At 53.9% G+C, this 57,496-nt stretch carries 55 protein-coding genes (1 of these 55 running past the window's edge); 40 read left to right on the plus strand and 15 right to left on the minus strand.

The features are described 5' to 3' along the window. A protein-coding gene (locus tag FHR98_RS09160; RefSeq protein ID WP_183416374.1) for an ATP-binding protein crosses the window boundary here: on the minus strand, positions 1-359 show its 5' end (the start). Its footprint begins 520 nt before the window's first position; the window shows 359 of its 879 coding nt (coding positions 1-359); the start codon lies at positions 357-359; the stop codon falls past the left edge of the window. 175 nt (positions 360-534) lie between these two features. Between FHR98_RS09160 and yajC the strand changes: the two genes are divergently transcribed. From yajC to FHR98_RS09180, 4 genes are all read left to right on the plus strand, one after another. After that, complete coding sequence (gene yajC, locus FHR98_RS09165; RefSeq protein WP_183416375.1) at positions 535-873, plus strand: preprotein translocase subunit YajC; 339 nt, start codon at positions 535-537, stop codon at positions 871-873. A 71-nt stretch (positions 874-944) separates the two neighbouring features. Continuing rightward, complete coding sequence (gene secD, locus FHR98_RS16640; protein ID WP_183416376.1) at positions 945-2,507, plus strand: protein translocase subunit SecD; 1,563 nt, start codon at positions 945-947, stop codon at positions 2,505-2,507. 19 nt (positions 2,508-2,526) lie between these two features. Beyond that, positions 2,527-3,456 carry a protein translocase subunit SecF gene (gene secF, locus FHR98_RS16645; RefSeq protein ID WP_183416377.1) on the plus strand — a complete coding sequence of 310 codons (930 nt, stop codon included), beginning with the start codon at positions 2,527-2,529 and terminating at the stop codon, positions 3,454-3,456. Positions 3,457-3,481: 25 nt separating this feature from the next. Continuing rightward, positions 3,482-3,871, plus strand: a complete 390-nt coding sequence (locus FHR98_RS09180) for an Mth938-like domain-containing protein (protein WP_183416378.1) — start codon at positions 3,482-3,484, stop codon at positions 3,869-3,871. A 21-nt stretch (positions 3,872-3,892) separates the two neighbouring features. Here FHR98_RS09180 and FHR98_RS09185 read toward each other — a convergent pair whose 3' ends face one another. Together FHR98_RS09185 and FHR98_RS09190 are read right to left on the minus strand one after the other, a co-directional pair. Next, entirely contained in the window at positions 3,893-4,519 is a 627-nt protein-coding gene (locus tag FHR98_RS09185; protein WP_221205816.1) for a dioxygenase family protein, read from the minus strand. Between the two features lie 165 nt (positions 4,520-4,684). Continuing rightward, the gene (locus FHR98_RS09190) at positions 4,685-5,284 is read right to left on the minus strand and encodes a superoxide dismutase (protein ID WP_183416379.1); all 600 of its coding nucleotides are present in this window, start codon (positions 5,282-5,284) and stop codon (positions 4,685-4,687) included. A gap of 181 nt (positions 5,285-5,465) precedes the next feature. On the opposite strand from FHR98_RS09190, the gene FHR98_RS09195 reads away from it, so the two are divergent. Next, complete coding sequence (locus FHR98_RS09195; RefSeq protein WP_183416380.1) at positions 5,466-6,329, plus strand: phytoene/squalene synthase family protein; 864 nt, start codon at positions 5,466-5,468, stop codon at positions 6,327-6,329. A gap of 1 nt (position 6,330) precedes the next feature. On the opposite strand, the gene trmFO is transcribed toward FHR98_RS09195, so the two are convergent. After that, a complete protein-coding gene (gene trmFO / locus FHR98_RS09200) occupies positions 6,331-7,704 on the minus strand; it encodes a methylenetetrahydrofolate--tRNA-(uracil(54)-C(5))-methyltransferase (FADH(2)-oxidizing) TrmFO (protein WP_183416381.1) in 1,374 nt (457 codons plus the stop codon). Between the two features lie 107 nt (positions 7,705-7,811). On the opposite strand from trmFO, the gene FHR98_RS09205 reads away from it, so the two are divergent. Together FHR98_RS09205 and FHR98_RS09210 are read left to right on the plus strand one after the other, a co-directional pair. Next, positions 7,812-9,065, plus strand: a complete 1,254-nt coding sequence (locus tag FHR98_RS09205; RefSeq protein ID WP_246377657.1) for a Zn-dependent hydrolase — start codon at positions 7,812-7,814, stop codon at positions 9,063-9,065. A gap of 96 nt (positions 9,066-9,161) precedes the next feature. Next, positions 9,162-10,334 (plus strand): aromatic ring-hydroxylating oxygenase subunit alpha, encoded by a 1,173-nt coding sequence (locus FHR98_RS09210; protein ID WP_183416383.1) that lies wholly within the window; start codon positions 9,162-9,164, stop codon positions 10,332-10,334. On the opposite strand, the gene FHR98_RS09215 is transcribed toward FHR98_RS09210, so the two are convergent. Together FHR98_RS09215 and uvrA are read right to left on the minus strand one after the other, a co-directional pair. Continuing rightward, positions 10,331-11,530 carry an adenylate/guanylate cyclase domain-containing protein gene (locus FHR98_RS09215; protein WP_183416384.1) on the minus strand — a complete coding sequence of 400 codons (1,200 nt, stop codon included), beginning with the start codon at positions 11,528-11,530 and terminating at the stop codon, positions 10,331-10,333. The two genes, FHR98_RS09210 and FHR98_RS09215, sit on opposite strands and share 4 nt — an antisense overlap. A gap of 55 nt (positions 11,531-11,585) precedes the next feature. Continuing rightward, complete coding sequence (uvrA, locus tag FHR98_RS09220; protein ID WP_221205817.1) at positions 11,586-14,471, minus strand: excinuclease ABC subunit UvrA; 2,886 nt, start codon at positions 14,469-14,471, stop codon at positions 11,586-11,588. A 216-nt stretch (positions 14,472-14,687) separates the two neighbouring features. Here uvrA and ssb point away from each other — a divergent pair, with 216 nt between their 5' ends. The 8 genes from ssb (at position 14,688) to FHR98_RS09260 (ending at position 22,731) form a co-directional block, all read left to right on the plus strand. Beyond that, positions 14,688-15,164 carry a single-stranded DNA-binding protein gene (gene ssb, locus FHR98_RS09225; RefSeq protein WP_183416385.1) on the plus strand — a complete coding sequence of 159 codons (477 nt, stop codon included), beginning with the start codon at positions 14,688-14,690 and terminating at the stop codon, positions 15,162-15,164. 15 nt (positions 15,165-15,179) lie between these two features. Then, entirely contained in the window at positions 15,180-15,629 is a 450-nt protein-coding gene (locus FHR98_RS09230; RefSeq protein ID WP_183416386.1) for a GNAT family N-acetyltransferase, read from the plus strand. Between the two features lie 187 nt (positions 15,630-15,816). Further along, the gene (gene gyrA, locus FHR98_RS09235) at positions 15,817-18,627 is read left to right on the plus strand and encodes a DNA gyrase subunit A (protein WP_281369934.1); all 2,811 of its coding nucleotides are present in this window, start codon (positions 15,817-15,819) and stop codon (positions 18,625-18,627) included. A gap of 3 nt (positions 18,628-18,630) precedes the next feature. Beyond that, a complete protein-coding gene (gene coaD / locus FHR98_RS09240; protein WP_183416387.1) occupies positions 18,631-19,146 on the plus strand; it encodes a pantetheine-phosphate adenylyltransferase in 516 nt (171 codons plus the stop codon). 768 nt (positions 19,147-19,914) lie between these two features. Continuing rightward, positions 19,915-20,436 (plus strand): TadE/TadG family type IV pilus assembly protein, encoded by a 522-nt coding sequence (locus tag FHR98_RS09245; protein WP_183416388.1) that lies wholly within the window; start codon positions 19,915-19,917, stop codon positions 20,434-20,436. Next, positions 20,433-20,882 carry a TadE/TadG family type IV pilus assembly protein gene (locus FHR98_RS09250; RefSeq protein WP_183416389.1) on the plus strand — a complete coding sequence of 150 codons (450 nt, stop codon included), beginning with the start codon at positions 20,433-20,435 and terminating at the stop codon, positions 20,880-20,882. Before FHR98_RS09245 ends, FHR98_RS09250 begins: the two co-directional genes overlap by 4 nt. Next, on the plus strand, positions 20,863-22,344 hold the full coding sequence (locus tag FHR98_RS09255) for a pilus assembly protein TadG-related protein (protein WP_183416390.1): 1,482 nt from the start codon (positions 20,863-20,865) through the stop codon (positions 22,342-22,344). The genes FHR98_RS09250 and FHR98_RS09255 overlap by 20 nt, the downstream gene beginning before the upstream one ends. 174 nt (positions 22,345-22,518) lie before the next feature. After that, on the plus strand, positions 22,519-22,731 hold the full coding sequence (locus FHR98_RS09260; protein WP_183416391.1) for a hypothetical protein: 213 nt from the start codon (positions 22,519-22,521) through the stop codon (positions 22,729-22,731). 29 nt (positions 22,732-22,760) lie between these two features. Here FHR98_RS09260 and FHR98_RS09265 read toward each other — a convergent pair whose 3' ends face one another. From FHR98_RS09265 to FHR98_RS09275, 3 genes are all read right to left on the minus strand, one after another. Next, entirely contained in the window at positions 22,761-23,954 is a 1,194-nt protein-coding gene (locus FHR98_RS09265) for an MFS transporter (RefSeq protein ID WP_183416392.1), read from the minus strand. 124 nt (positions 23,955-24,078) lie between these two features. Continuing rightward, positions 24,079-24,939 carry a D-amino-acid transaminase gene (locus FHR98_RS09270; protein WP_183416393.1) on the minus strand — a complete coding sequence of 287 codons (861 nt, stop codon included), beginning with the start codon at positions 24,937-24,939 and terminating at the stop codon, positions 24,079-24,081. 92 nt (positions 24,940-25,031) lie between these two features. Further along, positions 25,032-25,745 carry an XRE family transcriptional regulator gene (locus tag FHR98_RS09275; protein WP_183416394.1) on the minus strand — a complete coding sequence of 238 codons (714 nt, stop codon included), beginning with the start codon at positions 25,743-25,745 and terminating at the stop codon, positions 25,032-25,034. 124 nt (positions 25,746-25,869) lie between these two features. On the opposite strand from FHR98_RS09275, the gene FHR98_RS09280 reads away from it, so the two are divergent. From FHR98_RS09280 to FHR98_RS09355, 16 genes are all read left to right on the plus strand, one after another. Further along, a complete protein-coding gene (locus FHR98_RS09280; RefSeq protein ID WP_183416395.1) occupies positions 25,870-26,250 on the plus strand; it encodes a hypothetical protein in 381 nt (126 codons plus the stop codon). Next, positions 26,250-27,053, plus strand: a complete 804-nt coding sequence (locus FHR98_RS09285; protein ID WP_183416396.1) for a hypothetical protein — start codon at positions 26,250-26,252, stop codon at positions 27,051-27,053. Before FHR98_RS09280 ends, FHR98_RS09285 begins: the two co-directional genes overlap by 1 nt. Positions 27,054-27,322: 269 nt before the next feature. Then, the gene (locus FHR98_RS09290; RefSeq protein ID WP_183416397.1) at positions 27,323-27,577 is read left to right on the plus strand and encodes a hypothetical protein; all 255 of its coding nucleotides are present in this window, start codon (positions 27,323-27,325) and stop codon (positions 27,575-27,577) included. Then, entirely contained in the window at positions 27,574-29,145 is a 1,572-nt protein-coding gene (locus tag FHR98_RS09295) for a terminase large subunit (RefSeq protein ID WP_183416398.1), read from the plus strand. Before FHR98_RS09290 ends, FHR98_RS09295 begins: the two co-directional genes overlap by 4 nt. A gap of 22 nt (positions 29,146-29,167) precedes the next feature. Then, positions 29,168-29,374: a hypothetical protein gene (locus tag FHR98_RS09300; RefSeq protein WP_183416399.1), complete on the plus strand. Its 207-nt coding sequence runs from the start codon at positions 29,168-29,170 to the stop codon at positions 29,372-29,374. Positions 29,375-29,509: 135 nt separating this feature from the next. Beyond that, on the plus strand, positions 29,510-31,126 hold the full coding sequence (locus FHR98_RS09305) for a portal protein (RefSeq protein ID WP_183416400.1): 1,617 nt from the start codon (positions 29,510-29,512) through the stop codon (positions 31,124-31,126). Further along, positions 31,119-31,412, plus strand: a complete 294-nt coding sequence (locus FHR98_RS09310) for a Bbp19 family protein (RefSeq protein ID WP_183416401.1) — start codon at positions 31,119-31,121, stop codon at positions 31,410-31,412. Before FHR98_RS09305 ends, FHR98_RS09310 begins: the two co-directional genes overlap by 8 nt. Further along, positions 31,402-32,238: a hypothetical protein gene (locus tag FHR98_RS09315; protein ID WP_183416402.1), complete on the plus strand. Its 837-nt coding sequence runs from the start codon at positions 31,402-31,404 to the stop codon at positions 32,236-32,238. Before FHR98_RS09310 ends, FHR98_RS09315 begins: the two co-directional genes overlap by 11 nt. A gap of 394 nt (positions 32,239-32,632) precedes the next feature. Then, positions 32,633-33,511, plus strand: a complete 879-nt coding sequence (locus tag FHR98_RS09320; RefSeq protein ID WP_183416403.1) for a phage capsid protein — start codon at positions 32,633-32,635, stop codon at positions 33,509-33,511. 93 nt (positions 33,512-33,604) lie between these two features. Next, complete coding sequence (locus tag FHR98_RS09325) at positions 33,605-33,814, plus strand: hypothetical protein (protein WP_183416404.1); 210 nt, start codon at positions 33,605-33,607, stop codon at positions 33,812-33,814. A gap of 41 nt (positions 33,815-33,855) precedes the next feature. Beyond that, positions 33,856-34,413, plus strand: coding sequence for a phage connector family protein (locus FHR98_RS09330; protein ID WP_183416405.1), 558 nt, complete (start codon positions 33,856-33,858; stop codon positions 34,411-34,413). A gap of 1 nt (position 34,414) precedes the next feature. Continuing rightward, positions 34,415-37,321, plus strand: coding sequence for a phage tail protein (locus FHR98_RS09335; protein WP_183416406.1), 2,907 nt, complete (start codon positions 34,415-34,417; stop codon positions 37,319-37,321). A gap of 3 nt (positions 37,322-37,324) precedes the next feature. Beyond that, complete coding sequence (locus tag FHR98_RS09340) at positions 37,325-37,759, plus strand: hypothetical protein (protein ID WP_183416407.1); 435 nt, start codon at positions 37,325-37,327, stop codon at positions 37,757-37,759. Next, positions 37,760-38,218 (plus strand): hypothetical protein, encoded by a 459-nt coding sequence (locus FHR98_RS09345; RefSeq protein WP_183416408.1) that lies wholly within the window; start codon positions 37,760-37,762, stop codon positions 38,216-38,218. It abuts the gene before it with no gap. Positions 38,219-38,247: 29 nt separating this feature from the next. Then, positions 38,248-38,883: a hypothetical protein gene (locus tag FHR98_RS09350; RefSeq protein ID WP_183416409.1), complete on the plus strand. Its 636-nt coding sequence runs from the start codon at positions 38,248-38,250 to the stop codon at positions 38,881-38,883. A 7-nt stretch (positions 38,884-38,890) separates the two neighbouring features. Further along, the gene (locus FHR98_RS09355; protein ID WP_183416410.1) at positions 38,891-39,484 is read left to right on the plus strand and encodes a hypothetical protein; all 594 of its coding nucleotides are present in this window, start codon (positions 38,891-38,893) and stop codon (positions 39,482-39,484) included. 252 nt (positions 39,485-39,736) lie between these two features. Here the strand turns inward: FHR98_RS09355 and FHR98_RS09360 are convergent, their stop codons facing one another. Next, positions 39,737-39,922, minus strand: coding sequence for a hypothetical protein (locus FHR98_RS09360; protein WP_183416411.1), 186 nt, complete (start codon positions 39,920-39,922; stop codon positions 39,737-39,739). A gap of 645 nt (positions 39,923-40,567) precedes the next feature. Here FHR98_RS09360 and FHR98_RS09365 point away from each other — a divergent pair. From FHR98_RS09365 to FHR98_RS09395, 7 genes are all read left to right on the plus strand, one after another. Then, positions 40,568-41,533 carry a hypothetical protein gene (locus FHR98_RS09365; RefSeq protein WP_183416412.1) on the plus strand — a complete coding sequence of 322 codons (966 nt, stop codon included), beginning with the start codon at positions 40,568-40,570 and terminating at the stop codon, positions 41,531-41,533. A gap of 4 nt (positions 41,534-41,537) precedes the next feature. Continuing rightward, positions 41,538-43,520 (plus strand): gp53-like domain-containing protein, encoded by a 1,983-nt coding sequence (locus tag FHR98_RS09370; RefSeq protein WP_183416413.1) that lies wholly within the window; start codon positions 41,538-41,540, stop codon positions 43,518-43,520. Between the two features lie 9 nt (positions 43,521-43,529). Continuing rightward, positions 43,530-44,396 (plus strand): DUF4376 domain-containing protein, encoded by an 867-nt coding sequence (locus tag FHR98_RS09375; protein ID WP_183416414.1) that lies wholly within the window; start codon positions 43,530-43,532, stop codon positions 44,394-44,396. A gap of 76 nt (positions 44,397-44,472) precedes the next feature. Continuing rightward, complete coding sequence (locus tag FHR98_RS09380; RefSeq protein ID WP_183416415.1) at positions 44,473-44,784, plus strand: hypothetical protein; 312 nt, start codon at positions 44,473-44,475, stop codon at positions 44,782-44,784. Further along, positions 44,735-45,217, plus strand: a complete 483-nt coding sequence (locus FHR98_RS16835) for a D-Ala-D-Ala carboxypeptidase family metallohydrolase (protein WP_183416416.1) — start codon at positions 44,735-44,737, stop codon at positions 45,215-45,217. The genes FHR98_RS09380 and FHR98_RS16835 overlap by 50 nt, the downstream gene beginning before the upstream one ends. Then, on the plus strand, positions 45,165-45,665 hold the full coding sequence (locus FHR98_RS09390; RefSeq protein WP_221205820.1) for a 3TM-type holin: 501 nt from the start codon (positions 45,165-45,167) through the stop codon (positions 45,663-45,665). Before FHR98_RS16835 ends, FHR98_RS09390 begins: the two co-directional genes overlap by 53 nt. A gap of 404 nt (positions 45,666-46,069) precedes the next feature. Continuing rightward, positions 46,070-46,924 carry a crotonase/enoyl-CoA hydratase family protein gene (locus tag FHR98_RS09395; RefSeq protein WP_221205821.1) on the plus strand — a complete coding sequence of 285 codons (855 nt, stop codon included), beginning with the start codon at positions 46,070-46,072 and terminating at the stop codon, positions 46,922-46,924. Positions 46,925-46,972: 48 nt separating this feature from the next. On the opposite strand, the gene FHR98_RS09400 is transcribed toward FHR98_RS09395, so the two are convergent. From FHR98_RS09400 to gpmA, 4 genes are all read right to left on the minus strand, one after another. Continuing rightward, positions 46,973-49,708 (minus strand): ATP-binding protein, encoded by a 2,736-nt coding sequence (locus FHR98_RS09400; protein WP_183416418.1) that lies wholly within the window; start codon positions 49,706-49,708, stop codon positions 46,973-46,975. Positions 49,709-49,919: 211 nt separating this feature from the next. After that, positions 49,920-51,503 carry an ATP-binding protein gene (locus tag FHR98_RS09405; protein WP_183416419.1) on the minus strand — a complete coding sequence of 528 codons (1,584 nt, stop codon included), beginning with the start codon at positions 51,501-51,503 and terminating at the stop codon, positions 49,920-49,922. Between the two features lie 240 nt (positions 51,504-51,743). Continuing rightward, entirely contained in the window at positions 51,744-52,022 is a 279-nt protein-coding gene (locus FHR98_RS09410; protein ID WP_183416420.1) for a hypothetical protein, read from the minus strand. After that, positions 52,015-52,770 (minus strand): 2,3-diphosphoglycerate-dependent phosphoglycerate mutase, encoded by a 756-nt coding sequence (gene gpmA, locus FHR98_RS09415; protein WP_183416421.1) that lies wholly within the window; start codon positions 52,768-52,770, stop codon positions 52,015-52,017. The genes FHR98_RS09410 and gpmA overlap by 8 nt, the downstream gene beginning before the upstream one ends. 192 nt (positions 52,771-52,962) lie before the next feature. On the opposite strand from gpmA, the gene FHR98_RS09420 reads away from it, so the two are divergent. Continuing rightward, entirely contained in the window at positions 52,963-53,838 is an 876-nt protein-coding gene (locus tag FHR98_RS09420) for an alpha/beta fold hydrolase (protein WP_183416422.1), read from the plus strand. A 69-nt stretch (positions 53,839-53,907) separates the two neighbouring features. Next, a complete protein-coding gene (locus FHR98_RS16580; RefSeq protein ID WP_221205822.1) occupies positions 53,908-55,386 on the plus strand; it encodes a DUF502 domain-containing protein in 1,479 nt (492 codons plus the stop codon). A gap of 9 nt (positions 55,387-55,395) precedes the next feature. Here FHR98_RS16580 and recG read toward each other — a convergent pair whose 3' ends face one another. Then, positions 55,396-57,477: an ATP-dependent DNA helicase RecG gene (recG, locus tag FHR98_RS09435; protein WP_183416423.1), complete on the minus strand. Its 2,082-nt coding sequence runs from the start codon at positions 57,475-57,477 to the stop codon at positions 55,396-55,398. Positions 57,478-57,496 lie beyond the last annotated feature (19 nt).

Here is a 57,496-nt window from a genome sequence, read left to right on the forward strand (position 1 = left end):
GCAGTCGCGCTGTTTTCTTCTCTTATTTTATTAACTTCAGCATGTACAGCTTTGACAAGACTAGATTTACCCATGCCACGAGAGCCCCATAACAAGGCATTGTTGGCAGGAAGATTTCGCGCAAATCGCAACGTATTGTCGAGCAGTATCTGGCGTTGGCGGGCGATGCCTTGCAGCAACTCGATCTCCACGCGGTTTACCTTTTCGACGGGCTCAAGCCAGTCTCCGTCCGCATGCCAAACGAACGCTTCGGCCGCCGGATCGACAGCGGCGCTCGGTGCTCTTGGCGCTAAACGGTCCAGCGCCTCCGCAATGCGTGTGAGCACGGCAACCAAGGTGCCATCTTGCGGGTCATTCATCGCTCGTCCCATCTCCTCAAGGCTATCAAAACGGCGGGAGCCTAGACCTCTGCTAAAAGTGGGTCAATCGGCGGGAGGTCGCAGCATGGCCGCTTTGTTCAGCAAGCATTGCATTTCCTCTATGGGGGGTTATAGTCCGCCCGACTTGAAATGCCTGCGAACCTAGGAGTCGAATATGTTGATTTCTCCCGCCTACGCCCAAGCGGCTGCCCCAGCCGGGGGCGCTGGATTCGATATCGTCAGCTTTTTGCCGCTGATCCTCATTTTCGTTGTTTTTTACTTCTTCTTGATCCGCCCGCAGCAAAAGCGGATGAAGGAGCACAAAGCCATGGTTCAAGCATTACGCCGTGGCGACCGTGTTGTGACAGCCGGCGGCATCATCGGCACCGTTACCAAGGTTATTGACGATGCTGAAGTGCAGGTCGAAATTGCGGAGAACGTGAAGGTTCGGGTTATGCGCGCGACCATAACGGATGTGATTTCCAAGACACCGTCGGGAAAAGACGGCGAGTAAGCATCTGCTTGGGGGGTAATAACACCGGTCACCAATGATGATCGGGTTCAGGTAAGCCGGATAGAGCAACCATGATAAATATACCACGTTGGCAATCGATCCTGATTATTGCGGTCGTTTTGTTGGGATTGGGGTTCGCAGCGCCTAATCTCCTTCCCAAGGACGATGCGGAAGCTCTTCCGGATTGGTTGCCCAACCAGCAAATCAATTTGGGTCTCGACCTGCGTGGCGGATCATACCTGCTGCTTGAAGTGCAGATGGATGCCGTAATTCAGGAGCAACTCGAGAACCTGGTAGATGCGATCCGGCTGTCTCTGCGAGCAGATAAGATTGGTTACACGGACCTTGGCGCGCAAGGAGACCGGGTATCTTTCACGCTTCGCGAAAGTAGCGACGGCGACAGAGTGAGTGCGTTGCTCCGCAACTATAGTGAAGGGTTCCAGATTGGACGGGACGGCGCGGCGTTCTCCTTGACGCTGACCGAGGAGGCTATTCGTCAGCGGCAGGCGACGGTGATGGATCAGTCCATTGAAATCGTGCGTCGCCGTATCGATGAAACGGGAACGCGGGAGCCCTCCATCCAACGTCAGGGCAGCGATCGAATCGTGGTACAGCTTCCTGGGATCGACGATCCAGAGCGGATTAAGGATATCCTGGGGCAGACGGCCAAGATGACCTTCCGTTTTGTTGACAGTGAAATCGTTCCCGGCCGCGACGCCATTCCACCTGGATCGGAGGTGCTCCCGGGTGCCTCACAGAGAGATGGTTTGGATTCTCAGCTTTATGTCGTGCGCAAGCGCGTGATGGTGAGTGGCGATACCTTGACCGATGCTCAACCCACGTTCCAGGAAGGTCAGCCGGTTGTCAGTTTCACGTTCGATTCAGTAGGGGCAAAACGCTTTGCCGATGCCACACGGGAAAACGTAGGTCGTATTTTTGCGATCATACTCGACGACAAGGTTATCTCCGCGCCGGTTATCCGTGAGCCGATCCTCGGCGGAAGCGGTGTTATTAGCGGACGCTTCACGGTCCAAGAAGCTCAGGATATGGCTCTGCTTCTGCGCGCCGGCGCTTTGCCTGCGCCCTTGACCATCCTGGAGGAGCGGACAGTAGGGCCCGGCCTTGGCGCCGATTCCATTCGCGCCGGTGAGATTGCCGCAGTTCTGGGTATGATTCTGGTCATCATATTCATGGGCGCTGCGTATGGACTGTTTGGGGTCTTTGCCAACATCGCGCTTCTCGCGAACCTGGTTTTGATCATGGCGGCATTGTCGGGATTACAGGCGACACTGACGTTGCCCGGAATCGCCGGTATCGTGTTGACCATTGGCATGGCGGTGGATGCGAACGTCCTTATCTTTGAACGCATTCGCGAGGAAGTACGGAATGGGCGTGGCCCGGTTTCCGCAGTTGAATCGGGATTTCGCAGCGCGCTTACGACCATCGTCGATTCGAATCTGACCACATTGATTGCCGCCGTTCTATTGTTCAACTTTGGCTCCGGTCCCATCAAGGGATTCGCCGTTACTCTGGCCATTGGAATTGTGACCTCTATGTTCTCGGCCATCATGGTAACGCGTTTGATAATTGTGGCATGGCTGCGCCGGCGACGGCCGCAGACCTTGGCTATCTGAAGGGCGGAGGATTAAAAAAATGGCTCTTATCCGACGTCTTTCCACCAACATGCACCTCCACATGATTGAGCGCCGGTGGTTTGTTTTCGGTTTTGCGGCGCTTATCGTCTTGGCATCGCTGGGCAGTTTCATGGCAAAGGGCTTAAACCTGGGCGTTGATTTCCGAGGCGGCATTCTGATCGAAGTGCGGACGGAAGGTGCGGCCAACCTATCCGATCTGCGGTCGCGCGTCGGCGGGCTGGGCCTGGGCGAGGTGACACTTCAGGAGTTTGGTGAACCAACCGATGTTCTCATCAACATCGAGAGGCAGCCGGGCGAGGAAGAAGCACAGCAAGCGGCCATCGAGAAGGTGAAATCGGCGATTGGCGATGTGGTTGTCGATTATCGCCGTGTCGAATTGGTAGGGCCCAAAGTTGGTCAGGAGCTTCGCGAGGCGGGCATTCTGGCAACCGTGTTGGCGCTTCTTGGGATAGCCATCTATGTGTGGTTCCGTTTTGAGTGGCAGTTCGCCGTGGTCGCTCTGATTGCCCTGATGCATGATGTTATTGGCACGATTGGGTTCTTTGCCTTGACCGGATTGGAATTCAATTTGGCCAGCGTTGCCGCCGTCTTGACGGTGGCTGGCTACTCCATCAACGATACGGTGGTTATAGCCGACCGAGTCAGAGAGAATCTCAGGCGATTCAAGAAAATGCCCTTGGCCGAGGTTCTGAATCGATCGATCGACGAGACGCTTTCACGTACCACGATCACCGGGTTAACGACATTGCTGGCGCTTGTTGCACTCTCGGTTTTCGGTGGCGAGGTGATCCGCGGATTCTCCCTGGCCTTGGTGTGGGGCGTGATTATCGGTACTTACTCGTCGATTGGCTTGGCCGTGCCATTGCTTGTCTATGTAGGCGTGCGCCGTTCCGCGGTTTCCGAGGAAGCGGCCGAAGCATCGTCCTAGATAATTTTCCGGGGAGGCACATGTCATGGACATCAGTCCGATGGTGCCGAAAGACAGGAAGCTGATCGAAGGCTACGGAGCCGAGGGGTTTCGTATCGCCGGCACGCTCTATGCCGGCTCTGTGCTCCTGATGCGGGACCGCGTCTTGGAATGGGACGTCACAGCGATGGACGAGCTTACCATCGATAGGCTGGAGCCTCTTTTCGGCGATGCATCCGACCTGGAAATACTTCTACTCGGTTGCGGCCTTCAAGGTGTTTTGCCCCCAAAAGAACTGAGGTTGGCGGTTCGCGAGCGGGGACCAGTACTCGACAGCATGGATAGCGGCGCTGCCTGCCGGACCTACAACGTCCTTCTGGCGGAGGAGCGGCGGGTAGCGGCCGCGTTGATCCTGCCGCGACCTGAAACCCGCTAAATCGAGCCCTTTGGCTGAACGCTATCCGATCACGATGGTGAATTGAGCTGCAAGAGCATTCCCACCTAGTTCGGGAGCTTGCGCAATCTCCAACGTTACCGCTTTTCGCTCAGCTTCCGTTGCGATCGCGCGATAGATACCGTCACGCTCATTCGCGGGGTCTCCTGCGACATAGAACTGCGTGGTGAGCGTTTCCGTACCGTCTGGGGTGAATACCTTGAGGTGAATGTGGGGTGCCCGCCAGCTATAGGGCACGGGTTTGATTGTGCGGAATCTACATGCGCCTTCAACATTGCTGCGAGTTTCGCCGAAGCCTTGGAAGTTCGGATCGCGTCCGGCCGCGCGGTCGAGTGGGTGATGATAGATCCCTTTGGCATCGCACTGCCAAATTTGAACGATGGCCCCGTCGATTGCGGCGCCATCGGTGTTCAGGATACGGCCAAACAAGTGCAACGGTGTCCCCATGACCCTGCCGGATTTGCCGGCTATTTTTAGGAGGTCGTTGTCGTGATCAAGAGGGAGCTCTCGCGGATAGAAGGGCCCCTCGGTCTGTTGCGGGGTCGGGGTCAAGGCGGCGAGAGCCACGCGCGGCATTGTTGCGAGGCCGCCGACAAGTAACCCGGACTTCACGAACCAGCGTCGATTCATCTCATTCTCCTGAGTAACTTCTGCTGGGTCTCACTAATAACCAATACAAGAAGCAAATGGGCCTGTAATGGCCAGACACATCTGCGTGTGGTGGTTATTCCTTAGACCAAAAGAAAAAGGGCGCCCCGTTGGACGCCCTTCCCATAACTCTGCAACCCCTTTGGACTATGCTTGCGCCAGATTGGCGTTTGCAAAATCCCAGTTCACTAAGTGGTCCAGGAAAGCTGCAAGAAAATCCGGGCGGCGGTTCTGGTAATCCAGGTAATAGGCGTGCTCCCATACATCGCAAGTCAGGAGCGGCGTCTGACCGGGCGTCACTAACGGCGTATCAGCATTCAAGGATGCAACGATCTTAACGCTATCGCCTTCAGCAACCAGCCAAACCCAACCACTACCGAAACGCCCGGCACCGGCGGCCTTGAATTGCTTGGCAAACTCCTCGTAGGAGCCAAAGGAGGCGTTGATTTTCTCGGCGATCGCACCACTTGGCGCGCCACCACCGCCTGGCTTCATGGAATTCCAGAAGAACGTGTGGTTCCAAATCTGGGCCGATTGATTGAACAAGCCGTTATCGCCTGAATCCTTGGCGGATTGGATCACGGCCTCCAGGCTTTTGCCTTCCAAAGCGGTGCCTGCAAGCAGCTCATTGGTTTTAACCACGTAAGCATTGTGGTGTTTGCCATGGTGGAAATCAAAAGTTTGCGCGGAGATATGCGGCTCCAGTGCGTTCTTAGCGTAGGGCAACTGCGGAAGCTCGAAGGCCATCTCTTCCCCCTTAAAGGTTAAACAAATTTGGAAGCCGACCCGTTTCCGGATCGGTTCAGGAATTACACACATCAGATAAGCTTTTTTCCCTCAGATGTTAACCCGTCACGACATGAAAAATACATTATGCGCCGCCTTTTATCCTCTTGGCTGCCCGACCGTGTCCTTCTAGCTTGTGGCCATGACCCTGACGGACGACCTTTCCTATTGCAGTGACCAGCTACGCCGGCTGGATCATGATCGCTATCTGATCACTCTTCTGGCACCGGAGCGGACGCGATTTTCTTTGCTGGCGCTCTACGCTTTCAATCTTGAGATCGCGCGAACGGCTGAAAGTGTGTCCGAGCCGATGCTAGGGCAGATACGTCTGCAATGGTGGCGTGAGGCGATTGAGGGTATCTACAGCGGCACGCCGCGGCGTCATGCTGTGATCCAACCTTTGAACGAGGCGATACGATCCATGGAACTGCCCCGCGCGCATTTCGATGCCTTGATCGACGCACGCGAATCAGATCTGGAGTCCGAACCCTTCGCCGATCGGGAAGAGTTCCTTCGATATACCGAGATCACGGGCGGCCTGATAGAAGAACTCGCGGTCCGAACGGTAGCGCCTGATGAGGCCGAAGCTTGGTCGGCTGCCCGTCAGGTCGGACAGGCCTGGGCAATCATCGGCATAATGCGTGCCGTTCCTTTCATGGCGGCGCAAGGGCGCGCAATGCTACCGATGACGGACCTGCGAGCGGCCGGCATGACGCGTGACGACCTGACCTTGTCAGGCAAGGACTCAAAAAACGGCAGTCGGGGGCTGGCCGGAATCGTCGAGGCCTATGTTCAGGTCGCCCAAGAAAACCTGACAAGGGCGCGGCGCGAGGCTAAGCATCTTCCCCGACAAGTGATACAGCAGTTGTCTCTCGCGCGGATCGCGGACTTGCATATCAAGCGTTTTGCACGATACGGCTACGATCCCTTTAATGGCAAACTTCAGATCAATCCACCTAGTCGAGCTTGGCGACTTCTGGTGGCCAAACTGTTGAACCGCTTCTGAATTACTCAGCGGCCCTGCGATCGCCTGACAGCCATGTACCGAGGTCTGCCAGGGCACGTTGGCTGTAGGCGCGTTTACGTTCCCGCTTTCCCAGGCGCTTGGCCGTTTGTGGATCAAGCGGTGGGAACAGGCCAAAATTTACATTCATTGGCTGAAAGCCTTCGGCTTCCGCGCCGCCGGTTATATGCTCAAGCAAGGCGCCCAAGGCAGTTGTTGCCGGAGGCTGGGATAGGTCTTGCCCCAGTCTTTCCGATGCTGCGAATCGACCTGTAAGAAGTCCGATCGCGGCACTCTCTATGTAGCCTTCGACGCCGGTAACCTGGCCGGCAAAACGCAAGCGGGGATCCACCTTCAATCGGCAGGTGCCATCAAGCAGCCTTGGTGAGTTGATGAACGTATTGCGATGGATGCCGCCGAGACGCGCAAACTCAGCGTTTTCCAGGCCTGGAATCATCTGAAAAATGCGCACTTGTTCGGCGTACTTCAGCTTGGTTTGGAAGCCCACAAGATTATAGAGGGTTCCCAAGCGGTTATCCTGGCGCAATTGCACGACCGCATAGGGGCGGCGGTCGCTATGGGGATCGGTCAATCCAACCGGCTTCATGGGACCGAAACGCAAGGTCTCTTTGCCACGCTCGGCCATTACTTCGATCGGCAGGCAGCCCTCGAAATAGGGTGTCGATTCCTCCCAATCCTTAAACGCAGTCTTCTCTCCGTCCAGCAATGCCTGGATAAAAGCCTCGTACTGCTCTTTGTCCATGGGGCAGTTGATGTAGTCCTTACCTGTCCCGCCCGGTCCTTCCTTGTCGTAGCGTGACTGGTACCAGGCGCGGGAAAGATCGATACTGTCCTTGTGCACAATTGGCGCAATGGCATCGAAGAAAGAGAGGTAACCCTCGCCGGTGGCATCGCGAATGGCTTCGGCCAGCGCGGGCGAGGTGAGGGGTCCGGTTGCAAGGATTACAGAGTCCCACTCCTGCGGCGGCAGCCCGGCAACCTCTTCGCGTTGGATCGATACGAGAGGCTCCGCCTCCAAGGCCGCGGTCACGGCCTGTGAGAAAACATCCCGATCAACCGCGAGGGCGCCGCCCGCCGGAACCTTCGCGGTTTCAGCAGCGCGCATGATGAGCGAATTGCAACGGCGCATCTCTTCGTGCAACAGGCCCACGGCATTGTACTCGACATCATCCGAACGAAAGGAGTTGGAGCAAACCAGCTCCGCAAGCCCGTCTGTATGATGGGCATCGGTTTTACGGACCGGACGCATTTCATGCAGGATGACGGGGACACCGGCACGGGTCAGCTGCCAGGCAGCTTCGCTGCCAGCAAGTCCGCCGCCTACGACATGAACCGCCTTGGGTGCTTCTTTCATCATGGTCTCCTGTAGCTGCATCCTGTCTCGTGAAGTCCGCATGGAAAGAGGATTTCCCGATCAGGGGGCACTTGTTAGCATTGCCCAGCAAAGACTGAAAGGGAGCGATGATGAGCGAGGAAGCTTTGCCCAACAAGAACCTGCGCATAGATGGTACACGACTCTGGCGCAGCCTGATGGAAATGGCGGAAATCGGCGCAACGCCAAAAGGCGGTGTTTGTCGTTTGGCCCTTAGCGACCTGGACAAGCAAGGCCGAGACCTTTTTAGAGAATGGTGCGAAGCAGCAGGATGCAGCGTCACAGTAGACGCCATGGGAAACATGTTCGCGCGGCGTCCAGGATTGGATCCCAAGCGAGCGCCCATTCAAACCGGTAGCCATCTCGATAGTCAGCCGACCGGTGGCAAATTTGACGGCGCCTACGGCGTTCTCGCCGGACTAGAAGTCATCCGTACATTGAATGACAATGGGATTGAAACCGAGGCCCCGTTTGAAGTTGTCGTCTGGACCAATGAGGAAGGAAGTCGGTTTGCACCGGCGATGATTGGATCAGGCGTTTTTTCAGGGACCTTCTCTTTGGAGGAGGGGCACGGAAAGCAAGACAAGGATGGTAAGACCATTGGGGGTGAACTGACCCGCATTGGTTATTTGGGCACGGCGCCGCTTGGTCATCCGGTCGGCGCCTATTTCGAGGCGCACATTGAGCAGGGACCAATTCTGGAAGCCGACAGCAAGCAGATAGGTATTGTTTCCGGAGTGCAGGGGCAGATTTGGTACGAGATCACACTGACCGGTCAGGAATCTCACTCTGGCACAACGCCGATGCCCGTCCGACGAGACGCCCTTGTAGGCGCTGCTGGATTGATCGAAGCGGTCAACCGAATTGGGCAGGCACATGAACCCGGTGGCTGCGGGACAGTGGGTATGCTTCAGCTGCACCCGAACAGCAGGAACGTTATCCCCGGCAAGGTTTTCCTCACGGTTGATTTCCGTCATCCTTCAGATCAGGCCTTGGCGCTCATGGATCAGGAAATACGAGCAGAATCGCGGGCTATTGCCGACAAGCACTCTTTAGACCTGGATCTGCAAAAAATTTGGTCATTTCCGGCGCTGGAATTCGATCACGACTGTGTCGCAGCCGTGACGCGGGCCACGACACAATGCGGCTACAGCAATAGAGCGATTGTCAGTGGTGCAGGACACGATGCCGTCTATCTGTCAAAGGTCGCACCCACCGGTATGATCTTCATCCCCTGTGCCGATGGCATCAGCCACAATGAGATTGAAAGTGCAACGCCGGAAGATGCGGAAGCCGGGTGCAATGTGCTGCTGCATGCCATGTTGGCCATGGCGGACCGTGACTAAGGTTCTTTTCGCGACGCGAGTAAGTCGCCCACAAGCAGGACAAGGGGCTGTTCCTAGCCAAGTCTGCAGGAAGATCCTGCGTGACCGGAGGTCGGAATGCCAGATGATGCCTTGCTCTCCAATGATACGGTGGAAGCCTTATTCAGGGCTCCCGAGCTCGCACGCGGATTGCCGAACGCCTGCTACCATGATCGCGAGTACTTCGCTCGAGAGGCTGATAAAATATTTACGCGGCAGTGGGTCTGCGTGGCTGTCGCTTCCGAGGTGCCCGAACCCGGCGACGTGAAGCCGGTCTCCGTCGCCGGAAAACCGCTTGTCGTACTTCGGGACCGCACCGGCGTGGTCCGGGTGTTCCATAACGTATGCAGCCATCGTGGCGTTAAACTCGTCGATGCGCCTTGCAAAGGCGTACCTGCACTTCGTTGTCCCTATCATTCCTGGGCGTATGCCTTGGATGGGCAGCTCAAAGCGACCCCGCATGTGGGGGGCGTTGGGCAAAACCGTGCGGCCGGCTTCAGCCGCGACGATAAGGGCCTCAAGCCAGTTCGCGCCGTTGTCTGGTGGGATATGGTTTTCGTGAACATTTCCGGCGATGCGCCGGATTTCTCGTCTTTAGCCGCACCGCTGTCGGAACGCTGGAAGCGTTGGGACATGAGGCATTTGCGGTATGGCGGAAGCGAGGATTCATCACTCTCATTGCCAGTCAACACCAACTGGAAACTAGCAGTCGAAAACTATTGTGAGAGCTATCACCTGCCTTGGGTGCATCCTGGATTGAACAGCTATTCCCGCCTTGAAGATCACTATCATATATTCGGTGAGAACTTTTCCGGTCAAGGCAGCACCAAATACGACCCACGCCTGCCGAACGCCTGGAGCCTGCCGAAGTTTCCGGATTTGACGGAGGAGGAGGAGGCACTGGCTGAGTATGTCGTGTTCTTTCCCAACGTCTTACTCGGCATTCAAGCTGACCATTTTTATGTCATGATCCTTGATGTGGAGGATTCTCAAAAGACCGTGGAGCGTCTACACATTTATTACTTGCAAGAAGCGTGGGAACAGCCTGACCTCCCCGCGATCAGGGCCTTGACGCGCGATCGCTGGCGAGAGGTCTTTGTCGAAGACATCGATATGGTCGAGCGTTTACAGCAAGGGCGGGTATCACCAGCCTTTGACGGGGGGTGTTTTTCTCCTGTGATGGATACGCCAACGCTCCACTTTCAGCGGTTGATAGCAAAGGCGGCGGGGCAGGCTCCGGAAAATTTTTAATCAGCAGCGCTAGCGGATTTAGTGGTTAGAATTTCCTTCCAATCACCGATTCCCTTGAGCGGGAACTTGCCTAAACTGCGGTAGTTCACATCGGATTCGCGTTCCGCAAATTCTGCCGACACGACGATGCCGTCCTCGGTTTTCTTGCTGAATGGCTCAATACGGGTGACCATGTTTACCGCTGGGCCTATGACCGTGAAATCCAAACGATCCGTGGTGCCGACATTACCAAAGCGCACATCCCCGACATGAAGCGCTATCCCGCAAGTCAGATCGAAGTCATCTTCCTCTTTCCGGCGCTTTGCCATGGCCGCTTGAGCCGCCTGAGCAGCCCCCAAGGCCTGTTTGCAAGCGGTGCAGTGATAGGTATGCCCTTCGGGGCAGGGGAAGATAGCCAGAATGCCATCGCCGATAAATTTGAGAATTTCACCGCCTGCGTCCGTCAAACACTTACCGACCGTCTCAAAATAGCGGTCCAATAATTCTATGACGTGCGGCAGGGGTTCGGATTCGGAAAGCGGTGTGAAGTTGCGAAGGTCGCAGTAAAAGAGGACGGCATGCACAGCTTCGCTATCACCTCGAAGAATCGAACCTCGGAGAATCCTTTCGCCGGCATCGTGACCGACATAGGTGTCTAGAAGGGTTCGCGCCAGACTCCTTGTTTCCTGCAACTCGAGCGCCGTGCCAAAGGCTTTCAAACTCGATTCCAGAATGTCGAGGTGGCGTTGGCTGAAACCATCCGTGTGACGGGTTGCTATTGAAAGCGCCGCGGGCCCTAGAATCCATAAGGGCACAGGTAACATCAGGTAATGGACATAGCCCTGCTGCTTCAACTCCGACAGTATCGGATAATCCTTGGGGTCTTTGTGGCGATCGAGCCGCCGCTCAATCACCTTGTTCGTATCACCGCCCTCGAAGATATCGCGCACGGGTGAGTGAATGTAATCTTCATGCTTTTCGACGCCGTGACCGCGCTTGACTTCAATGGCACCGCCTGAGTCGCGGCTCCAATGGAAACTTCGAGCCCGCAGCCCCGGGTTCAGCTGTCGCATGTGCAAAGTCATGCGGTCGGTGGGAACCCCGCGCAGTATCAATTGCCGGGCGAAGGCATCGAAAAAGAGGGTCCCGCGGCCAAAGCTGTCATGTTGACTTAGAAGCCAATCACGCAGGTCCTCAGGGTCATCGCTGTGATGCATGATTTTGTCATTCATGGTTGGCATAAAGTAAGGAACGACAAACGGAATACAAGCATCACGCTCGCTTCCTCATGGCACCAGTTCGCGCCTTTTTCGTACCCAGATAGGGAGAGAGATAAGCGCCGGTGTGGCTTTCAGCGGATTTCGCGATTTCCTCAGGCGTGCCACTCGCGATGATGTGACCACCCTTACTGCCGCCATCAGGTCCAAGATCAACGATCCAATCAGCCGTCTTGATAACCTCCAGATTATGCTCGATCACGACGACGGTATTGCCCTGATTGACAAGTGCTTGAAGGACTTCGAGGAGTTTCCGTATATCCTCAAAATGGAGACCGGTGGTCGGCTCATCCAGAATGTAGAGAGTGCGACCGGTCGCGCGTTTGGAAAGCTCACGGGAAAGCTTGATACGTTGAGCTTCGCCCCCCGACAGTGTTGTGGCTGGCTGACCAACCTTGATGTAACCCAAGCCCACGCGCTCCAAGGTTTCCAACTTAGTCCGAATGCTCGGAACTGCCTTGAAAAACCCTACGCCTTCCTCAACTGTCATATCAAGAACATCTGCTATTGATTTGTTTTTGAATTTAATTTCCAATGTTTCTCGATCATATCTATGTCCCTTACAAACGTCGCACTGAACGTAGATATCCGGGAGGAAGTGCATCTCGATCTTGATAACGCCGTCGCCCTGACATGCTTCACATCGACCACCCTTTACATTGAACGAAAAGCGACCTGGCTTATACCCCCGGGCCTTGGCTTCAGGCATGCCGGCGAACCATTCCCGTATGGGCGTGAAACAGCCGGTGTAAGTTGCGGGATTGGAGCGAGGGGTGCGCCCGATCGGTGATTGATCGATGTCGATTACCTTGTCGAGAAACTCTAACCCTTCGATAGCATCATGGACGCCGGGTATCTCCCGTGCACCGTTCAAGCGTCTGGCCAACGCCTTATAGAGTGTTTGGATCACCAGTGTTGACTTGCCGGAACCGGAGACACCTGTGACGCAGGTGAAGGTGCCGAGCGGAATCTCTGCGGTTACGGAATGCAGATTATGTTCACGCGCACCCCGTATGAGTATTTTCTGACCTCGATGCCCTTTGCGGCGTTTTTCTGGCAAGGGAATTTCCTTGATCCCGGTGAGATACTGCGCCGTGAGGCTCCGTTCGGTGCTGTTCATGACCTCTTCCGGCAATCCCTGAGCCACGACTTCGCCGCCGTGAACGCCTGCTCCGGGCCCCATGTCCACCAAATAATCGGCGGACCTGATAGCATCCTCGTCGTGCTCAACGACGATCACGGTGTTTCCCAGATCCCGAAGCCGTTTGAGGGTTTCCAATAACCGAGCATTGTCGCGCTGATGGAGTCCGATGGAGGGCTCATCCAACACATAAAGCACCCCTGTCAGCCCCGAACCAATCTGTGAAGCAAGACGGATACGTTGGCTTTCACCGCCCGAAAGTGTTGCCGAAGCCCGGCTTAGGGTTAGGTAATCCAGACCGACGGCTTCAAGGAAAGACAAACGCTCATTGATCTCCTTGAGAATTCGCTCTGCGATTTCCTTTTGTTTAGGCGTCAGGCGGTCGTTTAATCCGCGAAACCAATTGACCGCCTCCGCAACGGCCAGTTCGGCACATTCACCGATGTGGCGATCGCCGATCTTCACGGAAAGAGCTTCTGGTTTCAGTCGGTAACCGCTGCATGTTTCGCAGGCACGATTGGATTGATACTTCGCCAGGTCCTCGCGCACCCAGTCGCTATCGGTCTCTCGCCACCGGCGCTCCATATTGGGAATAATTCCCTCAAATGGCTTGTTTGTCTCATAGGTGCGCAGCCCATCGTCGTAACGTAGCGTGACCGGATTTCCGCCGGATCCGTAGAGGAGGGCGTGCTGTACCGCTTCCGGAAGGTCCTCCCAATTTGTGGTGACTGAAACCTTGTAGTGCTTGGCGAGGCTATCGAGCGTTTGTTTGTAATAGGGAGAGGTTGAGTTCGCCCAGGGTGCGATGGCTCCCTGTCGCAACGAACGATTTCCTTCGGGCACCACCATGGAGGGATCGAAGTAGAGTGTGGACCCCAAACCGTCACATGCGGGACAAGCGCCGAAGGGATTGTTAAAGGAAAAGAGGCGAGGCTCAATCTCGTCGATCGTGAAGCCGGAAACCGGGCAGGCAAATTTTGCGGAGTAGGTCACCCTTTCGCCTGAATCCGCATCCTCGGTGAAAGCCAAACCGTCGGCCAGAGTAAGAGCGGTCTCAAAGGAATCCGCCAGTCTGCTTTCTAAACCGTCGCGAACCACCAAGCGATCCACGACGACCTCGATATCGTGCTTGCGCTTCTTATCCAGTTCCGGCGCGTTTTCGATATCGTGGATTTCGCCGTCGATCTTCACACGTTGAAATCCGCGCTTGCGGAGATCCAGAAGTTCTTTGCGATACTCCCCTTTCCGGCCTCGCACGATGGGTGCAAGTAGGTACAAACGGGTTCCTTCCTTCAAGGCCATCACACGGTCAACCATCTGGCTGACAGTTTGGCTTTCAATTGGCAAGCCAGTTGCCGGTGAATAAGGAATGCCAACCCGTGCGTAGAGTAAGCGCAGATAGTCATAAATTTCCGTCACGGTACCCACTGTAGAGCGCGGGTTTTTCGACGTTGTTTTCTGCTCGATCGATATCGCGGGAGAAAGGCCCTCGATAGAATCGACGTCCGGCTTTTGCATAAGCTCCAAAAACTGCCGAGCGTAGGCTGATAAGGATTCTACATAGCGTCTTTGGCCCTCGGCGTAGATCGTATCAAAAGCCAGGGACGATTTGCCTGATCCCGACAGACCGGTGATGACCACGAGTTTTTCGCGCGGTAAATCAACATTGACGGATTTAAGATTATGTTCGCGGGCCCCTCGCACGGCGATGACGGGGGCAGACGTTGGCTTTTCGCTCAAGGCACCTGGTTCCGATTGCTATAAGGTATGGGTTCGTTGTTAGAGGCAATATGGCGCAAGCAGCGAGGCATTGCCACTCCTGGATGTTCACTTTATTTTCTCATTGCGCCTTCACGGGTGACAGGGCCCACTTCTCCGGTCTAGAGTGCGCTCTCGGCGAGCCTTTATAGGGCTCGTATTTCTAAGCAATGTGTTTCAAGGGGAGTGCCGTACGTCATGGCCGGAAGCGTCAACAAAGTAATTTTAATCGGGAATCTCGGCCGAGACCCGGAGATCCGTACCACGAACGACGGCACCAAGGTTGCAAACTTCACTCTCGCAACCAACGAGACCTGGCGTGACCGGCAGAGCGGAGAGCGCCGAGAACGCACAGAATGGCATCGCATTGTGGTCTTCAATGACCGATTGGTGGATGTCATTGAGAAGTACCTCAAGAAGGGCGCGAAGGTTTACCTGGAAGGTCAGTTGCAAACACGCAAATGGACCGGCCAGGATGGTAAGGAAAATTATACGACGGAGATCGTGCTCCAACGCTATCGCGGTGAACTGACGATGCTCGACGGACGCGGCGAGGGCGGCGGTGGCGGAAGCTATAGCGGTGATGATTATGGCAGCGGCTCGTCGGGTGGGGGGTCGTCCTCTGCGTCCGGCGGTTCGTCCGGCGGCGACCTTGATGACGAGATTCCATTCTAAAGAATTGCTCGGACCATGTGCTCGCTGCTCTGGCGTAAATTTGCCGAGCTTGAAAAGGAAGAACTCTACGCACTTTTAAAGCTGCGTGCCGATGTATTCATTCTAGAACAGCGTTCCTTTTTTCAGGATATGGATGACCAGGATCAGGCTGGGCTTCATCTGCTGTGGTTGGATCGGGAAGAGCGCATTATCGGTACGCTGCGCTTGTTGCCCGGCGCGCAAGGGCGGTCGGTCACAATCGGCCGGGTCGTTTTAGCCCCGAGCGCACGTGGTCGAGGGTACGGTCGGCGGATGCTGGTCGCGGCCCTTGAAGAGACAGCGCGCCGGTGGGGACGTCCTTCCGTGCACTTGTCCGCGCAGTCGGCGCAGGAAAAATTCTATGCGGGTTTTGGGTTTTCCAGGGTCTCCGATCCCTATGACGATGCCGGAATCGAGCACATCGATATGCGGCTGGATCGCAGTTAGACACGCTTGAAGCGCGCGGGAAAAAACACCTTGCTCCAGATCGCCTTCTGGCGTTGTTGCAGTGCAATGACTCTGCTATATTTTCAGGCGATTTTAAGGAGCGTCTCCAGGGGCCGATTCGGATGCCGTTCCTACCTCCCCGTGGGCCCGCGATTGAGCCTCTAGAACCAGACCGGAAACCAGACCTTTGAGCGACCAGATACCGCAGCGTCCTGCATTCGACATCACGCCCGTCACTATCGAAGACGAGATGAAGCGCTCCTATCTCGATTACGCGATGAGCGTGATTGTAGCGCGCGCCTTGCCCGATGTTCGAGACGGCCTGAAACCTGTTCACCGCCGCATTCTCTATGTGATGAAGGAAGGTGGTTTCGACTGGAACCGTCCCTATCGTAAGTCGGCCCGCATCGTCGGTGATGTGATGGGTAAGTATCACCCGCATGGCGATTCTGCGATTTACGACGCAATGGTGCGTATGGCCCAGCCATGGTCAATGCGACAGCTCCTGGTTGACGGACAGGGTAACTTTGGCTCCGTGGACGGCGATCGCCCGGCGGCGATGCGTTACACCGAGGCTAAGCTACAGCGCGTTGCCTCGGAGGCGCTGCTGGAGGACATGGACAAGGAAACGGTGGACTTTGCGCCGAACTACGATGAGTCCACGAGCGAGCCGACGGTTCTACCGGCACGGTTTCCCAATCTTTTGGTCAACGGCGCCGGTGGCATTGCAGTCGGCATGGCGACAAATATTCCTCCCCATAATCTTGGGGAGGTAATTGACGGCTGTTTTGCTTACATAGACGATCCGGATATCTCCGTGGATCGGCTCATGGAATTCATTCCGGGCCCGGATTTTCCGACAGGCGGTATCATTCTTGGGCGCGCGGGCATACGCGATGCGTTCCATACCGGACGCGGTTCCGTCGTAACCCGTGGTAAGGCAGAGATCGAGCTGCGCGACCGTGATCGTGAGTCCATCGTTATCACTGAAATTCCCTATCAGGTGAACAAGGCTCGCATGATTGAGCAGATAGCACAGGCGGTGCGTGCAGGAACGATTGAAGGCGTTGCCGAGTTGCGGGACGAGAGCGATCGCCATGGGATGCGGGTCGTGGTGGACCTCAAGCGCGACGCTATGGGCGATGTGGTCTTGAACCAGCTCTATCGCTTTACGCAGCTCCAGACGTCTTTCGGCGTGAACATGTTGGCCCTCAATGGTGGGCGGCCTGAGTTGATGGGGCTGAAGGACATCGTTGCCGCGTTTGTGGCCTTCCGTGAAGAGGTTATTACGCGCCGCACGATGTATGAGTTGCGCAAGGCTCGCGAACGCGCGCACATCCAACTTGGACTAGCGGTTGCCGTTGCCAACATCGACCCGGTCATCGCCTTGATCCGTGCGGCTGCCGACCCGGAAACCGCCCGTCAGGAATTAATGGCAAGGGACTGGCCGGCCGCTCAGGTCGGCCCGTTGATAGCGCTTGTTGATGAGCCGGGGAGGGCGGTGAGCGATGAAGGCACCTACCGTTTATCGGAGATTCAGGCAAAAGCCATCCTGGAATTGCGCCTGCAGAAACTGACCGGCCTGGAACGGGAAAAGATCGCCGAGGAATTGCAGGGGCTGATCGAGCAGATCAAGGAGTACCTGGCCATCCTCGAATCGCGCGAGAAGCTCTTGGAGGTCCTGCGCGCCGAACTTCAGGATATCAAGGATCGCTACGCCGATCCCCGGCGCACCGAGATCGACGAGCACGCCTTTGATCAAGATGATGAATCCTTGATCCAACGTGCCGAGATGGTCGTAACAATTACCCATGGGGGTTACATCAAGCGCGTGCCGCTTTCGACCTACCGTGCGCAAAGACGCGGCGGCAAAGGCCGGTCGGGAATGGCGACACGCGACGATGATTTCGTGGCTCAGGTACAGGTCTGTTCCACACATTCACCGCTCTTGTTTTTTACCTCGCGGGGAATGGCATACAAGATGAAGGTCTGGCGGCTGCCGGTTGGCACGCCGCAGGCGCGAGGAAAGGCGCTCGTCAATCTGTTGCCCTTGGAGAAGGGTGAAGCTGTCACGACTTGCTTGGCCTTGCCGGAGGACGAGACGCTCTGGGACGAAATGTCCGTTCTTTTCGCGACCTCCACGGGAACCATTCGACGGAACAAGCTCTCCGATTTTTCCAATATCAGGTCGAACGGCAAAATTGCCATGAAGCTTGATGAAGAGGGTGGCGGATACCTGGTTTCCGTAAAGCTCTGTGAGGATAACGAGGATGTGCTTTTGGCCACGGCCAAAGGAAAGGCTATACGCTTCCATGTTACCGATCTGCGTGTTTTCACGGGCCGCAGTTCGACAGGCGTTCGCGGAATCAAGCTAGGCAAGGATGATGAAGTTATCTCCATGTCAATCCTTGCGAGCAATGCGATCGAAATGGAGGAGCGGACGGCCTATTTGCGTTATGCAGCGGCAAAACGCCGGGCAGATGGCATTGAAGACGACAGCGATACGCCTAGTGTTGATGAGGTGAGCGTTGAATTGGATGCCGACCGAATGGCGGAGCTGGAACAGGCCGAACAATTTGTACTTTCTGTTGCGGCAGATGGATTTGGAAAGCGCACGTCCGCTTATGAATACAGGGTGACAAAGCGCGGCGGGCAAGGGATTGGCAACCTTGACCTTTCCCGAGGGAAAAAACAAACCACAGTTGTTGCTGCTTTCCCGGTCGAACCAGACGACCAGCTAATGCTGGTAACGGACGGTGGCAAGCTAATCCGCATGCCAGTGGAGGGAATAAGGATTGCCGGTCGTACGACACGGGGAGTCACGTTGTTCCGGATTGGTGAAGATGAACGGGTCGTGTCGGTTGCCCGCTTGGGTGAGAGTGGTGAGGAAGAGGATGAAGACGAAACCGAGGATGGTCCCTCACTCGAAGAGAGATCCAGTGAATCTGAAGAATTAGCCCCGGAAATCGACGTCGATGAACCTGAGCAGGGGGATTAAGCGATGCAGCGGGAGGAGTTGATAGGTATCTACCCGGGAACGTTCGACCCTATCACGCTCGGGCATCTTGATATTATCAAACGTGGAGCCCGGATGGTTGACCGTTTAATCGTCGGTGTCGCCGGTAACGAGGGAAAAGGGCCCTTGTTTGGGACCGATGATCGCTTGGAAATGGTGCGCCAAGAGCTCGAACAGATTGGCAATGGCAATGCAGTCCTTGAAGTTCGACGCTTCGATAATCTGCTGATGCATTTTTGTCAAAGTGTCGGAGCCAAGCTGATAATCCGCGGGCTGCGTGCCGTATCCGATTTCGAGTACGAGTTCCAGATGGCGGCGATGAACACACGCCTAGACCCGGGAATTGAAACCGTATTCTTAATGGCGTCGGAGCGGCAGCAGTTTATTTCATCCCGCTTCGTTAAGGAAATCGGCAGGCTGGGTGGCGATATCAGAAGTTTTGTCAGCCCGCTTGTTGCAGCACGCCTGGAAGAACGTTTTCGTGGCGATTCTGGGGATTAAGAAACAAGACAGATCCCCGTGTCGATGATTCGTGAGCCAACAAAACGCCTGAATTTCACAATTTTTCCCGTTCAAGCCGTTGATTCAAACCCTCGACTGGTTTACAGACGGCAGGCCTTTTTAGGGCGCGTAGCTCAGTGGTAGAGCAGCTGACTTTTAGTATTGGGAGCCCGTCTTCGGAAACGTAGCGGTGAACAGGCGTCAAATTCGGGGAACCCGTCCGCATTCCAGCAACGGCAATCCCGAGCCAAGCCTCGCAAGAGGAAGGTGTAGAGACTAGACGGCGCCCACCTAAAGCTTCGGCCAAGGTGAAGGGATAGTCCAGACCACGAACCCGAGAGGGGCGGCGAAAGTCGAAGTGGTATGTAATCAGCGGGTCGAAGGTTCGAACCCTTCCGCGCTCACCATATTAAACCCCCGGCATCTTAAGGTGCCGGGGGTTTTTCTTACATGCGAGTGCCAGCTTTCATCCTTGGTTTTTGCTTGAGTGATTTGTGCGGATGATTGTTAAAATATGTAAGATTGTGCTAGAAAAGAGCTACCTGTTGATGACTGCGTTTCGCGAGGCGATTTTGGTTATCGCCTCAGGGAACATTTCCGCGAAACAAAATAAGACCCATCAGGTAATAAAAGTAATTTCTTGAATTCTTTTCGGAGTCGCTGCAATAATCATAGGAATATTGCGTAAAACCTGATGGTTATAGATAAAATTTTATATTTTAGATTATAAGAAAATGGTTAGAAGGTGGTGAGAAACCACCCTAAATCATGAAGATTGAGAAGAGTGACTGTGTGATGCGACTTGGATTAGTCGACCGGTTTCGGAGGCGTGAATCAGGCGCGGTTCTTATCGAACTGTCGCTCGTCGCTCCTATGCTAATCATTACATTTATTGCGATAGCGCAATTTTCTTTCGCTTTTTATGTCGATGCAACTCTGCAGAGCGCCACACGAGCAGCCGTACGATTTGCATCGATGGGGGGCGGCATCACGACTGCTGATACCTATACCACTTGCACGTCGGTAGCCCCAAATTCAGTCGAGAGCAACGCTTGCGACTATATCGCGAACACGAACCTTTTTGGCTTGCTTGGAGATTTTGAAGTAAAAGCCGGGACTTATGCAGGCAATGACGGCGGTACCGGATCGGATACGACGGATGATACGGCCGAAACGGTTCGTGTTTATGCCCGCGTTCTGTTGAGTGACGTGGTTTTCATTGACTTCCGTGGTTTACTGGGGGGCGGTCGCTACATTGAGAGCTTCTCTGCCATGGTGGTGCAGCCATGATGATACGTAAGCTCAAGAGATTCCGTGCCACCTGTCAGGGTGGTGTCATGATAGAGGCGGCCATTGCCGTTCCGCTTTTCATCATCCTGGTATCCAGCATTATCCAGTTAGGCTTCATCGCCAATTCCTATGTGCAAATGCAGGACGCTGTTCGATTTGCCGCACGCGAGATGTCTGTTGGCCGTGTCACGAGTGGCGGTGGCGTTTATACCAACACCTGTGCGTCGGCCAGCGGTCAGGCGGCAACGACTGCGCAGCGAGTTGTTTGTGATCAAGTCAGTGCACTACCTGGAAATTTCAGTGTGGTGGCCGATCAGAATGCATCGGGTGCATCCCTTGTTCGTTTAACGATCCCGCTAAATGATCTGTTGTTCTTCAACATCAGTTTTCTCGGCGGCGGCGGCACCCTTACAGCGGAGGCAAGCTATGGTAACGAAGAATCCTAACGAGCCGCGGACCTATCCGCGAAGCTTGGCTCGTCGTTTCCTGCGAGGCGATGGCGGGATGGTCCTTATCTGGGTCACGGTGCTATTGCCGGTTCTGCTGGGGATTGCCGCGTTGGCGATCGATGCATCCTATATTTTCTCCAACCGCAGCCGCGCACAAGCTGCCGCGGACGCAGCAGCACTCGCCGGCAGCTATCTGGTTGACGGCGGCACGCAAAAAGAAGTTGAGGATGCCGGCTTCGCGGCCGCGCGCGCCAACCTGGCTATTGGCGGCGGATCGGGTATCAACATCGACAGCATCGTGATTGAACGCGGTGTGTGGGATTGCTCGGGTATTGTTTATCCGGCGACCTGCTTCACCGTTACAGGCACGGACCCGACGGCAGTGCGCGCCAGCGTTTCGCTTGGTGACGGTGGCGCCAGCACGGTCCAGCTTTTCTTCGCCAAAGCCATCGGGTTCGGCGATCAGGAGATCAATGTCGACGCCGTGGCCAACGTGATTGGTGGCGGTCCGCCTCAGGATTGCGTGGTTGCCTTGAATGAGCATGATGCCGCAGCTTTCTATATGAACGGCAACAACGACATCAATGCCACAGATTGTAATATTCAGATCGCATCCGACCACCCGACTGCTGCGGCAGAAATCAACGGAGGCGCTTCCAACATTACGATTACCGGCGGTACCTTTAACGTCGATGGTGCTTACAGCGGAAAGACTGGCGTCGTTAACCCGGAGCCAGTTGAAGGCGCTGGTTGCGCACCGAACTGCAATCCCTATTCGGGTCTTAATCCGATCCATGAACTGCTGCAGGATATCGCTTATGCACCGGCAGGGGGGAGCTACGACCAGGTAAGCCCACCCTCCGGATTCCAATGCACCCATGGAGCTCCCGGTTCGCCTACGAGCATTACTGGCGGTACTGCCTTGACACCCGGTGTCTACTGCGGCGGTATAACTGACTTTGGTGGCGGTACCGCCACCATGGCGCCGGGAACCTATGTCATGCTCGATGGGCCGCTGGACACAAACGCTGTCATACTGGACGGCACGGCTGGTGTAACCATCGTCATGGTCGATACCGGAGGTGCCGCTGATTCCTACATCTCCAGCAGTGGTAATGCCGGCTTCAACCTGACGGCACCGGATGCCGCGAGTGGCAGCCCCTTTGGCGGATTCATTATCTGGGAAGCCATCACGAACCCGAAGAGTGCTGATCCCAATGATTGGAAGATATCCGGTACGCCAAATAGCGATCTGATTGGCGCTATCTATACACCGAATGCCTGGTGGTCTTTCCGGGGTGATGTGAACCAGGGTGCCGGTGGTGCCGACTGCTTCCTCGTAATCTCGGATAAACTTGATTTCCGAGGCGGCACGCAAACCGATTTCTCCGCAGCAGGATGCGGCGGATTCGGTGGAACCCCGCTGTTCACGGATGATCGCTACGCACTCGTCCAGTAGAACCAGCGCTTAATCGTGTGAATAGGGCGGCTCGAGTAAATGGGCCGCCCTATTTCTATTCGGGACTAACGACACAAAATTGAACAACAAACAGACATTTGTTTCAAATTTTCCGCAAATAAACGATAATCAAACGAACAATAAAGAAGCACTAAACGTGAGTGGGAGGGAAAGATGAAATTCGATTTAGGCTTGGTTGCATTGATCGTGGCGTTTGGCCACATCATCTTCTATGCGATCCACAGCGCTCTTAGCCGCAACAGGACGACCGATGCCTTGGTTCGCTTGCGTGAGCTTGAGAGACGTTTCAAGAATCAGGCGGATCAGTGTAACAGCGACCACGACAAGATTGTTGACCTGGAGATCGAACTCAACAACGTACGCTAGGTCTGTGCCGTTCTCTTTCCCCGGCTGATCTAAAAGCGCCGCGGCAGGTTCCGTACGATCTGAGTCATGCCCAGAGTGTAGAGTCCAAGCAGGACGAAGTAAGCAGGCAAGGGTAGGGCAATCAAAACCAAGCCTGCTGCCGCTGGTGCTACGATATCGGAGACATCACGATAGGTTATGAATATGGGCGTCATGCGTGTTCGCTCGAGTGGCTTGACCATGCGAAGGAACGTCAGGTTTCCATAGATATCAAGCAACACTACGAACAAGGCGCAGAACAACAATAGCGCCATAGCCGAAAAGGGCGAGAACCAGGCCGCGACGCCAGCTGCAATATTGATGATGCCGGTGAACGCATAGGCCAGAATCAGTGCGCGGCGTATGCCAAGATAATTACCAACGCGTTTGAGCACCGGAACAAGAAAAAGAAGGCCATTTGCCGCCGATACCAGAAGCGCGCATGTTTCCGGAGAGAGTCCGGATTCGACGCCGAAAACCGGTAGATAAGTGAAAAAGGAGACCCACCAAACCGAACGGCCGAGCGCTATAAGCCACGCGCGTCGCAAGGGCTTTCTCCGGATGAAGGGAATGATGCTGCCAAAGGGAGTTTCCGGCTTTTGCCGCGCTGGCACGATCACGCTCCCTTCGCGCAGTCTCAAATACCAGAAGTAGGCGAGTTGAATCAGCGCGGCGACACTGCTCAAGATGAATGGAAGCCATTCCATTATGGACCAGAGGTACACCCCCAACCATGGCCCAAGCGTCCAGGCTGCGGCACTGAACAACAACCGGATCGGTTCCATCTCATTCAAGGCCCGCCCCTTTATGTGATCCAATACATAGAGGTTTAGGCAAATCGCGCCGCAGGCAGTGCCAAATATACGAATGAACATGCCAAAACTGACGCCGGTGAACATACTGGTACCGATCAGAAGCGGCGCGGTCGCAAGGCAAATTAACCCGATGGTGTAGGCACCCCGTCTAGAAATGAAGCGGATTAGTGAAACGATGCAAAGGTTGGCCACCAGACCGCTAAGTCCAACAACCAAATACAGATAGGAAAGGTCCGTGGCGCTACCGGTCACCTTGAGCACCTGCAAGGGCAGGATGGTGGAAAGCAGCGCCCGATTTAGCGACTCAAGCGCGAAAATCAACGCAAAGGATTTTGCTCCCGCTTGGCCAAGGGCGTGGATCCAATCGGGGTGTCGTACGTGAAGCGCCACGAAATTCTACCAAAATGGAATAAACATGACCCTAACCTGCTACAGGATGCGAGGGCTTGCTCGTCTCCTGGCGACAAGTTCCTGCCGTTATAGCGGAAAAGGTAGGGCGACAGCCTCGCAACAACTAAGCCGCGTCAATCAGTGCCATTGCGGCTTCGATGTAAAGACCGCGCAGGCGAACAGAGACGGGACCTGGGGCGCCATTGTGCAGAATCCTGCCATCAATCTTAACCACCGGCATAACGAATCCTGTCGCGCTGGTTGAAAAAGCTTCAGCAGCTTCGTAGGCCTCTTCTGGGGTAAAGGCGCGCTCTTCAAGCAACAAACCCTCACGTTCGACCAGCGCTAACACAGCTTTGCGGGTTATGCCGTGAAGAATGTCATTACTGAGATTCCGCGTAATGATTTTCCCGTCTTGCGTAACGATGAAGGCATTGTTGGACGAGCCCTCGGTTACAAATCCGTCCTGCACCATCCAGGCATCATCGGCGCCTTCATCAAGTGCGGCTTGCTTAGCAAGGGATTGGGCCAGCAGACCGACCGTCTTGATATCTCTGCGGCTCCAACGAATGTCTGGCACAGTTATAACCGAGAGACCTTTCTTCGCTTTCGGGCTATCGAGGATGCTAAGCGTTTGAGTGAATAGGACGATGCTCGGCTTTGCGTCTTTCGGAAACGCAAAATCCCGGTCAGCGGCTCCGCGTGTCACTTGAAGGTAGATCATGCCTTCCTGGAGCCGGTTCCTTTCGATCAGTTCGTTCTGGATAGCCACAATCTCGTCAACAGGCATCGGCAAAGAGATACGCAATTCGGAAAGAGATCGCTGCAACCGCACCAAATGCCCGTCGTTGTCAAACATTTGGCCTTTCAAGACCGGACTGACTTCATAAACGCCGTCGGCAAAAAGAAAACCTCGATCGAAAATCGAAACTGTCGCGGATTCCTCGGGTAAGAACTCACCGTTTACATACACAATCCGGGACACGGGCAAACCTCCGGTGGGGAAGAGTAATAGTCAATTTATACGCGACATAGTGCTTAAAACAGCCGGCAATGCAAGACTGCTTCTACTACGGGCTAATAACCGTAGTAAGCACCAACGACAAGATGCAGGCCAGCAACTCTATCGCGTGGCACCGAAAATGTTTTATCCGGATTCAGTTGGCGAAGAGTCACGTTATCTACTGTGACGGAAACCAGTTCCTTTATGTAAGCTTCATGATCATCGATATCAGATAACATGACCAAAAGCACATCCGCACCTCGGCGAACCGGTCTTTGCGGATGAATTAGAAGAAGGTCGCCTTGCCGGTAGCGCGGCTCCATCGAATCATTAACCACATACATCGCAAATGCGCTCGGCACACCGGCAAGTGGTGCAGGGCGTTCAATCCATTCGATAGGATCGTAACTCACCATCATACCGTCAGGACCGCCCTGGGCGCTTGCGTAGACAGGAAGATCTCTGCCGCCGCCCCCCATTGCTTGCGGGAAAGCAGCGTTACCACGTGGCGCCTCCGACGAACGGCCTGATTCGCCACGGTGAGGCGACATGAGCGGCGTGTCTGAATCGGTGCCAGGCCCCATCACGACTCTGCGGCCCTCATGCAACGCAACAGGTTCTAAACCTAAAGCATTTGCTAGTTCCACGAGATAGCGGGGGCGACGAACCTCCCCAGCTTCCATTTGCTGGACAGCTTGGGCGGAGACGCCGACGCGCCGGGCCAGTTGCGGCTGGGATAGACCGATCTCGCGCCGGCGCTGGCGAACGATTTCAGCAAGTTTTGTCATGGCTTCTTTCCTACAACGTTACCTGATGAAAATCTTTACAAAAAACATAGTTCATAAACAACAAGTTTCTTTTATTATATCGGCCAACAATTGCTATAAAACTAGGATAAGGGATTAGCGCCCCATGCGTGAATTCAAGGATCTGGGCCTCACATTCGTGTCTGGTACCGAAATATACGCCGGCTTGTTAGTGGATGCCGGATTTGCTTTTGATGTCCGGCATCTGCTTAGTGTCGTGCAAAACACACTTGTGCTGCCGACACCTGAAGAACGCGCTGCTGCTTTAGACAGCGAACCATTCTTAGCATCCTGCCAGTGGATTGATGGGGAACCGCATTGGAGCGATACCTGCAAATGCGGTGCGCCTGCGATCGAAGGCACGGCGTGGTGCAAAACCCATCTAAGCCGTGTTTTTGAGCCACTCAAATCAGTGAATAAGAACGCCTCACCGTTGCCTGAAGGCTCTATGGCGATAACGGCGTCACAGGCACTCGGGGGTATTTGATGTCCAAGCCACTCTTATATGACACGGAGATAGATGACTGCTCCTTGGAGCCTTACGTCAGATACTACGCCGAGGATATTGGCAGTTTGCTGGCCATCGCTAACGTAGCCCTGCTACTGAACCTTCCCGGTGTGCAAAAAGAGCTAAGAGAGCTTCGTAAGCGATGTCGTGCGCGCGTTTTGGCGAACAGTGAAGTGATAGCTGGGGCCGCTAGTACCAAGGTCGGGATGGATCAATTTCATAAAATTTTGGGAGCAACCGAACGGCAAGCAGAGCGATTGCTAAAAAGCCCAATATCGCAGCAACCGTGGGGGCCTGGTGACATGCCCACGCCACAAACAAGATCCAAGCTTCAGCGGGATTGGCTTGCGATGTGGCGGATGTCAGGGCAGGCAAGTGAAGAGGAGGTTAAAGCAATCGATTGTCTCGTGCCCATTTGGTTCAAGGTAAGAAAGGGAATGGCCGGTGCTTCAGCGGATCCTTCGCGGTTGCTGACAGGCAAGGTTCGAAAATCCTATCTGCAACCGTTAGAGCGACTCGAAGGAAGAGACGCCGTCATTGCGCTGAAGGTATGGTTACCCTGGATTCGACTGCTCCAGGAAACACCAGCAACCAGAAGCAATCTTGCAAAAATTACCAGGCTAGAGATCGTTGAAAGTTTTATCTTTGATGGGGCGTCCGCCAGCCAGATTGATCGCCAGTACGGTCTAGTGAAAGGTGATTCCTTGGTCATTCTACGTCATGCATTACAAGATTTTTACCATGAAGCAAATAAACTAGTTGACAACCTAGATAACCTATAGTACTTTACAAGGCACGGCGAAGAGTGTCCGGAAAATAATTATCGCCTCTAGGTGTTTTATCCTAAGCACCTCCGGATTGTGCCGCTCCAGACACCCCTACATCGCTAATCGCAACGGACTCGATTCCAAGGGCGGGGCAGGAATTTGGCGATCTGTCTGCTTTGTGTGGCTCGGTATATCCATAGCAAGCTGGCGAGTAATTACGAAGATTGCGGCTGGAATGCCCAGCGAGAAATCGCCTTTGTGCGCATAAACCGATGGGACCGGAAATGACCAAATCAAAAAATACCGATAGCCCTACCAGACACATGGACAGGGGCAAGAGAACGACTGTTATCAGCACCAAAGGTGTAACACCGCTCGGCTACATGCTGTCGGTACTATCGGACGAAGGAGCCGACGTGAAACGGCGAGATGATATGGCTAAGGCAGCCGCGCCTTACATCCACCCTCGTTTGGCCAGTCTCGATCACAGTGGCCAGCTTTCGCTATCTCATGAGGAAGCTCTGGATGAACTTTCATGAGCGCAGGATTGGACTCTAAGGAAGCGATCATTCGACGGCGGCTGCGCGATGATCTTTTACATTACGCCAGGCGTTGCTTGAAAATTAGAACCAAAGCCGGTGGCGCGACGGAATTGCAGTTCAACCGGGCCCAACAACTTCTACATAAACACGCTGAGGCGCAATTGGGACGTATCGGACGTGTCCGGCTCCTTGTCTTGAAAGGGCGCCAGATGGGTGTGTCCACCTATATAGAAGCGCGGCTTTACTGGAAAACAAGCCATCGTCGCGGTGTCAGAGCTTTTATCCTCACTCATCGCGATCAGGCAACTCAAAACCTGTTCGCGATGGCAAAACGGTTTCATGCAAGTTGCCCACGGCCGGTTCGTCCCCGCACCGGGGCTTCAAACCTTCATGAACTGGTTTTTAAGGACCTAGATAGCGGATATCGGGTTGCGACGGCCAAAGCGCCTGGAGTAGGGCGCTCGGACACCATCCAGTACTTCCATGGTTCCGAAGTTGCGTTCTGGCCCAACGCAGAGGAGCACATGGCAGGCGCCCTACAGGCTGTTCCTGAAGTCAATGACTCTGAGATTTGGCTGGAAAGCACTGCAAACGGCAGTGGGGGCTTGTTCTATGATCTTTGCCGATCGGCCGAGAAGGGCCTTGGCGACTATGAGTTGGTGTTCTTGCCCTGGTATCTCGATCCTTTCTATCGTCGGGTGCCACCGAAGAACTGGCGACCGCCAACGGCTTTCGAAAGCTATGGGCAACGCCATCAACTGTCACCAGATCAGATTTATTGGGCCTACTGCAAGAATGCAGAACTCGCAATGGCAACCCGAACCTCGCCGGAGACCTTCTGCTGGAAATTCAAACAGGAATATCCGGGTTCAATCCAAGAAGCGTTCCAGAGCGATAGCGGGGCGTCTTTCATATCCTCCGAAATCGTTGAGAAGGCACGTTTGGGACAGCTTCCGGAACCGGGCCCAGTGGTTCCCTTAGTGCTTGGGGTGGACGTTGCCAGGGGCGGTGGTGATTTCACCCGAGTCATAGATCGACACGGTCGGCGTTATGGACATCGGATAAATCAAAGAATCGATAGCCGGGATCTGATGCAAATAGCCGGTATAGTTGCTCGGCAGATTGAGCGGATCCAACCGGATCGAGTCTTCATCGATGCAACAGGTGGTTATGGCTCAGCGGTTGTAGATCGCCTCTGTGAACTGGGATTTGGTGACGTTGTGCTTGGTGTCGAGTTCGCAGGCCGGGCCAACGATGATTCGGTGTACGCAAATAAGCGCGCTGAAATTTGGGGACGGCTGCGCGACCACCTCAATGAGGCCGGGGGCTGTGATCTTACCGATGACGAGGAATTGCATCGGCATATCTGTGCGCCCGGTCATCGCTTTGATTCATCGGGACGTCTTCTCCTTGAAGGAAAAGATAAAATCAAATCGCGCCTTGGGTTCTCACCCGACGCCGGGGATGCCGCCGCGCTTACCCATGCCGAACCAGTCCGCAAGTTCAAGCCACGTTTTAGCGCCGCAAGAACTGCGGAAATCGATGAACGTGTTTTCTCAGACTGAAGCAGAATGAAAGGATCATATAATGTCCGGCCTTTTCTCGAAGCCAAAGACTCCGCCGACGCCGCCACTACCACCAGCCCCACCGGTACGCACCAATGAAGAAGCACGGCAGGCGGGGTCGGATGAACGCCGTCGCAGACTTCTTGCTGGCGGACGCCAAAGCACTATTCTGACGAGCGGCCTGGGCGTAACAGGGGGCGGGAACGGCAAGGACCTCCTGGGACAGTAATAAGCGGTCGCCTGTATCTGCCGCCAGGCGCACATAAAAAACAAAAATCGAGACACAAGGCCACTTCCAACCGGAACGCGGCCATTTCTCTGCCGATCAACCCGGCACCAGTACGACACAAAGAAGGAAGCGAAGATGGCAGTGACGGCACAAGCCCTCATAGCGCGCCATGATATTTTGGCCGCGGAGAGAGAAAATTGGGAGAGCCTTTGGCAGGAAATCGCCGAACGTGTGCTTCCCAGACAAGCGGACTTCAGCATCCGTCGATCACCCGGAACTAAGAGAACCGAAAAGATCCTTGACGCTACGGCACCGCTTGCATTGGAGAGATTTGCCGCCGCGATGGAGGCGATGCTGACGCCACGAGGTGCCCGATGGCATAGACTTCAAGCAAATGACGACTCTTTAAATCGAAACCCCAGCGTTCGCCGTTGGTACGACCAAGCCGCAGATACCCTATTTCGGGAGCGCTACAGCCCAAGCGCAAACTATGCAAGCCAGCAGCACGAAGTTTATATGAGCCTGGGCGCTTTCGGCACAGGTGTACTCAACGTCGAAGAGGGATTGGGTGGCGGCCTTTCTTACCGCGCTTTGCATCTTGGAGAATGTTTGATTGCCGAAAACCACCAAGGTCGCGTGGATACGCTGTTCCGTAATTTTGAAATGACGGCACGGCAAGCACGGCAACGGTGGCAGGATTCGCATCTTCCAGAAAGTTTGCTGCGATCGGCGGAAATGGACCCAGACCGGCGCTTCACGTTCTTACATGCCGTTTATCCTCGAGAAGAACGTGATCCCAAGCGGCAGGACAAACTGCATATGCCTTTTGCGAGCGTGGTGCTGCTTCGTGAGCCGCAGCACATTGTCTCGGAGGGGGGATTTGAGGAATTCCCATTCATGGTGAGCCGATACGTGACGGCTCCACGTGAGACATACGGTCGGTCGCCAGCGATGCTCGCCCTGCCTGATATCAAGATGTTGAATGAAATGGAGAAGACGAATGCACGGGCCGCTCACCGGCTAGTGGATCCTCCATTGCTGCTCCATGACGACAATCTTCTCAGCCGTTTTAGCCTGCGGCCCGGGGCATTAAATTTTGGCGGCGTTGATGGCCAGGGACGGCAGTTGGTTCACCCTCTCACGACCGGTTCTCAACCTCAGTTTAGCTTGCAAATGACCGAACAAAAGCGGGGGGTGATAAACGACGCCTTCCTGGTGACGCTGTTTCAGATACTGGTCGATGCGCCAAGAATGACGGCAACGGAAGTTCTCCAACGTGCACAGGAGAAAGGGGCGCTTCTGGGGCCTGCTGTTGGACGCCAGCAGTCGGAAGCGCTGGGTCCTATGATCGAGCGGGAGCTCGCTATACTTCAGCGCACGGGCAAACTCCCCCCACTGCCACCTGCGCTGATCGAAGCGCAAGGCGAGTACCGCATTGAATATGATGGCCCCTTGAGCAGGGCACAGCGGGCGGAAGAAGGAGTGGCAATTGCCAGAACCGCGGAGGCATTGCTACCCATGGTGCAGTTTGCGCCAGATATCATGGACAACTTTGACGGCGATGAGATTAGCCGGGTTATTGCCGAGGCCAACGGTGTGTCTGCAAAGGTCATTCGGTCTATCGAATCGCGTGAATCGCTGCGCACGCAGCGCAAACAAGCCACAGAGCTACAAGAAGTGGTAACCGCGGCACCTGGCACGGCGGCGGCTTTGGAGAAAATCTCTCGCCTTCAGGGAGGTTCAAATGCCTGATCTCTCGAATGTTCTGGCGCAATTGCTTTTCCGTAGGCGCAGATCCTATCGGGCACTGTTCTTGACGGAGGGCGGCAGCTACACCCGAAACGCTCGACAGGTGCTGGCGGATCTTCGTCGTTTTTGCAGAGCAACCGACACTCCCTTTGCGGCAAGCCAAGCGGAGACTCTTAGAAATGTGGGGCGATTGGAAGTTCTCAATCGGATCCTCAGCCATTGTGAAGCCAGCGAGGAGGATATCTACAGGATGGTTGAAACCATTGAAGGGCAGGAACATGACGGATAGCGCCAGAAACCCGGTAGACAATGGTGTAGATTCTTCTGACATTGAAGAGAGTCTTTTAGAGCGGTCTCCCGCCAGTGGCGATAACTGGCGAAACGGAGTTCCAGAGAACATCAGGGATGAACCATGTCTATCGCGGTTCAAGGATGTGGCTGCGCTAGCAAAATCCTATGTGGCCGCCCAAAAGCTCATTGGAGCTGAAAGGATTGCAGTCCCAAAAGGAGAAGACGAGGCTTCCTGGGAGCAACTTTACGACCGGTTAGGACGACCAGCTACGCCGGAGGAATACAAACTAAACGGCGAAACGACAGTTAAAGTAGACCCCCACACAGAGATGTGGTTTCGGAACACCGCTCATCAGATCGGCCTTAGCGAAAAGCAAGCCCTACGTTTGAAGTCCGCTTGGGAAGAAATGGTTCGAGCACGGGGCCAGGAGCAGGCAATCAGCCAGGAAGAGGCCCAAAAACTACTCGACCACGAGATGCGTCAGGAATGGGGGAGCGTGTTTGAGCAAAAACATCGCGCTGCCATGAGAGCTGTTCACCGGTTCGCTGATGGAGAGGTTGTTAGTCACCTTGAGACCCTGATGGGATCTAAATCAGCGCTAAAGTTTTTCTCCGCTGTTGGCGAAGCCATCAGTGAGGATCGCGTTGAAGGTAGTGGCAAGCCCGGATTCAAACCTGATCCCGCAGAGGCAAGGGCTCAATTGGACTCACTGCATCGTGACAGCCAAGCAACGGAGGCGTTGCTGGACCGTGATCACCCGCGTCACACCGAATACCGGGACCTTCGCAGGAAGCTCTATCGCCATGCCTATCCGGAGGAGTGATCTTAATGGGAGAAATCTGCTGCTACGGTACAGGCGGAGGATGCCAAGGTCATAATCCTTGCCGTCAAAGCCGAGCTGTGAAAACGAGCAAACACAAAGCCATCGGCTATTTGATCAAAGTAAAACCGATACGGTTTCTAGCCGTTGGATAACCCTTTCACGAACTCTGTCGGAGAATTCCTGATCCACGGGAAACCGGCCTGACGGCGGGAAAGACCGCGGGCCTGATGGCTGCCCCTCAAAGCCTTAGGAGTGATCCAACCTGAACAAACGCGAAATAGCGCGCAGTGAACGCTCGTTCACTCGTTCCCATGCCATGTCTCCAGGTACCAGGGCAATCCTCCGATTTTAAGTATCAAAAAAGCAATTCGACGAGGTAGGAGAACAAGGACAGATGTCGAACCAAGTAAATAAATCCTTTGTGCAAGACTACAAGGATGCAGTCCAGTTTCTACTCCAGCAGAGGGGAAGTAAGCTTCGCAAAGCAGTGACGACCGATTCCTATCGGGGCAAGACCGGCCGCGTTGCCACGCAGCTTGGTCAGGTGAGCGCCCAACTCAGGACCCAGCGTCATGGCAACACACCTTTGGTGGAAACGCCGCATGAATCGCGGTGGGTTTTCCCTAAGGATTATGAATGGGCCGATCTGATCGACGATCAGGATAAGTTAAAAACGATTGGTGACTTTCAGTCTGCCTACGCCATCAACGGTGCAATGGCGCTTGGGCGTGCTATGGATGATGAAATCATCAGCGCATTCTTCGCGACGTCAAAGACCGGCGAAGACGGTGATGTGGACGTGACATTTCCTTCGTCACAGGCCCTTGACGTGAAGATCGGTGCAGCCAGCGCAACAGGTATGAATGTGGCCAAGCTACGAGCCGCAAGGCGGCTGCTAATGGCGAATGAGGTTGATGTCGAGAATGAAAAACTGTACCTGGCAATGACGGCCCAACAGCATGATGAGCTACTGAATGAAGTTCAGGTAGCTTCGACTGATTTCAATAGCAAGCCAGTGCTGGTCGATGGCCATATCAGCCATTTTATGGGCTTTCATTTCATTCATACCGAACGTCTTCCAGTTAATGCCAGCGGCCATCGCCGCTGCGCCGCTTGGTCGCGCACGGGTATGCATCTTGGTGTCTGGAACGATATCGAGACTCGGATCACCGAGCGCGACGATAAATCCTATGCCACACAGGTTTATGCCAAAGGAAGTTTTGGCGCGACCCGGCTCGAAGAAGGCCGTGTGGTTGAGGTTCCCTGTCTCTGATTCAAACGGACGGGAAAAGACCCGATGCACTGAAAGGAGCGCCCAGGTGGCGCTCCTTTTTTCATTAGACGTAATTTTAGAAAGGCTCTGAACATGGCTCTCCTAACCTACCGTATCTTCGAGGGAGCACCTCACTTCAGTATAATTGTTCAGGATTTTGATGCCGGGGATTTTGATCTCAAGCTACAGCTTGATTCAGAGGTCCTTGCGCGTGAAGCCGTTTTCCTGATGCTCGAGAATTTCAAGAAGTTCTTGCTCGAGCAACCCTGGCCACCAATCCCCGAGACCGAACAATCGGTTTGACGCCAAAAATACGGCGCCCTTAGTCCAGGAAAGGCGGAACGATGACCTCACCGGTGGAAATCTGCAATCGGGCCCTCACTAAGCTTGGAGATCGCCCAATCCTCACCCTGTCTGATGACAACGAACGCGCCCGTGCCTGCGCGCGCCTTTATGAAGTGTCCAGAGATGCGGTCTTGCGGGATCATCCGTGGAACTTCGCAGTGCAACGCGCAGAACTCGCTGCACTGGAGGAAAAGCCAGTCTGGGGCTTCAAATCCCAATTCGAACTACCCACCGATTGCCTCCGAGTGCTTTGGGTTGATGGCAACTATCCGTGGCGAATCGAAGGGCGTCGCGTTCTTAGCAATTTTGAGGGGGCATTGCGCATCAGTTACGTCCGGCGCGTGGAGGATCCGAATGTTTTCGATAGCCTCTTTCAAGAAGCACTAGCCGCTCGCTTGGCTCTGGAACTTGCAGAAGCACTGACGCAATCAAACAGCAAACGGCAAGCGGCGGGTGAAGGGTACCAATTGGCGCTCATCAGGGCCCGAAGTATCGATGCACAGGAAAATCCAGCGGAAGAAGCCGAGTGCGATCCCTGGATACGCGCGAGGTTCTGATATGCCAAAAGCATCTTTTGCCTTCACCAATTTCACCGCCGGCGAATGGGGTCCGCAGCTTGACGGGCGAGCAGACCTTGCCAAGTACCGCAACGCGGTGCGATTGATGGAAAACTTTATTATTAGGCCGCAAGGCCCCGCAACGCATCGTCCTGGTACGCGCTTTGTCGGTTTAACGAAGGCGAATCAAGTAGCGCGGCTCATTCCCTTCCGATTTGCGGCCGATGAATCCTTGATGCTCGAACTCAGTGCGACGGCGCTCCGGTTCTACTGCAACAATCCGGCGTTGTGTCCCCTGCCAGTTGATCCAGACAACCCTTACGCAAGAATAGACCTACCGGCAGCCGCCGCAACATTGTCCAACGGTGATTTTGCTTCTGGATTGGATGGTTGGGAGGTTGTGCTGGAGGAGGGCGCCGTTGCCGAGGCTATACCTGGTGGTGGCTTGAGGTTGCTCGGCGGCAAAACCAGTGACGGGGATCTGACTGTTGGAGCCGTCTCTCAAACGGTCGAATCAAAGGATCCCTCGGGATTACATCTGCTTGATGTGGCGTTAGAAGGAGGTCCGGAATCACGCCTCGCACTTCAAGTCATGAATGCGGACGACGGTGTTTCGCTTCTTCGGCGTGTGCTGGCACCCGGTAGCCATCTCATTGAAATCCCACAGCCTGATAGCGGTCAATATCCACCCTTGTTGCAGATTCTCTTCGAAACCGTCGGTACGAAGGAAATCGTGGTCCGCAGTGTAGATTTTACCGGTAATAAGCCCCTTGAGGTACCGCTACCATTTGAAGAAAGCGAACTTGAACGCGTACAGTTCGTGCAGTCCGCTGACGTGGTTTACTTCACGCATGCAAAACACCAGCCATTACTTCTAAAACGGTTTGGTCGACTAAGCTGGTCCGTTGAACCCTACGTATCGGTTTTGGGTCCTTTCCTCCCGTCCAACAGCAGCGATACAACCCTCTTGGCTGACGGTCGTATCGGTAGGGTTACAATCACAGCTTCTTCCAAGGATGGCATTAACAACGGAAATGGATTTTTGAAGGGCGATGAAGGTCGCCTGATACGCCTGCATGATGGCTTTGTCAGAATTGTTGAGGTTGTCGACTCACAAACCGTTACCGGCGACGTCCAGAAACTCGAGGATGGGCGCCAGGAATTGATGCCGTTCTACAATCTATCCGACGGCAAAGTGAAATTCGTCGAAGGCAATCCGGACAACGTCGATCAACCACATAGTGACCGCCTCTATGACCGCAGCAATAAATTCCTAGAGAAGGGATTTCGAGGTGGGATGAAGTTGACACTTCATCTGCCGATAGAACCTTCGCCACCGCCACCTCCTGACGGTGGCGACAACACCAGAGGCCTTTCGATCGGCGAAGTTCCCGATGGCTATGGGCAGCACGGCGACCCCTTTCTACTGGCGCAGGTATCCGAAGACACCATGGTCCTGTCAGAAGGCGCGGACGTTCGAAAGCCCGTTACTGGCTCTTGGCCTGATATCGCTGATGGGTTTTTAGTCGGGGAACTAGAGGCCAGCACCGACTGGGCTCTGGGACTTTGGTCTAAGACAACCGGATATCCTTCTACGCTGACGTTCTTTGAAGATCGTCTTTTCTTTGGAGGCGTGCCGGTTCTACCACAACGCATCGACGGATCAAGAACCGGCGACTACGGTAACTTTCTTGATCGCGATCCCGACCTCGTTGTCCTGGCCGACCATGCCGTTGCGTTCACATTGAGTGCCGAGCAGATCAATGAAATTCTCTGGCTCCGCTCATCGGACAAAGGGCTCTTGATCGGCACAACAGGTGGGGAGTGGGTAATGCGCCCTTCCGATCTCAATGAGGCACTGTCTCCATCCAACGTGGTGGCCAAGCGCACCTCGACATATGGCAGTGCCCCGGTACCGCCAGAAATGGTGGCGAATGTTGCACTGTTCCTGCAACGTGATCGACGAAAATTGAGAGAAATGGCGTTCGTATTTGAAGCAGACGGTTTCAAGGCGCCAGATATGACGATTCTGGCCGAACATGTGACAGAAAGTGGCATTCAGGCTATGGCTTACAGCCAATCGCCAGACTCAGTCCTTTGGGCAGTGCGCAATGATGGTGCGCTGCTGGGATTCACCTATTTGCGGGACCAGGAAGTCCTGGGATGGCATCGCCACACTCTTGGCGGACACGCAGATGCCGAGGGGATCAAACCCGCCGCTGTGGAGAGCGTTGCGGTTATCCCATCGGTCGATGGCTCGTTTGATGAAGTCTGGCTGGTGGTCCGGCGCACGATTAATGGAGAATTACGCCGGCACGTCGAAGTCCTGGGACGACCTTGGCCCGGCGGAAACAACCTTACCGGTGCACTGTTCAGCGATAGCGGGCGTTCGTTGCGCGTTGAATCGAATGAGCCGGTCAACTGGGTGGGGGGACTGGATCATTTAGAGGGCCAGACCGTAAGCTTATTGATTGACGGTGCCCTCCATCCACAACGGCAAGTGACCGGCGGGACTGTTGAACTTGAACGCCCAATTACCGATGCGGTCATACAAGCTGGGCTGCCGCGTATCGCGCGACTGGAAACCTTACGCCTTGAGGCGGGGGCGGCGGATGGAACCGCTCAAGGTAAGACCAAACGGATTACCAAGGTCGTGTTTCGGTTATTTGAAACGAGTGGCGGGAAGGCTGGACCATCCGCCGAAGTTCTGGACCCGGTACCAATCAGCAACTATCGAAACCCCAGTACCGCGATGAACAGCCCGGCAACACCTTTCACAGGCGATAGCCAGGCTATGATTTGGCCGGGCGGGTATGAAACCGAGGGGCACGTGCATTTCCAGCAACACTTGCCCTTGCCTGCAACAGTCGTTGCCATCTTCCCACAGGTCGTCACGCAGGACAGATAGTCCGTGGAAATCGTCGAGTTTGAAAGTTGGCACCTGGAGCATCTGCACCTTCAGGAGGCACAAAGCTACATGATTTCCTATTTCACACCAGAGTATGGATCGCTGTTGGAAAAAGCGGGACCATCCTTCACGGCGTTGCACCAAGGAACACCAAAAGCGGCGGCGGGAATTGTGATGTGCCATCCCCATCGCGCACTCGCATGGGCGTTGCTCAGCGCGATGGGACCACGGCATTTTCTACCCGTACATCGTGCGGTTCGGGCTTTCCTGGACCGCCAGACAATCCGCCGCATCGAAGCCAATGTCGATGTTTCCTTCCAACAAGGTCACCGTTGGATCCGCGCGCTTGGCTTTGAACTGGAGGCGGCAAGAATGCGTGCCTATTCGCCGGAAGGACGAGACTACTCACTCTATTCACGCATATACAAGGAGGTATGAATGACAGGGTTTGAGCCGCTGATAGCGGCGGGTCTAAGCGCGGCCAGTTCGGCAGTAGGTGCTATTTCCCAAGCCCAACAGGCCAGCGCCCAGGCTGATTTCCAGGAACATCAAGCCAACATCGAGAAGCAAAATGCCTTCCTGGCACGGGAGGCCGCTGGGTTTGCTGCAGTCGGACAGCGAGAGCAAGGCCGCCGGGCGTTGGCGAGACAGCGATCTAGCATCGGGCGTAGTGGGTTGCAGCTTGCCGGCACACCATTGGCCGTTATCGAAGACCTGGCGGTGGCGGCTGAAACAGAAGCGCTCACGAAAGAATTTGAAGGAGAGATAAACGCACGTGACGCTGAATTGCGTGCGCAAGAGGCCTTGTTTCGCGCCAATCAAACCAAAAGCGGGATCGGGGCAGGTCTACTCGGGGATTTTCTCCAGATCGGGAGCGGTGTCGCCGGCGCTTTGTGAATCGTAAATTCTATAATGGGATTGCCTAAATGAACTCAAAAAACAGAACCAGCAACGGCTTAAAGCCTTGGACCAGAGTTATCAAAGAACAGCAAGAGTCGCTGGAAAGCTTGCAGCGGTCTTTGGGGTTGCTCCGTGAAGAAGAAAATCGCTTAGCGGCTAAGGTGGCAGTTGAAGCTCAGGAGGGACTTGGTCTTGCGTTATCACGGCTCCGCGAAGACATCAGAAGTAACTTAGAACAGCAGCAGCTGGCCGAAAGGACCCTTGACGGCGCTGCAATCCTTGAACGGGAGCAGGACGAGCAGGCTGCGCTCAGCAAAAGAAAGCAACAGTTCAAACAGGCCCGGCGCCTGGCACAGCAACGCGAATCTTTGGCCGGTGACATAGAACGCGGCGTTGCCGCAATCGCCAAAAGCTACAGAAAGTTAGAGGAGCTTGGCCGAAAGCTTGCCGAGGTAACTCCAGAGCAACCTGGATGGCTTCGCGCCATCCACCCCGCTTACGGCGATCCACTTCTGCGTCACTTACGGCTCGCGTTTTTGCAAGTCGGTTTGAAGCTCGACAGCAGTCATTTCGTGGATAGCGGCCAGCTTGCCCAAGAGCTCAAGTTTCGCGCCCGTGTTGTTGGCGATGATCGCGCCTATCTGAACATTGAGAAGGAGTAATAGGTTCATGACCTTTCGGTTTGATAGCGACGAGGACAACGAGCGGGCAGTCTTCGATGCCTTTAAGAAGGCTCAACGCTTAAAGCGTAGCCAAAACGAAGCGACGGAATCTGAGATGTCTGAGGAGGAATCTCCGGCAATTTTCAAACACGAGGTCGTAAGCGACCCCGATAAAACTGATCTGGGCCAATCTCCGAAAGAGAACCCTGTTGCAGAACCGGTAGCACCAGGCAGTCCCGACGAGTATCTGATTTCCTTTGGCGATCATCATGACTCCAATCTGGAGAAGAAAGCCCGCGAGTGGTTTTATCAAGTAGGGTTACCCATTGGCACAGCCAAAGCGATCTCCTCTCTCCATAACTTGCGTATGGAACAAGAACTCTCAGCCGTAGAACTAGAGCAGGAACGTTTGTCTGTTGAGCGGCGCTTGCGCGGTGAGTGGGGTGATATAAATTTTGAGAAGCGGATTGGAATGGTCCGCGAACTACTTCGCAAAGTGAGCCCGGAAGCGATTACCCTCCTGGAACAAAGCGGCCTGGGTAACGATGAACACATGATTCGCCGCCTCGTACGCTTTGCGGAGTCCAAGGTCGTACGTTAGGCGTTCGATCACACGCAACCCATCAAAGGAAATTCAGCAATGCCGTCGATCCCTATAAAGGGGGCCGGCGCAGCTTTAGCGTCGCCACCAAATCGAGACCCCGCACGTGGAGGTGAGCGCACGCATAGCCGCCGTCTTCCAATTCTCAAATCGGCACCACTAAGCAACGTTGATGTAAAGCGGCAAGCCAGAACGCTAGATGCCATTGAAAGGCTCGAACAGGCAGGCTTCATGGCAGAGGTACTCAGCAGATTACGTGAGTCCTTCACCGATCGCCTTCGACGCGATATAGCCGAAGGCCGCACAAATGGCGCGGTCGAGCGACTGCTCGAGGCGTTTGATCAGGAAGTCAGCGATATACAGGACGGCGCCATTGATCAAAATGAATTCGTCGAACTGCCCTCGCTGTCGAGGCTCCGAGAAGCCTTGTCCGCGCAAGCAAGAATGGCAATCTCTCGAAGCCGAATCAGCGCGAGGCTTGATCAAGTCGCTGCCATCCTAAAGCAGCAAAGCGATTTAAGTAGAGAAACACCAGAAGAGCTCGCCAGTATTCTGAGTGAGTTTGAGGCACTCACCGATAGTATGGGCCTAACAGCCACGGAAACCGCACGCTTCCTAAACAGCGGCAGGGTACAGATCGCGCTTGCTGCCGCGTTGGCACTGATTGAACGAGCACCCCGGACGGCCGTCAACGCCATTATGTCGGGACCGTTGAAGGCTATTCTCCCGTCGCCATTGCGGCAGAATCTTTATGCAGCGGCTACGAACCGAGTTGAGGAAGAAGAGCATCGAGCCAAAGCCTTCGCACGCAGGGGCGAGGCCGCAGTTGACGACGTAGACGCCCTGCTCGTCAAACCCTCCCTTGAGGATGCGCAATCGCTTGATGCTGAACCGGTTCGATTCGTCGCGAGTGCGAGAGCTTTTCTCTCTCAACCGCTTGATAGTCAGAGCGCGGCGCTGCGGCGCAAACTTGCTCAGACAAGTCAGACCCAAAAGCAGCGAAGCGAATTAGTCAAACAGTTGCGACTACATCACCGACTTCGAGAGCGTTTGGAGAACCAACCGCTCGAGGCGGCGGCACTGATGGGTTTAGAAGAGTCACCAAAGCCATTGGACTTCACTTCGCCCGAATCCCTCCGGGAACGGGGAGATACAATTGACCGTCTCGGCGCAATCCTTGAGATCGAGCTGACGCCGCTTGATGGCACTGAAATCTGGCAGCTCATAGAATTACTGAGCACCGCTGATGCCAAAGCGCTTCATGCCACGTTGATAGCTCTTCGCGTTGGCTTAGGTGAGTCAATGACTGCTCGCATTGCCAATCGGATGTTCATAATCCGACCGGCGCTCGCTGTGGCCCTGGCCCGTCTTGAGTTACAACCCTCAACGTCACTTGCGATAACCAAAGGTCTTCAAGATACTTCCGGCGCAAGCAAGGCGATTCTGAAGCTTCCAAAGCTGGGTCAGGAGGACGCGCCTGAGATCATCGCCATTTCTCAGAAGGCTCCAGCGCTCATGGAAGCTCACTGGATAGCAGCAGCGGCGTTGCTATCTCAGGATACAGCTTTCGGCCTGGAAGGCGTTTCACCGGCTAGGATGGTGGCTGCCCTTCATCAAGTGTCAGGTGCGATTGGTCCCGACGGCATAGGTATCTTTCTATTCCGTGGCCATCCCATCATTACTCCACGAGGCGGACTGAGCGCCGAAACGCTAGATCATTTTTTAAAAGATTTAGACGAGTCCGATTTGGCCGCTTTCGGAAATGGTAGCCCGCAACAAGAAAATGATGAACCCGCTTCTGCCAAAGAAATCCTGGAGAAAGCGCCTGTAGCAAATCGTGGCTTCGGTTATCTCGGGTTTTTCGGCTCTCAGGGGCAACTTCTGCTACGCGGAAACAGACAGGATAGAAGCACAATCCCGCGTGAACCCTTTGAGTTTGATGCCATCAGAGCAATCCGATCTAGGGGAATAAGTCAATTGTCGGGCGACAAGTCCAAATCTAAAGCCACCTTCGAATCGGCTCCGGAAATCGTCACCACCCAGGAGTAAAGGCATGTCGGTTACAACCGAAACAAACAAGATTTTTTATGAAGGTAACGGAATCACCGATACCTTCTTTTTCCCCTTTCCTGTACTGGAAGCTGAACATCTTAAAGTCAATCTGAGAGCACCTGACGGAACTGAAACCGAATCACTGTTAGATGCTACGGATGGTCACTTTGTGCTTTTAGAAATGCAGGGCGAGGCAGGCGCATCAGTTACATTTACGAGCCCCCCGCAAGACGAACACCTCGTTCTTATCCGTCGGATTGTACCTTTGACACAAGATGCGGAGTACACAGCCGGAGACCCTTTCCCCGCTGAGTCACACGAACGAGTGTTAGACCACAGAGCGATGGCTGAGCAACAACTTCAAGAGCAGTTAAGCCGTGTCATTAAGGTTCCAGAGACCGATCAAAGCGAAGATTTGCTACTGCCAAATGAAATCGTTAGGGCAAATAAACTTTTTGGATTTGATGACCTGGGTGCGCCAGAGGCCGTAACGAAAGAATCGCTGATCACCGACGTCTTATCAGTACATGACGATGCAAGCTTCGTAGGTACGATCGGCGTCAACAAGCCGCTCAATTTTGCTGCGAATCTTAGTGCCACTCTCGATGCATCAGGAGGGGTCGCGGTTGCGGTGGAAGGCGGGCAAGGATCGGGGCTTGATGCTGATCTCTTCGATGGACGTGACAGTGCTGACTTCGCCAAGCTAGGAGCGGCAGATGCAAACCTCTTCTTGGGGGAACAGACCTTCAATCACAATGTCACCTTTAAAGCAGATCAAGCGATTGTCAAATTCAATGGCGGCGCGGGATCAAGCAACACCGACTGGAATCTGCGGCTTATAGACGAAGGTGAAGCCGGGCCGATTCCCCCAACCTTGATGCTTGGTTATGAGACTGGCACCAACAGCAATTGGGCCCTTCAGATCACACCGTCAGCGAAGATCCTCCGGTCAGATTCGGACGGGCTTTTTTATGACGGCAAGCTTCTAGCATTTGATACCGGGAACCCCGGAAACGTGCCTGATGCAAGCACGACGGAGAAGGGGATTATAGAAATTGCAACGCAAGCTGAGGTGGATAGTGGGGGCGATAGCGAACGCGCGGTAACCCCAACGACACTAAATACCTGGGCTGCTGGTGCCTCGGGATTCTTACCCGTGACCGGTGGCACGTTAACCGGGAATCTTAGGTTGGCGAACGACAATGGAATCATAGAAATTGCCCGTGGCGACGGCACTGTTGCCGCAAGTTGGTGGACACCTGTAGGGGAGCCGGAAAAGCCGCGGTTCAGGGTGCATGATCCGGCGGACCCAAACAATTGGACCGCTATGCGATTGGAACATCAAGGGGACCTTTTCTGGCGTGGGTTAAAACTTTGGGGTCAACACAATGACGGTAGCGGTTCAGGATTGGATGCTGATTTACTGCATGGATTCATCCAAAGTGATCAACCGACCGCGAACACGCTAGCGCGCCGTCAAAACGACGGATCGCTACTTGCGCTAACGGAAATTAGCGCGCAGGCGCCGGTCGCCAATGGAGAGAGCGCTTTTGTCTTGCGTGGCGGTGGCGGTGCTGTGCGAAGTGAAATTCGGTATGACGGCGTTACGGAAGGGCTATCCCTGCGGCTCTTTGGAGGCGCCGGAACATTGCGTAACGAGATTTCGCTGAACGCGGATGGCTCTATTTCCATAAATGGCCAACCCCTGTTGACCGGGGGAGAAGGTGTGCTCGCCGATCCGGGGTATCAAGTCTTCGGCAACGGATTGATTTTGCAGTGGCTAAACGCCGCTGCGGGCCGAGGCGTTCCAAAATTCGCGGCGTTCCCGATGACATTCCCAAATGCCGTGCTTGGAGTGGTAACGGGTGAAACTGGCGGCGATGCGGTAGTTGCCGCAGTCACTGCATCTGGCGTTTCCCTGCAGGGTCCTGCGGGCGCGGAAGCCCCAAACACAAGCGCCTTTTGCCTTTCAATAGGATATTGAGGAGGAAAAATGTCCAGGTACTACGCTCGAGTAGACACGGTAGGGCGCGTCATCGGATTCTATTCAGATGATGTGCACGGCCCCCGTCGGATCAAAATTGTAGACCCATCGTTCAATAAAGCGACGACGCCGGAGGGTGATTGGCCGGTGGTTACGGTAATTGACCATGGATTTGATCCTCGCCCCCAACCGAAAGGTGATTGGCCAACGGTTCAAGCACCTAATCCCGGGTATGAATCCAACCAGCCAGTTGGTCCGCAGAATCAGAAAACAATCCTCATAGCCGACCCGAACTTCGAACCCCCAACCGTCATCGTGCGGGATGAAACTTTTGAACCTCCATACATTGAGATCAGCAATCCTGAAACGAAGATTCCTGCTGAGGCTTTCGAAATCAGCGTATCGACTTGGCAAGCCTGGCTCGCCGATACCGCTAACCAAGTTTGGGACTTCAGTCTCAATGCCGGGTCAGGAGATCTAGTTCCGCGTGAGATTCCGTTGGAGGAGCGGCGCAACACTAAAATCGTAGCCATTCATGCTTTGCGGGAGGCAAAGACAAAGCCAGGTACGATCTCGATCGATGTAGGTTCAGGCCGTTCAATTCCTGTCGATGTTCGCGGGGAACGTGACTTCCGAAATATTCTAGGGTTGGTCACAGCGGCTCAAAACGGTGCTGGTCCATTCCAGTTTCGTGATGCGATGGACCATGTTCACACCATCGATACCGGGGAAATGGTGCGGCTCGGGCTTGCGGTGCAACGTCATGTTTCGGCTGTTTATGAAGCATCCTGGCGGCATAAAGACAATCTTGCCGCTCTGGATGACATTGCATCGATCGACGCCTATGACATCGAGCCCGGTTGGCCCATTCCCTAAATGCTCAAACATCGGCCGCCTAAACCGACCAAAGCATGCCGCTAATCCAGAGCGGCATTTTTTATGGAGATTTTCTATGAAACCACCGCAGCTTGAGGCACCAAGCGGCACGACGCAGCGATCAAACTTTGAGCGACACGCTCAGACACTGCTGGCTTCGATCCTGGTAGGCCTGGTCGGATGGGTCGGCCTTACTGTAACCCAGGGACGAGAGGAAACAATTCGCCTACAGGAGCGGGTCGAATACCTAGCCGAACAACTGGGGGAGTTGAGAAATAAGCTGGAGCAGGGTGTTTCGCGCACTGAACTATCCGCCCTTCGACAGAACCTAGCCGATCATGAAACGCGACTTCGCAGTTTGGAGCAAAGGGGGACGTCTGTTGATTGATCTAACATCCTGGATTGATGCAGACCCAATCGAATGGCGATGGCCTCATTTTTCACCTCGGGAACTGGCCGAGCGTTCCTCAAAATGGGAAGAGGGACGAAGCCCTCTAAGGATTAACGAGAATTTCTTGGATCGCCTGGAAGCCTTAAGAATGGCCTTCGGCAGGCCCCTAATCGTGACTTCCGGTTACCGCAGCCCGGAACACAACAAGCGGGTTTCCAGCACCGGAAATAGTGGGCCGCACACATCAGGGCGCGCTGTCGATGTCCACATTTATGGGAGTGCGGCCTTTGACTTGCTGGATGCGTCTTTAGCCCATGGCTTTACCGGTATAGGCCTCCAACAAAAGGGACCTGTGTCGAGCAGATTCATTCACCTAGATGACCTACCAGGCAATGACACACGCAAACGGCCTTGGATTTGGAGCTACTAGAAAAGGACTAGAGGAAGAAATGATACCAGCGCTACTCGTAGGCCCCCTCGCAAAACTAGCTGGCGACTTAATTGATAACCTATTTGAAACCGAAGAAGAAAAAGCCGCAGCTCATGTAAAACTAATTCAGTTGGATCAAAAAGGCCGGTTACAGGATATGCAGATTCAGTTATCCGCGATTTTGGCCGAAGCAAGAAGTGATGACCCCTGGACCAGCCGAGCACGGCCAACGTTCCTCTACCTCATGTATGCTGTGCTTGTGTTCCTGATCTTTTTTGGCGCGCCATTGAGTGTGTTCTATCCGGAAGAGGTTACGGCTGCAGCCAAGGCGGTTTCAGAACTGCTCAATGCCATTCCTGAGCCGGTGTGGTGGCTTTTTGGAACAGGTTACCTTGGATACACCAGTGCACGAACCTTAGATAAATGGAAACGGCCAACGCCCAAATGAGGAAGGGTTCAGGCACCAAACTCCGGTAATCCAATCACGCATGCGCGCATCGGTCTCTATTATACTCCCGAAAATCTTGGTGTTACTTTTGAGGAGCTACCGAAAGGTCATCGAATCAAGAACAGTTTGGTTTCAAAATAGTTAATAAAATATTAATTTTTGGAAAAATCTTAACAAAACTGTTAAGGCTTTAGTAATAAGTCTTAATCTTATCTAAAACTATTTGTACAATCTTATTTTTTCTCTTAACCTACGATTAACAACAACCCGTACCGGGAGTATTCTGGGCAATGGAAGCACCCGCTGAAAAGCATCATGGGTTCAAACGTGAGTTGCGAGAAGAACCTCGAATAGTATCCGATCAGGCAACTCAGAGGATTGAATCGGCAAAAGCTTGGCCTCGGATGATTGGCTGGCTTGCCAAGACCAAGGATTACGAACAGGTTGAAGTCGATTTGGACGAAGAGAGTCAAATCCTCTGGTGTTATATGTCACCTAAGGGTCGCCCGAGCGTTACGCCCGGCTTAGCCAATGAAGCAAGACAACTGCAAGAAGGCATTCGCCACTGTTATCAACGCGGCGACGCTTCCTCCATTCCGTTCAAGTACATGGTTTGGGGATCAAGCGTACCGGGTGTGTTCAACTTGGGTGGTGACTTGAAGCTTTTCGCACAGTTGATTCGAGAGGGTCGAAGAGGCGATCTCCTTGCTTACGCAACAAACTGCGTAGATGTGGTTTATGCGAATGCGGTGAATCTCGAACTTCCTGTCATTACGATTTCCCTCATTCAGGGAGACGCATTGGGTGGTGGGTTCGAAGCAGCAATCTCTGGCAACGTTGTCATTGCGGAAAAGAGTGCAAAGTTTGGTCTTCCGGAAGTCTTGTTTAATCTTTTCCCTGGAATGGGCGCCTACAGCCTAATTTCCAGGCGGATTGGACCAGCGCAAGCTGAGCGCATGATCTTCAGCGGTAAGGTTTACAGTGCAGAAGAGCTTTATGAACTGGGCCTTGTCGACATGATCGTTGAGGATGGAACAGGGCAAACGGCCGTAATGGACTACGTGAGCCGTAACGTTCGTCGGCACAATGCAAATATTGCGGTCTACCGCGCACGCCAACGGATCAATCCCTTATCCTATGAAGAACTCTATGAGATCACAGTGGACTGGGTCGACGCTGCACTTACGTTGACCGACTCAGACCTTCGCCGTATGGAGCGCTTGGCAGGAGCCCAAGACAAACGCCGCCTCGGCAGATGAGGGCATAAAGGATAACCGTTAAAAAGGGCCGCATGCAGCGGCCCTTTTTTAATCCTCAAACCGCTCTACGAAAGCTTGAATTTCCGCTCGTGCAGCTTGGAAATCTAGGGATATTTGCTCGGCTAGCCCAACACAACGTGATTCAAACTGTCGTGGTGTCAGGCGCCGAATATCCTCGAGGCGCTTCGTAAGTGTGATAGCGCCGACGCTGCGCGCCGTTTCGTGCAAATGCCCCGTCAATTCCATGAACTTTTTGTACTGCTGACTTTGGGCTGCAAGCTTGATACGGGTCACCAGACGTTTCCCATCAGCATCAAATGCATCAGACAACTCAATCACCAAAGAACGGCCCTCTTCATCGTCAACTAGGCGTTCCAGTATCTCGTTGTCTAGTACAGGCAACTCTTCGCGCCCATTGAATCGCGGATGCGTTACAATCTTACCGGTTAGCATTTCCGGCGCACCCAGTGGTCGCTCCTCGCCATCCTCGGGCAAGGCATACTCTTCTATTGCTCTGACAAGCCGAGAAGGCTCAATGGGCTTAGTGAGACACGCATTCATCCCAGCTTCCAACGCCGCATTCCGCGCCTCTGACGTAGCATCAGCGGTGATTCCCAAAATCGGAATTTGACGGCCGCCCAATCGTTCCATTCGGAGCATCTTAGCCGCTTCAATCCCGCTCATCCCGGGCATATGCATATCCATGAGAATGATATCAAACTTACTGTTATCGACTGCCTCAAGGGCCTCTTCACCATTGCCTACCAATGTCGTTTTGAAGCCAGCCCGCTCCAACGTCATACCAATTACCCGTTGGTTGATGGGGTTATCTTCGGCAACCAGAATCGAAAGTTGCCGCCTTGGAGCGTCGGCGACAGGCTGCTTGACCGTAGGAGATATGCCACTTGTGCCGTTGTTCTTTGAACCAGTGGCTTGTTGATTAGAAGTTTGGTTCTGTCCCACGTTCGCAATCGAAGCGGTAGCGGTTCTTTGACCCAACTGCGCCTGTTCAACCGCACCCGTGGGTTCCAAGAAGGCTTCCGTCTTGCGGTCTGCACTCAGGCCCGCATGAATCGCATTCCTCAGGATGATTCTGTCTTCCGGGGTCGCGATCACCGCAATAAACTGACGCTTGACGGCAAGAGAGCGCAAGCTATCCATCTCCCTTGCAATCAAGACCTTTGGCACGCTGACTCCTACTGCACGTCCCGCAGCTATTGCTGATACAGCGTTACCCGGCATCTTCCGAGCATCAAGGACCAATACCTGCGGGAGTCGATTATCGCCAGCCCAACCTTCTGATAGGTGCTCTGCAGCAACCTTCGGATCCTGACATTGTGTTACGGCCAACCCAAGAGACCGTAACTGTGTTGCTAAGCCGGAAGTCGCCCGAGAGAAGGATAGCAGGACCGCATGACCACGCAGGGTCAAATCAGCGTCTTCCTCTTCGATCCCGGATAGTTCGAACGGCAACTCGAACCAGAAGGTACTGCCCTTGCCGACAACACTATCGACGCCGATTTCGCCGCCCATCAGTTCGACAAGCTGGCGAGAAATTGCCAATCCTAAACCTGTGCCGCCGTAGCGGCGCGTGGTTGTATCATCTGCTTGCGTGAAGGTTTCAAAAATTCGACTGCGCGCTTCCGGTGGCAAGCCAATGCCGGTATCGGAAACCTCGAAGCGCAAATGCACCCGCTTATCATTACCTCCCAAAAGGCGAACCTCGGCAAGCACGCCGCCTTGGTCGGTAAACTTTATCGCGTTGGACGACAAATTGATGAGGATCTGACGCAGGTACTGCGCATCACCGCGTAACGCAAAGGGAATACGGGGGTCTATATGAACTTCAAAGAAAATACCCTTGCTGCGCGCTTGATTGTCGATGATCTCATACACTGCGTTAAACACGCTGTGCAGGTCGATGTTCTCAACGTTTACCGAAGCTTTCGCCGATTCAATCCGGGAGATGTCCAGAATATCGTCAATAAGTGCAAGCAACGATTGTCCTGCCGTTGTGACAGAACGGACCATCTCTTTTTGTTCCTGGTCCAGATTAGTACTACGCAACAACTCGCTCATGCCAATGATAGCATTTAGCGGTGTTCGTAGTTCGTGGCTCGTGTTTGCCAGAAATCGGCTCTTGGCACGGCTAGCTTCTTCTGCTTGTGCTTTCGCGCGACGTAACTTCGCCATCAAGGTGGACGCGTAAGCCGGCAATATAATCAGCGCCAACCATAGTCCGGCAGCCAACTCTGGTTGCGCCAACCAGTAATCCGACATGCCGATGACAAAGGAGAAACCAACCAGGCTGCTAATTGTCGAAACCAGCAGATACTGCTCGCCGTACCTAAAACCATTTCCAAAGGCGACCCAAAGATAAATTGGGTACCAAAAAGCTGTAAAAGCGCCACCCGTAATCAGAAATGCGGTCAGTGACACCATGTCGCTAACCATGCCGCAGTAACGCCGAACCGGGGAGGGGGCAGGCTTCCAAACAATGTGTGCGAAAATGGCGATCGTTACGACCATGCCTGTGCTGGCAATGATCATCGGGTATCGCACTTCGGGGACGTAAGGCGGAGACATTCCAAGGGCCAGCACGATGCCGCCGCAGTAGGCAATCGTCACAAAGCCAAACACAACACGAATCAGCGCTTGCTCGTGCTCGCTGTCAGCACGATTGCTTAGCCGCTTAACCAGCCAACTGATTAGCCCATCATGAAACGGGTCGCTTGACGGCATAATGCGCTCGGCGGTCTCCAACTCTATATCTTGGCGTGCCATTCGCCGATGGCTTTACCACTATGTATATAGACCATACTTGGTCTTAAGATCGTGTTACAAAGCGATGATTTATTGCCTCGTAATCACCCGCGATCTTGGGCTGTTGCAAAGAGTCGTGTAAAGTATCTTTCAACATATAGCGAGTGCTTCGCCGATCTTTGCTCTATATAGTGATTGTGATAACTAATGCTGGCTAGCGTCGGCAGCGTTCTCAGTGAGATTCATCGAGCAGCCTTGTTAGCTCTTTTTGCAAACTGAGGCGGTCAATCGGTTTTTCGAACATAGCGCGAATTCCCACCGATTTCCATATTGAGGGGAAGGTGACGGCCATATCTCCGGTTACAAGGACTATGTAGATAGATTGGTCGATGCTTTGTATCTGCGCCGCGATTTCAAGGCCGCTTGAATCCGGTAAGTTCTGATCAAGCAATAACACGTCGTAGTGCTTAGTTTTTATTTTTCTAAGACCGTCTTTACCAGTTGATGCAAAGTCGATTTGTGCGACGAGTTGTTTCGCAATGAAGCCGTAAACGCGCCTAGTGAAGGGATCGTCATCAACAACAAGAATTTTTCGGGTTTTTACATGGGGCCGGGTTTTCAAAACGAATAACTTTTTGCTAGTGCCCCCATCACCTTCAATTTCCGTAGCCTTCTTCGATAGGGGTAGGTCGATCTGGAACGCGGTGCCTTGACCAAGCATACTATCTACCTTCAGTTCACCGCCCATGATCGCTATAGTTTCTCGGCAAAGCGCGAGCCCGAGACCATGCCCCGCCCGGTGCTGACAGTGGTGTTCTTTAGCCTGTACATACCGCTCGAACACCGCGTTTTGCGACCTATGAGAAATTCCAATCCCGGAATCTCTCACGTTAAAGCGAAGAATAGGTTCATGACACCTACCGCGCGCTCCAGTCTTCTTCAGGCTAACGGTTAAGGATACCGAACCGTGGTCGGTGAATTTGACGGCATTGGAGATAAGGTTAATCAAGATCTGATCAAGCTTTGCACCATCACCGAACCAAATTTTGGGAACCTCAGGCGCAATGTAGGAGACAAAGTTTAGCCCTTTCTCCAACGACAGCGCATGGCCAACATCTGTAATATCCTTTAGCCGTGAACGTAGATCGTCATTAGTTCGATCTATTGTCAGGCTCGAGTTCGAAAGGCGATCTCCATCAAGTACCTGATCCGCACAGGTTCTAAGAACCCTGCAGGAAGCCTTTAATAATCGCAGAAGTTGCCTTTGTTCATCGCTGATTTCTGTCGCTTGCAAAACCTCGACAGTGCTGATTATGCCGCCGAGGGGCGCCTTAAGGTCATGAGATGCAGTGACAATTTGTTCTTGTGCCACTGATGACCGTGGGACAGGCATTTTGTCACCTGAGTCCCGTTCCGCCCGCGCCTTTATCCAGAATAAGCGTGAAGACCAAAGTAACCAGGGTACAAGTACCAAGCCAAACACTGGCGAGAGAAGGGGTATAAAAAGCGTAGTTGAGGTGTCTAGAAATAAGGCCGCCGCTTGCCGAAACCTACCATCGCTTGGACGACAAACGAGATGGAGGAACACGGACTGAGCACCAAGGTGAAAGCCGAATGCTATCGAAGTAAAGGCGCTGAGCGCTAGTGGATCGCCTTTGAAAGCCGTCTCGAAATGTTGCGATGAAACAACGAAGAAAAAGCTCAGGACAATACGAACGAGCGCGTCATGATAATCATCACGATTATCACGCCGCAGTCTTCCAAACGTCTCGCCAAGGACGAGGCCAATTGATCTGCTTACGGTTGTATTAACCATAACGACCTGAGGTGAGCTTGTCTCTTGCACCTTTGAATTGGACGGTTGGTTCCATTAGCAACGCCCCCACACCCAGCTTTTCTCGATATCTCGGTTCTTCGACAGCTCAATTTGAGCCACTCATGCCGAGATGAAACGAAAAGGGTAAAAGGCGCTACTTCACAAAACTATCGTTGAATTGCCCAATTTTGTATTTTGAATCTACTAAAAATAGCATAGTAATTATTTAGTTCGTGTTTACTAGCGGTCGTTGTCCTCATTCTTAGACGACGGTATCCCGGCCACAATATCGTCATGCCCGCTTCGGTTGCTCACAAACACCAAAACCATGAGTCCGCCGCCTACGAGGAGTGTTAGAATACTACCGCCGATCAATGCGATGAACCCGTGAGTGCTCATCTCGCCGCCGTCCATCGAGACCCAAATCCGATATGCCCCCACGACGGAAACGACAAGCAAGATGCCCAGCGTGAGAGCCAGAGCAACTGACTTAAAAGATATTCTGCGTTCTTTACTCATTGTTTGCTTTGCCTTGATTGGCAACGGCTAAAGCGGCGGCTTCTATTGCCGCTGTATCCCCAAGGTATCGCTTATCCAAGACGGTCAAAGCTTCACCAAATCGGTAAACCAATGGAACCGCTGTTGGAATATTCAGGCCTGTTATCTCTTCCTCGGACATGCCGTCTAGATGTTTGACGATCGCACGGATGCTGTTTCCATGTGCGGCAACGAGTATGGTCTCTCCTGCAGTTAGGTGTGGTTCAATCTGGGCGCGCCAGTAGGGCAACACACGATCAAGAGTCATCGACAAACTTTCACCGACAGGCAGTTTCTCAATCGGTATATTCTTGTAGCGTCTATCCTTTCCAGGATGTCCGTCATCGTTCTCTGCCATCATCGGAGGCGGTGTATCAAAACTGCGACGCCAAATCAGAACTTGATCTTCACCGTACTTAGCTGCTGTTTCAGGCTTGTTTAGTCCTTGCAATGCGCCGTAGTGACGTTCGTTAAGCTTCCAACTATGCTCAACGGGGACCCACATTTGGTCCATTTCGTCGAGTGTAATCCAAAGCGTCCTAATGGCGCGCTTTAAGACGGAAACAAAAGCTCGATCGATCTGAATTCCTTGTTCCAACAAGAGCCTACCCGCCGCTTCGGCCTCCAAGCGCCCTAGTGGTGTGATATCCACATCAACCCAACCGGTGAATCGGTTCTCAAGGTTCCATTGGCTTTGTCCGTGGCGTAGCAGTATCAGAGTCCCAGTCACTAAGTGAGCCTCCCAGTATGATCAAGGAAATCCTTATGGAACATGGTCGGACCCGCATTTCAAGCGCCCATTGGTCGCAGATGCTGTTAGCCTCCAATAAAACCGGCGTCACAACGCTTCATTTGACGTGTGGCGACAATTCTATGCGACGATTTCAGTTAACCCGTCTTCGTAGCGGTGAGAGCAAATCTGATGTTTGAAAGTTTCTCTGAGCAAGTAGTCAATACCGACGGAGCGGATATTCTGGTCCGTTTGGGTGGCTCAGGCCCACCGTTGTTACTTTTACACGGCTATCCTCAGACAGGTGCAATGTGGGCAAAAATAGCCTCTGATCTTGCCAGTAGTTTTACGGTCGTTGTACCCGATCTTCGCGGTTATGGACGATCATCAAAACCAGCCAGCGCGGACGATCACAGCCCTTATGCCAAGCGGGCCATGGCTGCGGATCTGGCCGAGGTCATGACTTACCTTAATTTTGAAACTTTTAATTTAGCCGGACACGATCGCGGAGCGAGAGTCGCCCACCGGCTTACCTTGGATTTTCCGAACCGAGTTAAAAAACTTGCCGTGTTGGATATTGCTCCGACGCTCACCATGTATGAACGAACGGACATGGAATTTGCCACAGCTTATTATCATTGGTTCTTCCTTATCCAACCATTTGATCTTCCCGAACGTATGATTGGCGCCGATCCTGAGTATTATCTCGAGAAGAAACTCGGTCAGTGGTGTAGAACCGAAGGGACTTTCTCAGGCCCGGCTTTGGCAGAGTACAAGCGCTGTTTCTCTGATCCACGCACAATTCACGCGAGCTGTGAAGACTATCGAGCGGCAGCTACAATTGACCTTGAGCATGATAAAGCCGATATCCAGCGTAAAATCACCTGCCCATTGCTTGTCCTTTGGGGGGCGAAAGGAGTTGTGGCGCGGACTTATGATGTTCTGGGAGTTTGGCGCGAACGCGCGGACGATGTCCGAGGATACGCGCTCGAATGTGGTCATTTTGTTCCGGAAGAGGCTCCAGATGGAACGCTTCAAGCGTTTCAGCATTTTTTTGGACCAGCGTGAATTTGCTTGGAACACAAAGACGTCAATCACAATATCAAGCGCATCCTTTTTTTAAGGTGAAGAGACGTAATGACCTCGCCTCGTGATACTCAACGAGATACCAAGAGCAAGCGCCGATCGCGCCCGGTAAAGGCGAGCAATCCGCTTGTTGTCCGTTTACGCCGTTACTTACTTGCGGGCGTCTTGGTGACAGCGCCGATCGGCATCACGCTCTGGCTTATCTGGCAGTTCATTTCCTTTGTGGATGATAAGATCGAGCCGTTGGTTCCTGCACGCTGGGATCCACAAACATACCTCGTCGAGTTTTTCAATTTACCCTTCGACATTCCCGGGTTTGGCGTCCTTTTTGCGCTGCTTGGGCTGACTTTTATCGGCTTCCTTGCTGCCAACTACATTGGCCGGCACATCATGAGGTTCGGTGAAAATTTGCTCAATCGAGTTCCCGTTGTTCGTAGTATCTACGGATCCATCAAGCAGGTGCTTGAAACTCTGATTAATCAGGAAACCTCTGCTTTTAGGCGCGTTGTCTTGGTTGAGTATCCGCGTGAAGGAAGTTGGGCAGTCGGCTTTGTAACCGGTGAAACCGAAGGGGAAGTTCAGCGATTAACTGATGCGACCACCATCAACGTCTTTATACCGGCCACCCCAAACCCCACGACGGGATTCTTACTGTTCATCCCAAAAGGCGAGGTTCATGACCTTGATATGTCCGTAGAGGCCGGTGTTAAGCTTGTAGTGTCGGGCGGCATCGTCATGCCACCTGCCAGCGCAAAGAACTCAAAACAAGCAGACCTGCGTCTTTCCAAAGAAATGCTGAAGCCTGAAGTGACTGAGGTGCGCAGGACCGGGCTTTTGACACGGCTGCGAAACTATTTCCTAACCGGTATCCTGGTCACTGTTCCATTCGGCATTACGGCTTGGCTTGGGTGGGAGTTTCTCGGGTTTATAGACAGCAGAGTTGTACCTCTCATACCGGCAAACTGGAACCCGGAACATTACTTACCGTTCTCTATTCCCGGTCTTGGAGTCATTGTACTTCTCACCGGATTGATATTGGTTGGCATGACCGCAGCCGGGTTCCTTGGTCGAGTAATGGTCCGGACCGCCGACCGCATGCTAGGAACATTGCCGGTTGCCCGTTCGATTTACGGAGCGACAAAGCAAATCATTGAAACCATCATTGCCCAGCAGTCCAACGCCTTTCGCGATACGGTCCTAATTGAGTATCCAAGGCGCGGGTCCTGGGCAATCGGCTTCATTACGGGCCAAACCGAAGGCCACGTTCAGGACGTGACACAAACGGAAATGGCCAATGTCTTCCTGCCTACAACACCAAACCCAACCTCAGGTTTTTTGCTGTTCATTCCCAGAGAGGAAACCATTCTCCTGGATATGAGCGTTGAAGAAGGTCTGAAAATGGTGATCTCGGGGGGAATCATCACACCTGCCGACCATGGAGCCGATGATGACGGGGACGATGAACCAGATATGTCATCGGACGCACCCCAAGAAGCTCAAACAACCTCCGGTGTCCGCAAGCGGGCGTAAAACAAGCTTTCAACCGGATCGTATATAACGTACCGCAGCATCGCGCTCAAAGAGATAGAGGAGGGTGCGTAATGCTGCTCCGCGCTTGCTGTCCATCCAGCTGTCATTCTCGACAATCAACTTGGCATCACTTCTGGCAATCGCAAGCAGATCATCGTGCTGTGTCAGATCGGCGACACGGAACGAAGGCATGCCGCTCTGTCGGGTGCCCAACACCTCTCCTGCACCTCTCAGTCTCAAATCTTCCTCTGAAATAACAAAACCATCTTCGGTTTCACGCATGATCTCCAGGCGCCTGTGCGCAGTTTCTCCTAAAGGCTTTTGATACAATAACAAGCAAACTGACTGATCACCGCCGCGTCCGACCCTGCCGCGCATTTGATGCAACTGAGAAAGTCCAAAGCGTTCAGCGTGTTCGATAACCATGACCGTTGCATTCGGTACGTCGACGCCCACTTCAATCACAGTTGTAGCAACAAGGACAGCCAACGACCCGGCTTTGAAGTCGGCCATGATCGAGTCTTTCTCCGCGCTTTTCATCCTCCCGTGAACCAGTCCTACTCGGTCTCCAAAAACCTTTCGCAGCGTCTCATAACGCTGATCAACCGCGGCCAGATCGCTGGTTTCGGACTCCTCAACGAGCGGACAAACCCAATACGCCTGCGCACCGCTCTCTACTGCCCGTCGCAAACCATCTACGACTTCAGATAATCGCTCTATATCCAAGGTTCTCGTATCGACCGGTTTACGTCCAGCTGGCTTTTCTAGAAGACGTGAGGTGTCCATATCACCATAAGCAGTCAACATAAGGGTTCGTGGAATTGGTGTTGCAGTCATGACGAGGACATCCACATCCTTCCCCTTGCCGGCAAGCATCAAGCGTTGATGAACGCCAAACCGATGTTGCTCGTCGATCACGGCCACCGCGAGCTTGCTGAAATCTACGCCGTCTTGAAACAAAGCGTGGGTGCCAACCGCGATTGCTGCCCGGCCAGACGCAATTGCTTCAAGTGTTTGCCGCCGGTCTTTTGCCTTGTCCTTACCGGTCAAGAGAACAACTTCAATTCCAAGGTGCGCAGTGAGTGGACGCAGGGTTTCATAATGTTGGCGCGCCAATATTTCCGTTGGCGCCATCAAGGCGGCCTGCTGCCCGGCCTCGACGGCGATGAGCATCGCTAAAAGCGCAACCACGGTCTTGCCGCTACCAACATCACCCTGGAGCAACCGCAGCATCCTCGATGGTTTGGCAAGATCTTGCTCGATCTCCATAACCGCTTCCGCTTGTGACCGGGTGAGCGAGAAGGGTAAGGCTTCCTTTACGGATGATCGGAGCGACCCGTCTCCCTTCAAAGATTTGCCGGGTGTGCGCCGTGCAGCTTTTCGTACGATCAAAAGCGCCAGTTGGTTGGCAAGAAGTTCGTCGTAAGCCAATCGTTGCCGGGCGCACGAACCTGGCTCTACATCGCTGCTGTTCGCTGGATTATGAGCTTGGAGCAAAGCATCGGACCAACTCGGCCAATTTCGCTTCTGAACAAATACCGGATCAAGCCACTCAGGAAGAACGGGTACATGCCGTAGAGCCATCCTGATGGCCTTGGCCACAGTTTTTTGAGGTAGGCCAGCGGTGAGGGGGTAAATCGGTTCCAAGCGAAGCAGTTGTCCAACCTCATCCGGTTTAACTACATGATCCGGGTGAGTCATTTGCGCCTGGTGATTGAAAAGCTCAAACCTGCCGGATACCGCAACTTCTTTGCCGGCAGGAAGAATCCGTTCCAAATAATCCGGGCGCGCATGAAAGAAAATCAACTCAACACGACCGGTTTCATCTTCGCAGACAACTTTGTAAGGCTGGCGGCGGCTTGCGCCGGGACGATGCTCACATACACGAACCAGCAAGGTGGCAACGCGCCCGGGTTCAGCCTCGCCAATTTTTGGGCTGTACCGACGATCAATTACATTAATGGGAAGGTGCCAGCACAGGTCCAGCACTTTTGGCCCGGCTAGTTGCTCAAAAAGTTTAGCGAACCGAGGACCGATTCCCGGTAGGTTGGTAAGGGGTACGAAAAGCGGATAAAGCGGTTCAGGTCGCAAGATACTTCCTCATCGGCGC

The organism is Limibacillus halophilus (genome assembly GCF_014191775.1).
In the GTDB taxonomy this organism is placed as follows: domain Bacteria; phylum Pseudomonadota; class Alphaproteobacteria; order Kiloniellales; family CECT-8803; genus Limibacillus; species Limibacillus halophilus.

Coding starts and splice junctions, on each gene's coding strand:
- FHR98_RS09290 (WP_183416397.1), top strand. CDS start 27,323: ATGACCAAATCAAAAAATACCGATAGCCCTACCAGACACATGGACAGG.
- yajC (WP_183416375.1), top strand. CDS start 535: ATGTTGATTTCTCCCGCCTACGCCCAAGCGGCTGCCCCAGCCGGGGGC.
- FHR98_RS09325 (WP_183416404.1), top strand. CDS start 33,605: ATGGCTCTCCTAACCTACCGTATCTTCGAGGGAGCACCTCACTTCAGT.
- FHR98_RS09420 (WP_183416422.1), top strand. CDS start 52,963: ATGTTTGAAAGTTTCTCTGAGCAAGTAGTCAATACCGACGGAGCGGAT.
- FHR98_RS16835 (WP_183416416.1), top strand. CDS start 44,735: ATGAAACGCGACTTCGCAGTTTGGAGCAAAGGGGGACGTCTGTTGATT.
- FHR98_RS16580 (WP_221205822.1), top strand. CDS start 53,908: ATGACCTCGCCTCGTGATACTCAACGAGATACCAAGAGCAAGCGCCGA.
- FHR98_RS09180 (WP_183416378.1), top strand. CDS start 3,482: ATGGACATCAGTCCGATGGTGCCGAAAGACAGGAAGCTGATCGAAGGC.
- FHR98_RS09410 (WP_183416420.1), bottom strand. CDS start 52,022: ATGAGTAAAGAACGCAGAATATCTTTTAAGTCAGTTGCTCTGGCTCTC.
- FHR98_RS09330 (WP_183416405.1), top strand. CDS start 33,856: ATGACCTCACCGGTGGAAATCTGCAATCGGGCCCTCACTAAGCTTGGA.
- FHR98_RS09250 (WP_183416389.1), top strand. CDS start 20,433: ATGATGATACGTAAGCTCAAGAGATTCCGTGCCACCTGTCAGGGTGGT.
- FHR98_RS09275 (WP_183416394.1), bottom strand. CDS start 25,745: ATGACAAAACTTGCTGAAATCGTTCGCCAGCGCCGGCGCGAGATCGGT.
- FHR98_RS09230 (WP_183416386.1), top strand. CDS start 15,180: ATGTGCTCGCTGCTCTGGCGTAAATTTGCCGAGCTTGAAAAGGAAGAA.
- FHR98_RS09190 (WP_183416379.1), bottom strand. CDS start 5,284: ATGGCCTTCGAGCTTCCGCAGTTGCCCTACGCTAAGAACGCACTGGAG.
- FHR98_RS09255 (WP_183416390.1), top strand. CDS start 20,863: ATGGTAACGAAGAATCCTAACGAGCCGCGGACCTATCCGCGAAGCTTG.
- FHR98_RS09260 (WP_183416391.1), top strand. CDS start 22,519: ATGAAATTCGATTTAGGCTTGGTTGCATTGATCGTGGCGTTTGGCCAC.
- FHR98_RS09400 (WP_183416418.1), bottom strand. CDS start 49,708: ATGGCACGCCAAGATATAGAGTTGGAGACCGCCGAGCGCATTATGCCG.
- FHR98_RS09245 (WP_183416388.1), top strand. CDS start 19,915: ATGAAGATTGAGAAGAGTGACTGTGTGATGCGACTTGGATTAGTCGAC.
- secD (WP_183416376.1), top strand. CDS start 945: ATGATAAATATACCACGTTGGCAATCGATCCTGATTATTGCGGTCGTT.
- FHR98_RS09295 (WP_183416398.1), top strand. CDS start 27,574: ATGAGCGCAGGATTGGACTCTAAGGAAGCGATCATTCGACGGCGGCTG.
- FHR98_RS09185 (WP_221205816.1), bottom strand. CDS start 4,519: ATGAATCGACGCTGGTTCGTGAAGTCCGGGTTACTTGTCGGCGGCCTC.
- FHR98_RS09310 (WP_183416401.1), top strand. CDS start 31,119: ATGCCTGATCTCTCGAATGTTCTGGCGCAATTGCTTTTCCGTAGGCGC.
- FHR98_RS09370 (WP_183416413.1), top strand. CDS start 41,538: ATGTCGGTTACAACCGAAACAAACAAGATTTTTTATGAAGGTAACGGA.
- FHR98_RS09375 (WP_183416414.1), top strand. CDS start 43,530: ATGTCCAGGTACTACGCTCGAGTAGACACGGTAGGGCGCGTCATCGGA.
- FHR98_RS09395 (WP_221205821.1), top strand. CDS start 46,070: ATGATTGGCTGGCTTGCCAAGACCAAGGATTACGAACAGGTTGAAGTC.
- FHR98_RS09355 (WP_183416410.1), top strand. CDS start 38,891: ATGACCTTTCGGTTTGATAGCGACGAGGACAACGAGCGGGCAGTCTTC.
- FHR98_RS09345 (WP_183416408.1), top strand. CDS start 37,760: ATGACAGGGTTTGAGCCGCTGATAGCGGCGGGTCTAAGCGCGGCCAGT.
- trmFO (WP_183416381.1), bottom strand. CDS start 7,704: ATGATGAAAGAAGCACCCAAGGCGGTTCATGTCGTAGGCGGCGGACTT.
- FHR98_RS09305 (WP_183416400.1), top strand. CDS start 29,510: ATGGCAGTGACGGCACAAGCCCTCATAGCGCGCCATGATATTTTGGCC.
- FHR98_RS09390 (WP_221205820.1), top strand. CDS start 45,165: ATGACCTACCAGGCAATGACACACGCAAACGGCCTTGGATTTGGAGCT.
- FHR98_RS09335 (WP_183416406.1), top strand. CDS start 34,415: ATGCCAAAAGCATCTTTTGCCTTCACCAATTTCACCGCCGGCGAATGG.
- FHR98_RS09300 (WP_183416399.1), top strand. CDS start 29,168: ATGTCCGGCCTTTTCTCGAAGCCAAAGACTCCGCCGACGCCGCCACTA.
- FHR98_RS09405 (WP_183416419.1), bottom strand. CDS start 51,503: ATGGTTAATACAACCGTAAGCAGATCAATTGGCCTCGTCCTTGGCGAG.
- FHR98_RS09210 (WP_183416383.1), top strand. CDS start 9,162: ATGCCAGATGATGCCTTGCTCTCCAATGATACGGTGGAAGCCTTATTC.
- FHR98_RS09350 (WP_183416409.1), top strand. CDS start 38,248: ATGAACTCAAAAAACAGAACCAGCAACGGCTTAAAGCCTTGGACCAGA.
- FHR98_RS09280 (WP_183416395.1), top strand. CDS start 25,870: ATGCGTGAATTCAAGGATCTGGGCCTCACATTCGTGTCTGGTACCGAA.
- FHR98_RS09380 (WP_183416415.1), top strand. CDS start 44,473: ATGAAACCACCGCAGCTTGAGGCACCAAGCGGCACGACGCAGCGATCA.
- coaD (WP_183416387.1), top strand. CDS start 18,631: ATGCAGCGGGAGGAGTTGATAGGTATCTACCCGGGAACGTTCGACCCT.
- FHR98_RS09365 (WP_183416412.1), top strand. CDS start 40,568: ATGGGTTTAGAAGAGTCACCAAAGCCATTGGACTTCACTTCGCCCGAA.
- FHR98_RS09285 (WP_183416396.1), top strand. CDS start 26,250: ATGTCCAAGCCACTCTTATATGACACGGAGATAGATGACTGCTCCTTG.
- FHR98_RS09215 (WP_183416384.1), bottom strand. CDS start 11,530: ATGCATCACAGCGATGACCCTGAGGACCTGCGTGATTGGCTTCTAAGT.
- FHR98_RS09315 (WP_183416402.1), top strand. CDS start 31,402: ATGACGGATAGCGCCAGAAACCCGGTAGACAATGGTGTAGATTCTTCT.
- FHR98_RS09205 (WP_246377657.1), top strand. CDS start 7,812: ATGAGCGAGGAAGCTTTGCCCAACAAGAACCTGCGCATAGATGGTACA.
- secF (WP_183416377.1), top strand. CDS start 2,527: ATGGCTCTTATCCGACGTCTTTCCACCAACATGCACCTCCACATGATT.
- FHR98_RS09320 (WP_183416403.1), top strand. CDS start 32,633: ATGTCGAACCAAGTAAATAAATCCTTTGTGCAAGACTACAAGGATGCA.
- ssb (WP_183416385.1), top strand. CDS start 14,688: ATGGCCGGAAGCGTCAACAAAGTAATTTTAATCGGGAATCTCGGCCGA.
- FHR98_RS09195 (WP_183416380.1), top strand. CDS start 5,466: ATGACCCTGACGGACGACCTTTCCTATTGCAGTGACCAGCTACGCCGG.